46 protein-coding genes and 1 tRNA gene (2 of these 47 cut by a window edge) are annotated in these 57,671 nt (G+C 40.6%); 29 read left to right on the plus strand and 18 right to left on the minus strand.

The annotated features are described in order from the left end of the window. From tuf to ABD772_RS10385, 20 genes are all read left to right on the plus strand, one after another. Positions 1 to 452: the end of an elongation factor Tu gene (gene tuf / locus ABD772_RS10290; protein ID WP_345103587.1), read on the plus strand. The gene continues 736 nt to the left of window position 1, outside the view; 452 of the gene's 1,188 nt are visible here — the last part of the coding sequence; the start codon falls outside the window, past its left edge; its stop codon occupies positions 450 to 452. Positions 453 to 568: 116 nt separating this feature from the next. Continuing rightward, positions 569 to 639 (plus strand) — tRNA-Trp (locus ABD772_RS10295). Between the two features lie 20 nt (positions 640 to 659). After that, positions 660 to 854, plus strand: a complete 195-nt coding sequence (gene secE / locus ABD772_RS10300) for a preprotein translocase subunit SecE (protein ID WP_345103589.1) — start codon at positions 660 to 662, stop codon at positions 852 to 854. A gap of 12 nt (positions 855 to 866) precedes the next feature. Continuing rightward, positions 867 to 1,409, plus strand: coding sequence for a transcription termination/antitermination protein NusG (nusG, locus tag ABD772_RS10305; RefSeq protein ID WP_345103592.1), 543 nt, complete (start codon positions 867 to 869; stop codon positions 1,407 to 1,409). A gap of 194 nt (positions 1,410 to 1,603) precedes the next feature. Further along, positions 1,604 to 2,044: a 50S ribosomal protein L11 gene (gene rplK, locus ABD772_RS10310; protein ID WP_345103595.1), complete on the plus strand. Its 441-nt coding sequence runs from the start codon at positions 1,604 to 1,606 to the stop codon at positions 2,042 to 2,044. 27 nt (positions 2,045 to 2,071) lie between these two features. Continuing rightward, positions 2,072 to 2,770: a 50S ribosomal protein L1 gene (gene rplA / locus ABD772_RS10315; protein WP_345103598.1), complete on the plus strand. Its 699-nt coding sequence runs from the start codon at positions 2,072 to 2,074 to the stop codon at positions 2,768 to 2,770. Between the two features lie 2 nt (positions 2,771 to 2,772). After that, positions 2,773 to 3,291 (plus strand): 50S ribosomal protein L10, encoded by a 519-nt coding sequence (gene rplJ / locus ABD772_RS10320; RefSeq protein WP_345103601.1) that lies wholly within the window; start codon positions 2,773 to 2,775, stop codon positions 3,289 to 3,291. Positions 3,292 to 3,349: 58 nt separating this feature from the next. Beyond that, positions 3,350 to 3,733, plus strand: coding sequence for a 50S ribosomal protein L7/L12 (gene rplL, locus ABD772_RS10325; protein WP_345103604.1), 384 nt, complete (start codon positions 3,350 to 3,352; stop codon positions 3,731 to 3,733). Between the two features lie 219 nt (positions 3,734 to 3,952). Beyond that, the gene (gene rpoB, locus ABD772_RS10330) at positions 3,953 to 7,756 is read left to right on the plus strand and encodes a DNA-directed RNA polymerase subunit beta (RefSeq protein WP_345103606.1); all 3,804 of its coding nucleotides are present in this window, start codon (positions 3,953 to 3,955) and stop codon (positions 7,754 to 7,756) included. Positions 7,757 to 7,864: 108 nt separating this feature from the next. Further along, entirely contained in the window at positions 7,865 to 12,154 is a 4,290-nt protein-coding gene (gene rpoC / locus ABD772_RS10335; protein WP_345103608.1) for a DNA-directed RNA polymerase subunit beta', read from the plus strand. 67 nt (positions 12,155 to 12,221) lie between these two features. Continuing rightward, the gene (locus ABD772_RS10340; protein ID WP_345103612.1) at positions 12,222 to 12,533 is read left to right on the plus strand and encodes a DUF3467 domain-containing protein; all 312 of its coding nucleotides are present in this window, start codon (positions 12,222 to 12,224) and stop codon (positions 12,531 to 12,533) included. Positions 12,534 to 12,577: 44 nt separating this feature from the next. Next, a complete protein-coding gene (locus ABD772_RS10345; RefSeq protein WP_345103615.1) occupies positions 12,578 to 13,555 on the plus strand; it encodes a bifunctional heptose 7-phosphate kinase/heptose 1-phosphate adenyltransferase in 978 nt (325 codons plus the stop codon). Positions 13,556 to 13,608: 53 nt separating this feature from the next. Next, complete coding sequence (locus ABD772_RS10350) at positions 13,609 to 14,946, plus strand: undecaprenyl-phosphate glucose phosphotransferase (RefSeq protein ID WP_345103617.1); 1,338 nt, start codon at positions 13,609 to 13,611, stop codon at positions 14,944 to 14,946. A 22-nt stretch (positions 14,947 to 14,968) separates the two neighbouring features. Further along, on the plus strand, positions 14,969 to 15,901 hold the full coding sequence (fcl, locus tag ABD772_RS10355; protein ID WP_345103619.1) for a GDP-L-fucose synthase: 933 nt from the start codon (positions 14,969 to 14,971) through the stop codon (positions 15,899 to 15,901). Between the two features lie 189 nt (positions 15,902 to 16,090). Then, entirely contained in the window at positions 16,091 to 18,595 is a 2,505-nt protein-coding gene (locus ABD772_RS10360) for an SLBB domain-containing protein (RefSeq protein WP_345103621.1), read from the plus strand. Positions 18,596 to 18,835: 240 nt separating this feature from the next. After that, positions 18,836 to 19,804 (plus strand): MraY family glycosyltransferase, encoded by a 969-nt coding sequence (locus tag ABD772_RS10365; RefSeq protein WP_345103624.1) that lies wholly within the window; start codon positions 18,836 to 18,838, stop codon positions 19,802 to 19,804. 209 nt (positions 19,805 to 20,013) lie between these two features. Further along, positions 20,014 to 21,975 (plus strand): polysaccharide biosynthesis protein, encoded by a 1,962-nt coding sequence (locus ABD772_RS10370; protein ID WP_345103627.1) that lies wholly within the window; start codon positions 20,014 to 20,016, stop codon positions 21,973 to 21,975. 52 nt (positions 21,976 to 22,027) lie between these two features. Beyond that, positions 22,028 to 22,690, plus strand: a complete 663-nt coding sequence (locus ABD772_RS10375) for a hypothetical protein (protein ID WP_345103629.1) — start codon at positions 22,028 to 22,030, stop codon at positions 22,688 to 22,690. After that, positions 22,687 to 24,369 (plus strand): capsule assembly Wzi family protein, encoded by a 1,683-nt coding sequence (locus tag ABD772_RS10380; RefSeq protein WP_345103631.1) that lies wholly within the window; start codon positions 22,687 to 22,689, stop codon positions 24,367 to 24,369. Before ABD772_RS10375 ends, ABD772_RS10380 begins: the two co-directional genes overlap by 4 nt. 10 nt (positions 24,370 to 24,379) lie before the next feature. After that, positions 24,380 to 26,068, plus strand: coding sequence for a capsule assembly Wzi family protein (locus ABD772_RS10385; RefSeq protein WP_345103633.1), 1,689 nt, complete (start codon positions 24,380 to 24,382; stop codon positions 26,066 to 26,068). Between the two features lie 66 nt (positions 26,069 to 26,134). Here the strand turns inward: ABD772_RS10385 and ABD772_RS10390 are convergent, their stop codons facing one another. From ABD772_RS10390 to ABD772_RS10400, 3 genes are all read right to left on the minus strand, one after another. Then, complete coding sequence (locus tag ABD772_RS10390) at positions 26,135 to 27,214, minus strand: GumC domain-containing protein (protein ID WP_345103636.1); 1,080 nt, start codon at positions 27,212 to 27,214, stop codon at positions 26,135 to 26,137. A gap of 1 nt (position 27,215) precedes the next feature. Continuing rightward, positions 27,216 to 29,495, minus strand: coding sequence for an SLBB domain-containing protein (locus ABD772_RS10395; RefSeq protein WP_345103639.1), 2,280 nt, complete (start codon positions 29,493 to 29,495; stop codon positions 27,216 to 27,218). Between the two features lie 148 nt (positions 29,496 to 29,643). Further along, the gene (locus tag ABD772_RS10400) at positions 29,644 to 30,876 is read right to left on the minus strand and encodes a glycosyltransferase family 4 protein (RefSeq protein ID WP_345103642.1); all 1,233 of its coding nucleotides are present in this window, start codon (positions 30,874 to 30,876) and stop codon (positions 29,644 to 29,646) included. A gap of 349 nt (positions 30,877 to 31,225) precedes the next feature. On the opposite strand from ABD772_RS10400, the gene ABD772_RS10405 reads away from it, so the two are divergent. Together ABD772_RS10405 and ABD772_RS10410 are read left to right on the plus strand one after the other, a co-directional pair. Next, positions 31,226 to 32,167: an SDR family oxidoreductase gene (locus tag ABD772_RS10405; protein WP_345103645.1), complete on the plus strand. Its 942-nt coding sequence runs from the start codon at positions 31,226 to 31,228 to the stop codon at positions 32,165 to 32,167. A gap of 12 nt (positions 32,168 to 32,179) precedes the next feature. Next, the gene (locus ABD772_RS10410) at positions 32,180 to 33,283 is read left to right on the plus strand and encodes a glycosyltransferase (RefSeq protein WP_345103648.1); all 1,104 of its coding nucleotides are present in this window, start codon (positions 32,180 to 32,182) and stop codon (positions 33,281 to 33,283) included. Here the strand turns inward: ABD772_RS10410 and ABD772_RS10415 are convergent. The 5 genes from ABD772_RS10415 to ABD772_RS10435 are packed head-to-tail and all read right to left on the minus strand — an operon-like array spanning position 33,280 to position 38,685. Next, positions 33,280 to 34,404, minus strand: a complete 1,125-nt coding sequence (locus ABD772_RS10415; RefSeq protein ID WP_345103650.1) for a glycosyltransferase family 4 protein — start codon at positions 34,402 to 34,404, stop codon at positions 33,280 to 33,282. The genes ABD772_RS10410 and ABD772_RS10415 overlap by 4 nt on opposite strands. Then, positions 34,397 to 35,104, minus strand: coding sequence for an acyltransferase (locus ABD772_RS10420; RefSeq protein WP_345103653.1), 708 nt, complete (start codon positions 35,102 to 35,104; stop codon positions 34,397 to 34,399). The genes ABD772_RS10415 and ABD772_RS10420 overlap by 8 nt, the downstream gene beginning before the upstream one ends. Beyond that, entirely contained in the window at positions 35,082 to 36,485 is a 1,404-nt protein-coding gene (locus ABD772_RS10425; protein ID WP_345103655.1) for an O-antigen ligase family protein, read from the minus strand. The genes ABD772_RS10420 and ABD772_RS10425 overlap by 23 nt, the downstream gene beginning before the upstream one ends. Before the next feature lie 12 nt (positions 36,486 to 36,497). Next, positions 36,498 to 37,427 (minus strand): glycosyltransferase family 2 protein, encoded by a 930-nt coding sequence (locus ABD772_RS10430; protein WP_345103658.1) that lies wholly within the window; start codon positions 37,425 to 37,427, stop codon positions 36,498 to 36,500. Beyond that, positions 37,420 to 38,685 (minus strand): oligosaccharide flippase family protein, encoded by a 1,266-nt coding sequence (locus tag ABD772_RS10435; protein ID WP_345103661.1) that lies wholly within the window; start codon positions 38,683 to 38,685, stop codon positions 37,420 to 37,422. The genes ABD772_RS10430 and ABD772_RS10435 overlap by 8 nt, the downstream gene beginning before the upstream one ends. Positions 38,686 to 38,839: 154 nt before the next feature. Here ABD772_RS10435 and rfbD point away from each other — a divergent pair, with 154 nt between their 5' ends. Continuing rightward, positions 38,840 to 39,697 carry a dTDP-4-dehydrorhamnose reductase gene (gene rfbD / locus ABD772_RS10440; protein ID WP_345103664.1) on the plus strand — a complete coding sequence of 286 codons (858 nt, stop codon included), beginning with the start codon at positions 38,840 to 38,842 and terminating at the stop codon, positions 39,695 to 39,697. 8 nt (positions 39,698 to 39,705) lie between these two features. Next, positions 39,706 to 40,569 (plus strand): glucose-1-phosphate thymidylyltransferase RfbA, encoded by an 864-nt coding sequence (gene rfbA, locus ABD772_RS10445; RefSeq protein WP_345103667.1) that lies wholly within the window; start codon positions 39,706 to 39,708, stop codon positions 40,567 to 40,569. Here rfbA and miaA read toward each other — a convergent pair. The 6 genes from miaA to ABD772_RS10475 form a co-directional block, all read right to left on the minus strand. Further along, positions 40,549 to 41,466, minus strand: a complete 918-nt coding sequence (gene miaA, locus ABD772_RS10450) for a tRNA (adenosine(37)-N6)-dimethylallyltransferase MiaA (protein ID WP_345103670.1) — start codon at positions 41,464 to 41,466, stop codon at positions 40,549 to 40,551. The two genes, rfbA and miaA, sit on opposite strands and share 21 nt — an antisense overlap. A 142-nt stretch (positions 41,467 to 41,608) precedes the next feature. Beyond that, positions 41,609 to 42,259: an IS1096 element passenger TnpR family protein gene (locus ABD772_RS10455; protein WP_345103673.1), complete on the minus strand. Its 651-nt coding sequence runs from the start codon at positions 42,257 to 42,259 to the stop codon at positions 41,609 to 41,611. A gap of 37 nt (positions 42,260 to 42,296) precedes the next feature. After that, positions 42,297 to 43,715, minus strand: coding sequence for a CCA tRNA nucleotidyltransferase (locus tag ABD772_RS10460; protein ID WP_345103675.1), 1,419 nt, complete (start codon positions 43,713 to 43,715; stop codon positions 42,297 to 42,299). A gap of 282 nt (positions 43,716 to 43,997) precedes the next feature. Then, a complete protein-coding gene (locus tag ABD772_RS10465) occupies positions 43,998 to 44,564 on the minus strand; it encodes an L-threonylcarbamoyladenylate synthase (protein WP_345103677.1) in 567 nt (188 codons plus the stop codon). Then, positions 44,557 to 45,540, minus strand: coding sequence for a glycosyltransferase family 9 protein (locus ABD772_RS10470; protein WP_345103679.1), 984 nt, complete (start codon positions 45,538 to 45,540; stop codon positions 44,557 to 44,559). The genes ABD772_RS10465 and ABD772_RS10470 overlap by 8 nt, the downstream gene beginning before the upstream one ends. A 103-nt stretch (positions 45,541 to 45,643) precedes the next feature. Further along, entirely contained in the window at positions 45,644 to 46,459 is an 816-nt protein-coding gene (locus ABD772_RS10475) for a 2,3,4,5-tetrahydropyridine-2,6-dicarboxylate N-succinyltransferase (RefSeq protein ID WP_345103682.1), read from the minus strand. Between the two features lie 164 nt (positions 46,460 to 46,623). Between ABD772_RS10475 and ABD772_RS10480 the strand changes: the two genes are divergently transcribed. After that, entirely contained in the window at positions 46,624 to 47,031 is a 408-nt protein-coding gene (locus ABD772_RS10480; RefSeq protein ID WP_345103685.1) for an RNA-binding S4 domain-containing protein, read from the plus strand. 81 nt (positions 47,032 to 47,112) lie between these two features. Here the strand turns inward: ABD772_RS10480 and ABD772_RS10485 are convergent, their stop codons facing one another. Together ABD772_RS10485 and ABD772_RS10490 are read right to left on the minus strand one after the other, a co-directional pair. Next, a complete protein-coding gene (locus tag ABD772_RS10485) occupies positions 47,113 to 47,586 on the minus strand; it encodes a nucleoside deaminase (RefSeq protein ID WP_345103688.1) in 474 nt (157 codons plus the stop codon). 108 nt (positions 47,587 to 47,694) lie between these two features. Next, a complete protein-coding gene (locus tag ABD772_RS10490) occupies positions 47,695 to 48,291 on the minus strand; it encodes an OmpH/Skp family outer membrane protein (RefSeq protein ID WP_345103691.1) in 597 nt (198 codons plus the stop codon). Between the two features lie 276 nt (positions 48,292 to 48,567). Between ABD772_RS10490 and gyrB the strand changes: the two genes are divergently transcribed. The 4 genes from gyrB (at position 48,568) to ABD772_RS10510 (ending at position 52,421) form a co-directional block, all read left to right on the plus strand. Next, positions 48,568 to 50,526 carry a DNA topoisomerase (ATP-hydrolyzing) subunit B gene (gene gyrB / locus ABD772_RS10495; RefSeq protein WP_345103694.1) on the plus strand — a complete coding sequence of 653 codons (1,959 nt, stop codon included), beginning with the start codon at positions 48,568 to 48,570 and terminating at the stop codon, positions 50,524 to 50,526. A 153-nt stretch (positions 50,527 to 50,679) separates the two neighbouring features. Further along, a complete protein-coding gene (locus ABD772_RS10500; protein ID WP_345103697.1) occupies positions 50,680 to 51,018 on the plus strand; it encodes a PadR family transcriptional regulator in 339 nt (112 codons plus the stop codon). Next, entirely contained in the window at positions 51,015 to 51,593 is a 579-nt protein-coding gene (locus ABD772_RS10505; RefSeq protein WP_345103700.1) for a hypothetical protein, read from the plus strand. Before ABD772_RS10500 ends, ABD772_RS10505 begins: the two co-directional genes overlap by 4 nt. A 105-nt stretch (positions 51,594 to 51,698) precedes the next feature. Then, positions 51,699 to 52,421 carry a hypothetical protein gene (locus ABD772_RS10510; RefSeq protein ID WP_345103703.1) on the plus strand — a complete coding sequence of 241 codons (723 nt, stop codon included), beginning with the start codon at positions 51,699 to 51,701 and terminating at the stop codon, positions 52,419 to 52,421. A 126-nt stretch (positions 52,422 to 52,547) separates the two neighbouring features. Here the strand turns inward: ABD772_RS10510 and tamL are convergent, their stop codons facing one another. Both tamL and ABD772_RS10520 read right to left on the minus strand, forming a co-directional pair. Next, a complete protein-coding gene (tamL, locus tag ABD772_RS10515) occupies positions 52,548 to 54,848 on the minus strand; it encodes a translocation and assembly module lipoprotein TamL (protein WP_345103706.1) in 2,301 nt (766 codons plus the stop codon). A 2-nt stretch (positions 54,849 to 54,850) separates the two neighbouring features. Next, positions 54,851 to 57,671, minus strand: the 3' portion of a protein-coding gene (locus ABD772_RS10520) for a translocation/assembly module TamB domain-containing protein (RefSeq protein WP_345103709.1). It continues 2,339 nt past the right edge of the window; 2,821 of the gene's 5,160 nt are visible here — the last part of the coding sequence; the start codon falls outside the window, past its right edge — the gene reads right to left on this strand; it ends in the stop codon at positions 54,851 to 54,853.

Here is a 57,671-nt window from a genome sequence, read left to right on the forward strand (position 1 = left end):
TGGGTATGGGTGCTGAGAACTTAAAATCTACCGTAACTGGTGTTGAGATGTTCCGCAAAATCCTTGACCGTGGTGAAGCTGGTGACAACGTAGGTTTATTGTTACGTGGTATTGAGAAAACTGATATCCGTCGTGGTATGGTTATCTGCAAACCAGGTTCAGTAACTCCTCACACTGATTTCAAAGCAGAAGTTTACGTATTATCAAAAGCTGAAGGTGGCCGTCACACTCCATTCTTCAACAAATATCGCCCGCAATTTTATTTCCGTACAACTGACGTAACAGGTGAAATTTCACTTGATGCAGGTGTAGAAATGGTTATGCCTGGTGATAACGTTACAATCACTGTAAAATTGATTAACGCTATCGCAATGGAAAAAGGCTTACGTTTCGCTATCCGTGAAGGTGGCAGAACCGTTGGTGCTGGCCAGGTAACTGAAATTATCGCTTAATTTCAACCCCTTTAAGGGAAATAAAAACGGTTAATTTTTTTGTAAAGTACCCCGGCGTTATGCCAGGGTACTTTATCAATATTATAATGTTCCTTCGATAATAGAAGGTTTTACACACGGGAATAGTTCAATGGTAGAATAGAGGTCTCCAAAACCTTTGATCAGGGTTCGAATCCTTGTTCCCGTGCCTAATAGCAAATAATCAGAATGGCTAACGTATCCGAATATATTAAAGAGTCTTACATCGAGTTGACCCAGAAAGTAACCTGGCCAACCTGGCGTGAGCTGCAAAGCAGCTCAGTGTTAGTATTGGTAGCAGCGATTATTATTGCTCTGCTGATATTTGGAATGGATCAGATTATTGGCCTCTTGCTTGATAAATTTTATAGTTCACTAGCTTAATATATAGTAAGGATGAGTGATCAATTAAAATGGTACGTTGTACGCGCCATAAGCGGCAAGGAAAAAAAAGTTAAACAATATATAGACGCCGAGATAACCCGTTTGGGCATCAGCCATTTGGTACCTCAGGTATTAATACCTACAGAGAAGTATTATCAAATGCGTGACGGAAAGAAGATAGCCAAAGAGCGTAACTACTTTCCGGGTTATGTATTAATGGAAGCTCAATTAGACGGTGAGCTGGAACATATAATTAAAAATGTGAACAGCGTTATTGGTTTTCTGGGAGATAAAGCAGGTAATGCAATTCCATTACGCCAGGCAGAGGTTAACCGTATTTTAGGTAAGGTTGACGAGATGAGTGCACAAGGCGAAACCATGAACGTGCCATATTACGTTGGCGAGAATGTTAAAGTAATGGATGGGCCGTTTAATGGCTTTAGTGGTGTGATTGAAGAAGTAAACGAAGAGAAAAAGAAACTCAAAGTAATGGTAAAGATATTCGGCCGCCGTACGCCGCTTGAATTGAATTACATGCAGGTTGAGAAGGAGTAGTAAAAGAGATTAGTGATTGGAGATCAGAAATTAATAAGGAAGTGCTAATTTCTGTCATCAACACCCAAAATATTTAAGAGCTGATTTTCGAGGCGAGACTAATTACCCGGTCTCTAACCTTTAATCATTGCTCAAAGAGCGTAAATGTTACATAGCTTCCACTTTATAACATTGATAATTAAAATAAAAGCAAAATGGCAAAAGAAGTCGGTGCAATGGTTAAGCTGCAAGTGAAGGGCGGTGCTGCAAATCCATCTCCACCAATTGGCCCTGCATTGGGTGCAAAAGGTGTGAACATTATGGAGTTTTGCAAGCAGTTCAACGCACGTACCCAGGACAGACCTGGTAAAGTGTTACCTGTGGTTATAACTGTTTATGTTGACAAATCTTTCGATTTTATCATTAAAACTCCCCCTGTAGCTATCCAGTTAATGGAAGTTTCAGGTTTAAAGAGTGGTTCGGCAGAGCCTAACCGTAAAAAGGTTGCTAACGTAAGTTGGGATCAGGTTGAGACTATCGCCAAAGATAAAATGACTGATTTAAATGCGTTTACAGTAGAATCAGCCATGAAAATGGTGGCAGGTACTGCCCGCAGTATGGGGATTACCGTATCAGGTACGGCACCCTGGAATTAATTAATTTATACAAATCAGTTTAAGACAGTGGCTAGATTAACAAAAAATCAAAAAGTGGCGCTCTCCAAAATTGAGGCTAATAAATCGTATACCTTACAAGATGCAGCGTCTTTAGTGAAGGAATTATCCTTAACTAAATTTGACGCATCAGTTGATATAGATGTGCGTTTAGGTGTTGACCCTCGTAAAGCCAATCAAATGGTACGTGGTATTGCAACATTGCCTCATGGAACCGGTAAAACTGTACGTGTATTAGTACTTTGTACTCCAGACAAGGAGCAAGAAGCTAAAGACGCAGGTGCAGATTTTGTGGGTTTGGATGACTATATCGCCAAAATTGAAGGTGGATGGACTGATGTTGATATTATCATCACTATGCCAAGTGTAATGGCTAAAGTAGGTAGATTAGGCCGTGTGCTTGGTCCGCGTAACTTAATGCCTAACCCTAAATCAGGTACAGTAACTACCGAAGTTGGTAAAGCTGTAACTGAGGTAAAAGGTGGTAAAATCGATTTCAAGGTTGATAAAACCGGTATCATTCATACCTCAATAGGAAAATCATCTTTCCCTGCTGAAAAAATTTATGAGAACGCATTAGAAGTATTGCAGATCATCTCTAAATTGAAACCGTCAGCAGCAAAAGGTACATATTTCAAGAGCATTCATATCTCTTCAACTATGTCTCCAGGGATAACAGTAGAAACAAAATCAGTAGCGGGAATTTAATCATGAATAAAGAAGAAAAACACGACCTTGTTCTTGCCCTCTCTGAGCAAATGAAAGAGTACGGTAATTTTTATATTACTGATACCTCTGATTTAACAGTTGCAAAAATTAACGATATCCGTCGTAAATGTTTCGACAGTGACATCAAAATGCAGGTAGCAAAAAATAGCTTGATCAAAAAAGCTATGGAAGCGGCCGATGGCGATTACACTGAAATATATGATGTATTAAAAGGCTCATCATCTATACTTTTCTCAAAATCAGCAACTGCTCCGGCAAAGTTGATTAAACAGTTAAGAAAACAAGGTGATAAACCAGTTTTAAAAGCAGCTTATATTGACTCGGCAATATTTATTGGCGATAACCAGATCGATGCCTTAATTAAATTAAAATCTAAGGAACAATTGATCGGTGAAGTTATCGGCTTATTGCAATCACCAGCGAAAAATGTTGTATCTGCACTGCAATCAGGCGGAAACACAATAGCAGGATTAGTAAAAACATTACAAGAAAGAGGTTAATTCAAACACCTTAAAGTTTGATTATTTAAACAAGTATTAAAGTAAAAAACATAATATAATGGCGGATTTAAAAGCATTTGCTGAACAGTTGGTAAACTTGACAGTAAAAGAAGTAAACGAATTAGCTCAGATCTTAAAAGATGAGTACGGTATTGAGCCAGCTGCTGCAGCTGTAGCTGTTGCAGCTCCTGCTGCTGACGGCGGTGACGCTGCTCCAGCTGCTGCTGAGCAAACAGCATTTGATGTAATCCTGAAAGAAGCAGGTGGTCAAAAATTAGCTGTTGTTAAATTAGTAAAAGACTTAACCGGTCTTGGTTTGAAAGAAGCTAAAGATCTTGTTGACGGTGCACCAAAAGAATTAAAAACAGGTGTATCTAAAGAAGAAGCTCAATCTCTTAAAGCTCAATTAGAAGAAGCCGGAGCAGTAGTTGAGGTTAAGTAATTAATCACAACACGTATAGCATCAGACTCCGACCGTTTTTGGTCGGGGTCTATTGCTGTTTATAAAGGTTTGATAGTGGATTTGAGACCGGATAAGAGATATGAGATTTGCAGGGTCCAAATTAAGCAAAGGTCAGGCAATGATCTCAAAACATATTATCTCATATCTCATACCTAAATCTCACGTCGACAAAAGTTAGTTAACTAAAATTAAAATACCTTGGCAAACAACAAAAATCAAAGAGTAAACTTTGCAACCAGCAGAAAGGTACTTGAATACCCGGATTTTCTGGATGTGCAGTTGCAATCTTTTCAGGAATTTTTTCAATTAGAAACAACTTCAGACAATCGCCATAAAGAAGGCTTGTTTAAAGTGTTTGCCGAAAACTTTCCAATTTCAGATTCAAGAAACATCTTCGTCCTGGAGTTTCTTGATTATTTTATTGATCCGCCACGCTACGATATACGCGAGTGTATTGAGCGCGGATTAACCTACAGCGTACCGTTGAAGGCAAAACTTCGTTTATCATGTAATGATGCTGAGCACGAAGATTTCGAAACAATTGTTCAGGATGTGTACCTGGGTACTATCCCATACATGACCCCAAAAGGAACTTTTGTAATCAACGGTGCTGAGCGTGTAATTGTATCGCAGTTACACCGTTCGCCGGGCGTATTCTTTGGCCAAAGCCGCCACACTAACGGTACTAAGTTATACTCTGCCCGTGTTATCCCTTTCAAAGGTTCATGGATTGAGTTTGCTACAGACGTTAATAACGTAATGTATGCCTATATCGACCGTAAAAAGAAATTCCCGGTAACTACCCTGCTACGTGCCATTGGTTATGACTCTGATAAAGACATTTTAGAGTTATTTGAATTGGCTGACGAGGTTAAGGTTAGCAAGTCAGGTCTTAAAAAGTTCATCGGCCGCAAATTGGCTGCAAGAGTTTTAAAGAAATGGGTTGAAGACTTTGTGGATGAAGATACCGGCGAAGTAGTTTCTATTGACCGTAACGAAATTATCCTGGAGCGTGAAACCGTGCTTGAAGACGATCATATCGATATGATTATCGATGCCGGCGTGAAAACCATCATCTTAAATAAAGAAGATGCTTCTACCAGTGGTGATTACACCATTATATATAATACCTTACAAAAGGATACTTCAAACTCAGAGAAAGAAGCGGTTGAGCATATCTACCGTCAATTACGTAACGCTGAACCACCTGATGAGGAAACTGCTCGTGGTATCATCGATCGTTTATTCTTCTCTGACAAACGTTATGATTTGGGTGATGTAGGTCGTTACCGCATTAATCGCAAATTACAACTTAATACATCAGAAGAGACTAAGGTGTTAACTAAACAAGATATCATTGCGATAGTTAAATACCTGATCAAATTAATCAACTCAAAAGCTGAGGTGGATGATATTGATCACTTGTCAAATCGCCGTGTACGTACCGTAGGTGAGCAATTATATGCTCAGTTTGGTGTTGGTTTAGCACGTATGGCTCGTACCATTCGTGAGCGTATGAACATCCGTGACAACGAGGTGTTTACGCCAACCGACCTGATCAACGCACGTACCCTATCATCTGTGATCAACTCGTTCTTTGGAACTAACCAGTTATCACAGTTTATGGATCAAACCAATCCACTGGCAGAGATTACGCATAAGCGTCGTCTGTCAGCCTTAGGCCCTGGTGGTCTGTCGCGTGAGCGCGCAGGCTTCGAGGTTCGTGACGTTCACTATACCCACTACGGTAGGTTATGTACCATCGAAACTCCTGAAGGTCCAAATATCGGTTTGATTTCATCGCTTTGCGTACACGCCAAAATCAACAACTTAGGCTTTATCGAAACTCCGTACAAACGGGTGGTTGAAGGTAAGGTACAAGTTCAAGAACCGGTTATCTATTTATCTGCCGAAGATGAAGACGGTAAAACCATTGGTCAGGCAAATGCGGTTTATGATGACAATGGTGAGTTTGCTACGCCAAAAGTAAAAGCTCGTTTTGAGGGTGACTTCCCAATCATCGAGCCGGAAAGATTGGATTTGATGGACGTTGCTCCAAACCAGATCACATCTATAGCAGCCTCATTGATTCCATTCCTGGAGCATGATGATGCTAACCGTGCATTAATGGGTTCAAACATGCAGCGCCAGGCCGTTCCGCTATTACGTCCTGAGGCGCCAATTGTTGGTACCGGTCTGGAAGGTCGTGTAGCAAAAGATTCACGTACGCTGATCAACGCCGAAGGCAATGGTATAGTTGAATATGTGGATGCTAACCAGATTGTAATTAAATATGATCGTAATGAAATGGACCGTTTGGTTTCTTTCGAAGGCGATTCAAGAAGCTATATCTTGACCAAGTTCAAGAAAACCAACCAAAGCACAACTATCAACCTGAAACCAATTGTTAAGAAAGGCGAACGTGTTGAAAAAGGACAGGTGCTTTGCGAGGGCTACGCAACTCAGGATGGTGAGCTTGCTCTGGGCCGTAACCTTAAAGTGGCGTTCATGCCTTGGCAAGGTTATAACTTTGAGGATGCTATCGTTATCTCTGAGCGTGTGGTATCTCAGGATATATTTACTTCAATCCACGTTGAAGAGTTTGAATTAGAGGTGCGTGATACCAAACGTGGTGAAGAGGAATTGACACCTGATATTCCTAACGTATCAGAAGAAGCTACTAAAGACCTTGATGAGAACGGTATTATCCGTATCGGTGCCGAGGTTAAAGAAGGCGACATCCTGATTGGTAAGATCACTCCGAAAGGCGAGTCGGACCCATCGCCGGAAGAGAAACTGTTGCGTGCGATATTTGGTGACAAAGCAGGCGACGTAAAAGACGCTTCGTTGAAAACTCCGCCGTCAATTGCCGGTGTGGTAATTGATACCAAATTGTTCTCTCGTGCTAAGAAAACTACTAAAGCAGAAGAAAAAGCACAGATTGAAAAATTGGATATTAAACATGAAAAAGTACTTAAAGATCTGAAGAATACTTTGATCGAAAAGTTGTTTGAAATTGTAAACGGTAAAACATCGCAAGGTGTTAGCAACGTTTACAAAGAGCTGTTGGTACCAAAAGGTGTTAAGTTTACTCAGAAGATATTAACCGAGCTTAACTACGAAAACATCAACCCAACTAAATGGACAACTGATGATGATAAGAATGATCAGATCAAACTTTTGCTTCATAACTACAACATTAAGTTAAACGAAGAGTTGGGTGCTTACCGTCGTGATAAATTTGCGATTAGTGTGGGTGATGAGCTTCCATCAGGTATCGTACAAATGGCTAAAGTTTATATTGCTAAAAAGCGTAAGCTTAAAGTAGGTGATAAAATGGCAGGCCGTCACGGTAACAAGGGTATCGTTGCACGTATTGTACGCGACGAGGATATGCCTTTCCTGGAAGATGGTACTCCGGTTGATATTGTGTTGAACCCGCTGGGGGTACCTTCACGTATGAACCTTGGCCAGATCTACGAAACTGTATTAGGATGGGCCGGTAAAGAGCTGGGCGTTAAATTTGCTACTCCGATCTTTGATGGTGCAAGCCATGACGAGGTTGAAGGCTGGGTTAAGAAAGCCGGCATACCTGAGTCAGGTCGTACCTACTTATACAATGGCTTAACCGGAGATCGTTTTGATCAGCAAACTACTGTAGGTATTATCTACATGCTGAAACTGGGTCACATGGTTGACGATAAGATGCACGCACGTTCAATTGGCCCGTACTCATTAATTACACAACAACCGTTGGGTGGTAAAGCTCAGTTTGGTGGTCAGCGTTTTGGTGAGATGGAAGTTTGGGCTCTTGAAGCATTCGGTGCTGCAAACATCCTGCAAGAAATCTTGACTGTTAAGTCTGATGATGTTGTGGGCCGTGCTAAAACTTACGAGGCTATTGTTAAAGGTGAGAATCTGCCTACGCCGTCGGTTCCTGAATCATTCAATGTATTGGTTCATGAGCTTAGAGGTTTAGGTTTAGATATCACGTTAGACTAGTTATTGAATTATTAAGGGGTTGAATTATTGATTAATTCAACCCCTTATATAAATGAGCAATCAGTCATTCAATAATTCAGTTATTCAATAATTAAAACAAAGGAGACTATGTCTTACAAAAAGGATAATAAAATCAAAAGTAATTTTACTACTATCACCATTAGCCTGGCTTCGCCGGAGGCTATTCTTGAGCGTTCAAGTGGTGAAGTTTTAAAACCTGAAACCATTAACTACAGGACCTATAAACCTGAACGTGATGGTTTATTTTGCGAGCGTATTTTTGGTCCGGTAAAAGACTACGAGTGCCATTGCGGTAAATACAAACGTATACGTTACAAAGGTATCGTGTGCGACCGTTGCGGCGTTGAAGTAACCGAGAAAAAAGTACGTCGTGAGCGTATGGGCCATATTAACCTTGTGGTGCCTGTTGCTCACATCTGGTATTTCCGTTCGTTACCTAACAAAATTGGCTACTTACTGGGCTTGCCAACAAAAAAACTTGATCTGATCATATATTATGAAAGATATGTAGTTATCCAGCCTGGTATTAAAGAATCAGACGGAATCAACAAAATGGATTTTCTTACTGAAGAAGAATACCTGGATATATTAGATACTCTTCCGAAAGAAAACCAATACCTTGACGATAAAGACCCTCAGAAATTCGTTGCCAAAATGGGTGCCGAAGCTCTGGAAGAATTATTAAAACGTATTGATCTTGACGAATTATCATTTAGCCTGCGCCACCAGGCGGCTACAGAAACTTCGCAACAACGCAAGAATGAAGCGCTAAAACGCTTACAGGTTGTTGAGGCTTTCCGTGGTTCAAAAACTCGTATAGAAAACAACCCTGAGTGGATGATCGTTAAGATCGTTCCGGTTATCCCGCCAGAATTGCGTCCGTTAGTACCATTGGAAGGTGGCCGTTTTGCTACTTCTGACTTAAATGACCTTTACCGTCGTGTAATTATCCGTAACAACCGTTTAAAACGATTGATCGAGATTAAAGCACCGGAAGTAATTTTACGTAACGAAAAACGTATGTTGCAGGAAGCTGTCGACTCGTTATTTGATAACTCACGTAAAGTTAACGCAGTAAAAACTGAAGGTAACCGTGCTTTGAAATCACTTTCAGATATTCTGAAAGGAAAACAAGGCCGTTTCCGTCAAAACTTATTAGGTAAACGTGTTGACTACTCTGCCCGTTCGGTAATTGTTGTAGGCCCGAACCTGAAACTACACGAGTGCGGTTTACCAAAAGATATGGCTGCCGAGCTGTTCAAACCATTTATCATCCGCAAGATGATTGAGCGGGGTGTGGTTAAAACCGTAAAATCAGCTAAGAAAATTGTCGATCGTAAAGACCCACTTGTTTGGGATATACTGGAAAACGTATTAAAGGGTCACCCTGTGTTATTAAACCGTGCGCCTACGCTGCACCGTTTGGGTATCCAGGCTTTCCAGCCGAAATTGGTTGAAGGTAAAGCTATCCAACTGCACCCCTTAACCTGTACCGCATTCAACGCCGACTTTGACGGTGACCAGATGGCGGTACACGTACCACTGGGTAATGCGGCAATATTAGAGGCCCAGGTATTGATGTTGGCTTCGCATAACATTTTGAACCCTGCTAACGGTACGCCAATCACTGTACCTTCTCAGGACATGGTGCTTGGTTTGTATTACATTACCAAAGGCCGTAAAACTGATGCAACCAGAGTTATAAAAGGCGAAGGACTAACTTTCTACTCGTCTGAAGAGGTAATTATTGCTTACAATGAGAAGAAACTTGACCTGCATGCATTTATTAAAGTTAAAGCTGACGTTAAAGAGCGCGATGGTAAAATAGTGACCAAAATAATTGATACCACTGTTGGCCGCGTGTTGTTTAATGAGCATGTACCTGTAGAGGTTGGTTATATCAACGAGCTGTTAACCAAAAAATCACTGCGTGATATCATTGGTGAGGTAGTAAAAATTACCGGTATGGCTCGTGCAGCCCAGTTCCTGGATGATATTAAGGAATTAGGATTTAAAATGGCATTCCAGGGTGGCCTTTCATTTAACCTGAAGGATATCAATATCCCTGCAGAGAAAGTAACGCTTATTGAAACAGCCTCAAAACAAGTAGAAGAGGTAATGAATAACTATAATATGGGTTTCATTACTAACAACGAACGTTATAACCAGATCATTGATATCTGGACCCGTATCAACAACCGCTTAACCGCGAATGTGATGGATATTTTGAGTAATGATAATCAGGGTTTCAACTCAGTTTATATGATGTTGGATTCTGGTGCACGTGGTTCAAAAGAGCAGATCCGTCAGTTGGCAGGTATGCGTGGTTTGATGGCAAAACCTCAAAAATCGGGTTCAGGCGGTGAGATTATCGAGAACCCTATTCTTTCAAACTTTAAAGAAGGGTTGTCAGTATTAGAGTACTTTATCTCAACCCACGGTGCCCGTAAAGGTTTGGCGGATACTGCATTGAAAACTGCCGATGCTGGTTACCTGACTCGTCGTTTACATGACGTAGCGCAGGACATGATTGTTGGTGTGGTTGATTGCGGTACTTTAAGAGGTATTTATACCACTGCATTAAAAGACAATGAAGATATTGTTGAACCACTTTATGACCGGATACTTGGCCGTACTTCATTACATGATGTGTTTGACCCAATCACTAACGAACTGTTAGCTGAAGCAGGTCAGGATATTACTGAAGAAGTTGCTAAGAAAATCGAGAACTCGCCTTTAGAGGGCGTTGAAATACGTTCAGTATTGACTTGCGAAAGCAAGCGTGGTGTATGTGCATTGTGTTATGGCCGTAACCTGGCAAGCGGTAAACGCGTGCAAAAAGGCGAAGCGGTGGGTGTAATTGCTGCTCAGTCAATTGGTGAGCCGGGTACACAGTTAACACTTCGTACCTTCCACGTGGGTGGTACCGCATCAAACATTGCGGCTGAATCACAGATCAATGCTAAGTTTGATGGTATCATTGAGTTTGAAAACGTTCGTACGGTTTCTTATGAGACTGCTGAAGAAGGTACTGTTGATGTAGTGTTAGGCCGTTCAGGCGAGTTCCGTATTATTGAAGAAGGTAGCAATAAAGTTATTGTTACCAACAACATCCCTTACGGTTCTTATTTATATGTAAAAGACGGCGCTAAAATCACTAAAGGCGACCGTATCTGTTCATGGGACCCATACAACGCAGTTATCATATCAGAATTTGCAGGTATTGCTCAGTTCGAGGCTGTATTAGAAGGTATAACCTTCCGCGAGGAGTCTGATGAGCAAACGGGTCACCGGGAAAAGGTAATTATCGATACAAGGGATAAAACTAAAAACCCTGCCATCCAGGTTACTGATAACAAAGGCAACGTAATTAAAGGATACAACATCCCTGTAGGCGCACACATCGCAGTTGATGAAGGGGAAAAACTACAAACCGGACAAATTATTGCTAAAATACCTCGTTCAACAGGTAAAACGCGAGATATTACCGGTGGTTTGCCACGTGTAACCGAGTTATTCGAGGCACGTAATCCATCAAACCCTGCTGTAGTAACAGAGATTGACGGTGTGGTAACTTTAGGTGGTGTAAAACGTGGTAACCGCGAGATTACCATCGAATCAAAAGATGGACAGGTTAAAAAATACCTGGTACCACTTTCAAAACACATCCTCGTACAGGATAATGACTTTGTGAAAGCCGGTATGCCATTGTCTGATGGTTCGATATCACCTGCCGATATTCTGGCTATTAAAGGCCCTGCCGCAGTGCAAGAGTACCTGGTTAATGGTATCCAAGAGGTTTACCGTTTACAAGGGGTGAAGATTAATGATAAACACTTCGAGGTTATCGTTCACCAAATGATGCAAAAAGTACAGATTGAAGATGCCGGCGATACTCGTTTCTTAGAGAAAGAAGCTGTTGATAGCTGGGATTTCATGTTAGAGAACGATGAAATTTTCGATAAGAAAGTGGTAACCGATCCGGGCGACTCATCTGTATTGAAAGCTGGTCAGATCATTTCTCTAAGAAAACTAAGAGATGAGAATTCGACCTTAAAACGCAGAGATTTAAAACTGGTTGAAGTGCGTGATGCAATTCCTGCAACTTCAAGTCCGGTGTTGCAAGGTATTACCAGAGCATCATTAGGTACTAAATCGTTTATTTCGGCAGCTTCGTTCCAGGAAACTACTAAAGTACTTAACGAGGCGGCGATTGCAGGTAAGAGAGATACTATGCTTGGCTTGAAAGAGAATGTTATTGTTGGCCACTTAATTCCGTCAGGAACAGGTTTACGCGAGTACGAAAATATACGCGTAGGTTCTCAGGAAGAATTTGACCGCTTAATGGCATCAAAAGCCGAAGAGGTAGAAGCTTAATTTAGAGCAAATAATAATAATAGGCAAAGCCTTCCGCAAAACGGAAGGCTTTTGCTATTTTTACGCTATGGAAGAACAAAACGAAAACCAGTTAAATATTGAACTTTCTGAAGAGATCGCCGAAGGCGTCTACTCAAACCTGGCTATAATTACGCACTCTAACCAGGAGTTTGTGCTTGATTTTATCAGGGTTATGCCCGGCACTCCTAAAGCTAAAGTGAAGTCTCGCATTATCATTACGCCTGAGCATGCCAAGAGACTTTTAACAGCGCTTGAAGATAACATCGAAAAGTATGAAGCGGCTAACGGACGTATTAAAACTCAAGAGGACCCATCCGGATTTCCGATGAATTTTGGCGGAACTATGGGTCAAGCTTGATATATCATAAAACACATAGTTATCTTCGTTGTTAACAACACACTATGCCAACATTTAACTTCCCTTATCCAAAAGAAGTAAGAATTGCTGTAATGGGCGATATCATGATTGACCATTACATCAATGGTTCATGCGATAGGATATCACCCGAGGCGCCTGTACAGATAGTTGATGTTAAAAGCGATACCTACACTTTAGGTGGGGCGGGCAATGTTTTGGAAAATCTGCACGCTTTTGGCTGCACCGGCTCTATTATCAGCATAACCGGAGATGACGATTATCGCACTGTTGTCGAAGCCGAGTTGGATGCTATTACTCCTGGCTTTATTTATTTAGCAAAGGATGCAAATCGTCGTACTACGGTTAAAAGCAGGGTGGTGGTAAATAAACATCAGCTCATTCGCCTGGACAAGGAGGATAAATTTTACTGTGACGATGTTGTCGGAAATCAATTGTTTGAAATTCTTAAATCAAATATTAATAATATTGATGTATTGATATTATCTGATTATTGTAAAGGTGTTTTAAGCGATAAGCTGGTAGGAGATGCTATTAGTTTATGTAACGAGCGTAATATTATAACGCTTGTCGACTCAAAAAATAAGGATTTGTCGAAATATCGCGGAGCTACCGTGGTAAAGCCTAACCGAAAAGAAGCAGCCTTAGCCTCAGGCATACCAATAGTTGATAATGAAAGCCTGGAGGCGGCCTGTAAAAAAATAGCTGAAGTAACTAACTGCGAAACAGTGGTTGTTACTTTATCAGAAGATGGGATTGCAGCGTACAGCAATAATGTATTGATTAAAAAACCGACCAAGGCTATTGATGTATATGATGTAACCGGAGCAGGTGATACTGTAGTTGCAGCGTTAGCTTTTGCATTGGCTAATAAACTGCCGATAGCCGAAGCTTGCGACTTTGCGAACAGTGCAGCAGCTATTGTAGTAGCAAAGTTTGGCAGCGCGGTTGCAACATTACAGGAGATAAATAATTTAAATTGGGACGATACCGTTAAAAAATGAGTTACAGGTACGCAACTTTTTTTAAAGCCGTAAATCTCACAATTGATTATCTCATGCTTAATTTAAGCATGTTTATCTCTTATTTGCTTATTGATAGTCCTGCCACCTGGCATACCGATAATAAATACTTACTTATTATATTACTTTTTAATTTGTTGTGGTTATTATCAACAAATCTCACCAACGTATATGAGCGTGTATTGAATAAAGATTCAATAATAACGTATCGGCATTTTTTAAAGGCGTACCTGCTTTTTATCTTCCTGTTATCGTTTTTCATAATTGTAATTGGCATACAGTCATATCTGGTTACGCGCGAATATTTGCTCTATTCTGTTGTGTTGTTTGGTTTTTTGGTAGGAGTGTGGAAACTGGTCTTCCTAGCTATAAGGAAGAGCAACCGTAATTTACTTATGGACTCGCGAGCTATTGTAATCGTAGGCTCAGGCCGCATCGCAATGGATATTTTTCAATATTTTGAGAATCATAAGCATAGTGGTTACAAAGTAATAGGTTTCTTTGATGATAAAGCATCACGTGTGGCCGAGATAGGGTCATATTTAGGTAGCGTATCAGATGTGATCAACTTTACCCTTAGTAATAATGTTCATGAGATATTTTGCGCTTTACCAACTTCTCAGTCAAAACAAATCGAAGAGTTAATGCTTGAAGCTGATAAACATTTGATCAGATTCAAGATCATTCCTGAATATATCAAATCAAAAAAGCTGATGCAGGTAGAAAACTATGATCATATTCCGGTTATATCAGTGAGGCCTGAGCCACTAGAAAATATGCTTAACCGTTCTATAAAGCGAATGTTTGATATTGTTTTTTCGCTATTTGTTATTGTTTTCGTAACAAGTTGGTTGTTGCCGGTAATAGCCATTATCATTAAATTACAGTCGGCAGGGCCGGTGTTTTTTACGCAGATACGTTCTGGCAAAGATAATGTGCCATTTAAATGTTATAAGCTCAGAAGCATGCAGGTTAACGCTGATTCTGATAGTAAGCAAGCTACGCGGTCAGATTCCAGAATAACGCCGATCGGTGCCTTTATCCGAAAGACAAGTTTAGACGAATTTCCACAATTTTTTAACGTACTCATAGGCAATATGTCTGTGGTAGGTCCGAGGCCGCATATGGTTAGTCACACCGAACGATATTCTCAAGTGATAGATCAGTTTATGGTTCGTCACTTTTTAAAACCTGGCATCACTGGTTGGGCGCAAATAAATGGTTTTAGAGGTGAAACCAAGACCACTGAAGATATGTTGCAGAGGGTAGAAGCAGACGTTTGGTACCTGGAAAACTGGTCGTTTTTATTAGATCTCAAGATTATATTCCTTACTTTTTGGAACGTGATAAAAGGTGAAGAAAATGCATTTTAATTAAAATATAAATATCATAATAATGAATAAGAATTCGAAAATATATATTGCAGGGCATCGCGGAATGGTTGGTTCGGCTATTTATAGGAAGCTTGAAAAAGAAGGGTTTACAAATTTAATTACTCGCACATCCGCGGAACTAGACTTGCGAAATCAACAACAAGTTGCCGATTTTTTTTCGAAAGAGAAACCCGATTATGTTTTTCTGGCTGCTGCGAAGGTTGGCGGTATTGTAGCTAATAATACCTATCGCGCCGAATTTTTATATGATAACCTTCAGATACAAAATAACGTAATACATTCATCGTACATAAATGGTGTTACTAAATTGATGTTTTTGGGATCAAGCTGCATATACCCTAAGATGGCGCCGCAGCCACTTAAAGAAGAATATTTGCTAACTGGCCCGCTTGAAGAGACTAACGAACCTTATGCTATTGCAAAAATAGCCGGTATCAAATTGTGCGACGCTTACCGTGCACAATATGGTTGCAACTACATCTCTGTAATGCCTACTAATTTATATGGTTATAATGATAATTATCATCCGCAAAATTCGCATGTGTTACCGGCTTTAATCAGAAGGTTCCACGAAGCTAAGGAACAAAATAGACCAACTGTTACTATTTGGGGCAGCGGTACGCCTAAGCGCGAATTTTTATTTGCCGATGACTTAGCTGCGGCATGCTATTACCTGATGCAGAATTATAACGAACCTGGTTTGGTAAATATTGGTACAGGCGAAGATTTGTCAATAAATGATTTGGCTTTAATAGTTAAAAAGACTGTAGGCTATGAAGGCTCAATTGAATTTGATACTTCGAAACCTGACGGAACTCCACGTAAATTAATGGATGTTAGTAAGTTACATAGCCAGGGGTGGAAACACACTATTGAGTTGGAAGAAGGTATACAACTGGCCTATCAGGACTTTTTAGAAAAAATATTATTTTAGTAATACCGAAAATAATATTCGGGTAAATTAGATTGTCTTATTTGTCCTGTGTGTTAATTTGCAATGGCTAATTAAGTTCAATAATGACTTTTTAGTCAGGCTTGAATAATTTAATTTGCTTATTATTGCACTTGTTAAATGATTCAATAAAACACGCAGATTTATTGAATTAGTGCTTTACAATGAACAATGAATAAATTAAAAATATGTTTGGCATTGTTGGGAGTTATGGTGTGCTTTTTTACACATAGTCCCGCTACAGCCCAAACACTACCTCAAAACTTATCGAATCTTAATGTCGACAGTTATTCTGATGAACAAATCAGGCAATTGTTGCAAAATTCCCAATCGCAAGGTATTACAGACGGTCAGTTAATCCAAATAGCAGAAAGCCGTAATATGCCGCCTGCTGAGGCTCAGCGTTTACAAGCCAGGATCAATGAGATTAGAAAAAAAGACGGCAATACAGCAAATTATGGGGATGCGTCAGATTCGTTAGCCAGTAATGGTCAGCGACGACAACAAAATAACGCTCAGTCAGGCGATACGCTTACCCGTCAAAACAGAATTGATATTTTTAGAGATCTGCAGCCTAAAATATTTGGTGCAAGTTTATTCAGAAATGCGAGGGCGAACACATTTCAGCCAAATCTGAAACTGGCGACACCAATAAATTATATTGTTGGACCAGGTGATAAGCTTATAATAAATGTATATGGTAATTCGATAGCTAACTGGGCACTTACGGTTTCGCCTGAAGGTAATATCAACATACCCGGCGTTGGTATACTTAATGTTGCCGGTAAAACCATTGAACACGCAACCGCATTAATAAAAAATCGTTTGGCTGCGAACAGGTATGCCGTTGGCAATGGTACCAACGTGCAAGTAAGTTTAGGAGATATCAGGAGCATCAGTATACGCGTACAAGGTGAGTTGGTAAGACCTGGTACTTATACCTTATCGTCGCTATCAACAGCGTTCGAAGCACTTTATGCCGCCGGGGGCCCAAGTGATATTGGTTCGTTCCGTAAAATTGAAATTATAAGGGACAATAAGGTTATCAGAAAATTGGATTTATATGATTATCTGGTGCATGGCAACCACAAAGATGATATAGTATTACACGATCAGGACGAGATACACGTGCCGCCTTATACTATGCATGTCGAGTTGCGTGGCGAGGTGAAGGTGCCAGCCATTTTTGAGCCATTACCCAACGAAAAACTGCAAGATATAATTGATTATGCTGGCGGATTTACGGATCAGGCTTATACTGCACGTGTAAAGATCATTCAAACCAGCGACAGGCAACGTCGTATAGCGGATATTTTTGAAAAGGATTATGCAACATACAGTCCGCGACGCGGCGATGTTTATACGGTAGACCGTATACTTAATCGATTTGAAAACCGTGTTGTGATTACAGGAGCGGTTTTCAGACCGGGTGAGTTTGAGTTACAACAGGGGCTAACCGTTTCACAATTAATTAAGAATGCGGGTGGTTTAAAAGAAGATGCGTTTACCGGCCGTGGAAGTATTTCGAGGCTTAATCCAGATAACACTACGCAACAACTGTCATTTAATGTGCAGGACGCAATGACCAGTTCATCTGCCGATATAATTTTGCAGCGAGAGGACGTTGTTTCTATCACTTCCGTATTTGATCTGCACGATAAATATAAGGTAACAATTAAAGGCCAGATAAGAAGGCCCGGCGATTTTGATTATGCAGACAGCATGAAGGTTGCCGACCTTATTATCAAAGCCGGCGGTTTTTCAGAAGGCGCTAGTTCTAAACGCATTGAAGTATCGCGCCGGGTTTTTGATAGCGATCCGGGACAAAAGGATACCAAAGTGGCTCAGGTCTTCAGCATAAATGTAGACGCCAACCTGAAATTTGAGAATGTAAACTTTTCGTTAAAACCGTTCGATATAGTTTCTGTCTATAGTTTGCCGGGATATGAAACTCAAAAGGTGGTAAGGGTTGAGGGAGAGGTAATATTTCCCGGATATTATACAATCGAGGAAAAAAATGAAAAAATATCTGACCTTGTCAGACGAGCAGGGGGCTTGACACAATCGGCAGATATAGAAGGAGGGAGTTTAAAAAGAGACAATGCGGCTGTGTTAGGGGTTGATAAAACCAAACTTGATACACTTACTTTAAGAAGAGAGCGTACTGAACGTTTAAGAAGATTACAACGTAGTTATAAAGACACATTAAATAATTCTTTAGATACGTCGCAATTCAGGAATAATTATGTTGGTATTGACCTTAAAAAGATTTTAGCCCACCCAGGTAGTGGTGATGACCTGATCCTGGAGAATGGTGATTTACTGCGTATACCAAAAGAGCAACAAACAGTCAGGGTAAACGGCGAGGTATTATACCCGAGTGCAATTGTTTACAGCAAAGGGAAAAGCTTCAGAGGTTATGTATTAAACGCTGGTGGTTTTTCACCCAGCGCTTTAAAACGGGGCGCTTATGTGGTTTATCCGAATGGTACTGTTAAGGGCACAACTAAATTCTTATTCTTTAACAGCCATCCAAAAGTGAAACCCGGTAGTGAGATATATGTGCCTAAAAAACCTGAGCCAAAAGGAAATGCTGTTCAGGATATATTAGCTTATACTACAGGTTTAGCTTCATTAGGGGCTATCATATTGGGCATATTAAGTTTGAAAAAATAAATAACAGCAGTTACCGAAGTTGATTAGCCAGATGGATTATTAACAAATAACCATCAAAAGTTCATTTTGAAAGATATCATATCAAAAATACGCGGTCTATGCTGCACATGCTGTTAAGAAACCATAGTGTATTATTAATGCGAACTTAACGCATGTTGCTCCTATCGTAAAAAGATTGTAAGTGGGAAAATTAGATGAGTTAAATTGGTAAGCTGTCTTTGTGACGTATGTATACAATCTATGAATATTTTTATTATTTTAGTTTTTTTTATTTTATTAATTATTATTGAGCTATTTTATTTCAAAATAGCTAATAAATATAATATTATTGATAAACCTAACTATCGCAGTTCTCATACACGCATCACTATCCGCGGGGGCGGTATAATATTTAGTTTGGCTGTATTAATAGGTTGCTTTTATACCGGATTGCATTACGCCTATTTTTTAACGGGCTTATTTTTAATAAGTTTGATAAGTTTCATAGATGATATTAAAACTATTAATAACCGTATTCGCATAATCTTTCATTTACTTGCAGTCGCATTACTGTTCTTGCAGCTAAATATGTACAGTCTGCCAATCTCTTTAATTCTGTTAGCTTTTGTATTCACCATTGGCTCTATCAACGCTATTAATTTCATGGACGGTATTAATGGTATAACAGGTGGTTTCGGATTGGTTACTATATTAACCCTATATTATATTAACAGTTTTGTAGTGTCATTTACAGATTTCAGATATATAATATTAGCCTTGTTGTCTTTACTGGTATTTAACTTTTTCAATTTTAGAACCCGAGCCAAATGCTTTGCGGGCGATGTTGGCAGTGTTAGCTTGGCTTTTATTATTGTTTTTTTTGTTTTGCAACTTATGCTAAAAACAACTAACATCAATTATTTGTTACTAATGTTAATTTATGGTTTAGATACTGTAATAACAATTGCATTTAGAACAATAAGAAAAGAAAATATTTTTGAAGCGCACAGAACACACTTTTATCAGTTTTTGGCCAATAAACGCAATATTCCGCATTTATTAGTAGCAACAATTTATACGCTGACGCAATTATTAGTTAATATAGTACTGGTAATTTGTTTGCCGTTATCTGTTGCAGCCCTGATTATTTCTTTGATTTCATCTGCATTGATTTTTATAGCAATTCGTATTTATTTTGAAGGATATGGCCACCTTATAGATGTTAAATAATAATTACCAATAAAATACTGTTTAATATTTTTACTGACTTTTAGCGTAGATTTATTTAAAATATGTTAACCAATAATGATTTTATTGCAATTAACTTATAAATTTGTACACTCAATTAAATAATCTGCAAGGTGGGTAAAGTGAAGGTTTAATTGATATAGTAAAAATAAGATAGTTTAAAATAACTGTAGCTTAATAATACTACCTATATGAATTCTTCTGCCAGTTTATTTAATCAGATAAACATTTTACCCCGCTGGATAGTTTTTTCGCTTGATCTGGGAATTAGTTTGTTGTCATTAACAGCTGCATATCTTATCAGATATAATTTTGATCTTTCAAACTTAAATCATGTAGAGTTTAGCCGTAATGTGTTGTTGCTAACCGTTGTTAGTGCTATAGTTTTTTTTACACTAAAAACCTACTCAGGTATTATAAGATACACCGGCGCTCAAGACTCGTTCAGGATATTAGCATCTGTGTTAATATGTAACAGTACCTTCTTTTTGATCAATTCTGTTTCTATAGTATTTTACAAAAATGTTTTAATTTCTAACAGTCTTTTAGTTGTAAGCTGTTTAATCTGTTTTCTGTTAATGATTACTTACAGAATCTTAGTTAAATATTTTTTTCTTTATATTAAAAATCTAAAACTTGATAGAAAAAGAATAATCATTTATGGCGCGGGCCAATCGGGCGTTGCAGCAAAAAGAACATTTGATAACGACTATAAAGTAAATAAAAGGATAGTTGCTTTTGTGGATGACGATCAACGTAAAGTTGGAAAAACCATTGATGGTATCGAGATATTAGATGCCAAAGACCTCCCGGATCTAATTCGGAAAAAAGAGCTGGACGAAATTATATTTGCGTGCTACTCTATGCCAATTGAACGTAAAAACAAGATTGTTGATCTATGTCTCGAAAATGACACAAGGGTATTGAGTATACCGTCACATAATGAATGGCCAAGTGGAAAACTCCAGCCCACACAAATTCAAAAAATAAATATTGAAGATCTGCTAAACAGAAAGAGTATTGAAATTGACATCAAAAATATTCAGAAAGAATTAGAAGGTAAAAGGATTTTAATTACTGGTGCGGCAGGATCAATAGGAAGTGAGATCGTTAGGCAGCTATTAAAATTTGATACAGGTCTTATCATCATGTGCGATCAGTCTGAAACTGCTTTGCACCACCTATATTTGGAAGTAGACGAAATGCATACTGAAGCTAATTTTCATTCGTTTATTGGCGATGTAAAAGATGAGCGTAGAATGGCCTATTTGTTTGAGACCTATAAACCTCACTATGTATACCATGCTGCTGCCTACAAGCATGTGCCTTTAATGGAAGATAATGCGTCAGAAGCGGTAAAAACTAACGTTTACGGCACCAAATTAATTGCTGATCTTTCGGTAAAGTATGGGGTTCAGAAGTTTGTAATGATCTCCACTGACAAAGCCGTTAATCCTACTAACGTAATGGGTGCATCAAAACGTATTGCGGAGATCTATGTACAGTCATTAAACAAATCAATAGAAAATAAAGAGTTTATTTTTAAAAATGGCCTTAGCTATTTTAATGATATCCGATCAAATACGCGCTTTATTACAACCCGTTTTGGTAACGTCTTAGGCTCGAATGGATCTGTCATTCCTAGATTTAAACAGCAGATAGAAAAAGGTGGGCCCATTACAGTAACACATCCTGAAATAACCCGTTATTTTATGACCATACCTGAAGCTTGCAGACTGGTACTTGAAGCAGGCTGTATGGGTAAAGGCGGGGAGATTTATATATTTGATATGGGTAAGTCTGTGAAAATTATAGATTTAGCAAAAAGAATGATTCGCCTTGCTGGTTTGATTCCCAATCAGGATGTAAAAATTGAATTCACAGGCTTGCGTCCCGGCGAAAAATTGTTTGAAGAATTACTGAATGATAATGAAAATACCATGCCAACACATCATGAAAAAATCATGATTGGTAAAACAAGAGAGTACTTGTTTGAAGAAGTTGAGATTCAAATACATGATCTGATAAAGCATGCCAGGAATAATGATAACCTGCAGGTTGTAAAAATAATGAAACAACTTGTTCTTGAATTCAAAAGTAATAACTCCGTTTTTGAGGAACTTGATTTGATAAAATCTATTTTAACCAATTAAGTATAGCTTAATAATTTTACAAGCACGCGCTTCCCACTTTTACTTTACTATAATGACTTATAAATATTTTGAATTGTCCATTAGCAAAATATTTTTTTTTGCATTATTAATATTACTTTCCTCCTGTAAAGATAAGCTTAGTAAAGAAACCGTGGTTTACACCAATAGTTTTGATAGTAACAACTTAACAAATATTGATAATGGTGTTATTTCGCTATACAATGGCTCATTAGTGCTGGGGCAATATAATAACAGTGGCTTTACTATAACCCTAGCCAATTTGCCCAAACACGATTTGATTACTATTAGTTTTGATTTATTTATTCACGATAGTTGGGAGGGTAATAAACAAGCGCCTGATGGACCAGATATCTGGCAGATGGTGGTTAACGGAAATACATACATTAATACAACATTTTCAAATTTAGATTGTGCGCCCGGCAACTTTTGCTCACCACAGTCATATCCTTTTAATTATCCCAATAGCTATAACAACCCCAAAACAGGCGCTTATAGAACTGATTTACCCGGTGTTTGTCATAATGCTGGGCCCGGAGGTACAACGGAATATAAAATAACTAAAACTTTCACTCATAGTAATAATATTTTGACACTCCAATGCCTTGATAAGTTAGTTCAAACTAATTCAACTGATCCAAAGTGCGACGAAAGCTGGTCGGTTGATAATATTAATATCAAAGCCATTACTTTATGAAAATTGTCAGGTTTTTATTACTAGGCTTATTGAGTTGGAGCGTCGCAACCCAAGCTATTGCACAGTCATTAGGCGTTGGAAGCACCGCGACGGAAGACTATTTCAGGCGGGCGCAGCTACAAAGTAAAGTTGACACAACAGTATCATTTACCATAAGGCCTTTATATCCGTCTTTTTTTGAAAGTCAGCACATTAAATCAGATACCAGTTTAGGTAAATATAATTGGGCAGGAGTAAGTGAGTATACTAAATCAGGCCGAATAATAGTAGCTCCGCTACCTATAACTATTCAAACCCGGTTTAATTCACATCATCCATACGGTTGGAATGATGGCCCAATGATTCCCGCCAAGGGATTTCAAACAATGTTGAGCTTTGGCGCATTTGCACAATTAGGCCCGCTTACCATTCAGTTAAAACCGGAAATAGTCACCGCTGAAAATACCTATTTTGAAACGTTCAATAAAAATCAATATGACGTTCTTTTTGCCCGGTATTATGACATTTACAATAATATCGACTTGCCTGTAAGATTTGGCAGCAATAGCTATGCCCAGGCTTTCTGGGGGCAAAGCAGTATTAGGTTAAATTTCAAAGCCTGGTCATTTGGGTTATCAACAGAAAATTTATGGTGGGGGCCGGGTATCAGGAATTCATTATTAATGAGCAACAGCGCTCCGGGCTTCCCTCATTTAACCTTAAATACGTCAGGTCCGCTTAAAACGTCTATCGGCTCATTCGAAGGACAATTGATAGCTGGCCGGTTAAGCAACTCCAATTTTGCCCCTCTTGAGCCAGACCACAGTTTTTTTGGCACTAATCTTTATGTGCCCAAACCCAATAATTGGCGTTATCTATCAGGAATTATAATAACCTGGCAACCTAAATGGGTGCCCGGTTTGTTTTTAGGATATGATCAAAGCGCCCAAATATATGGAAAAAGCCTGTCGGGGATAAAAAGCTATCTGCCAATCTTTTCATCGGTTAAATCTACAACTGCACCCGATAATCAAATTAATACCCAAGATCAGTTAAGCTCAATGTTTGCACGCTGGATATGGTTGCAGGAGCATGCAGAAATTTATTTTGAATATGGGCACTACAATAATTTTGATGACTTATACCAATCAATGTTGAGACCTAATAATTCAAGAGCGTATACTTTTGGACTTAGAAAACTTTTACCATTTAAAAACCTGCCCGATCAAAATATCATGCTGGGTTTAGAGGTTACTCAATTAGGCAGTACATCTGCAACCTCTGTTACTCAAGGTTTAGAATGGTATGTCAGCCGTGGTATAAGACAAGGTTATACAAATTTCGGACAAATGCTGGGTGCGGGTATTGGCCCTGGCGGCAATTTACAATCGCTTGATATCAGTTGGGTAAAAGGGCTAAAAAGATTGGGTCTGCAAATTGAGAGGTATGTTCATGATGATGACTTTTATTATTATGCCTTTTATGATAGTAAAAATTACTCACAGCATTGGGTTGATTTGAGTTTCGGGCTTACTGGCGAGTGGAATTACAAGGATTTTATTTTTAACGCTAAAATACAAGGAATTCAATCAAATGACTATCAATGGGCGGTAACCCAAAATGGCGATGATATCACCTTCTCTCATCAACTTCATCAATTTAACCTGCAGCTTCAGGCTGGCTTTACTTACAGGTTTTAACTCGAAAGCCATGAAAAGGATATTTTTTTTAGTCGGAGTAATATATATCGTTAGTTGTTTTAAAGCTTTTGCGCAATCAGTACCTGTAGGCACACCAATATTGGATGATTACTATAGGCGCGGTCAATTGATAGGTAAGATCGACTCCAATCTTTCTTTCACCATACGTCCGCTGAATAGAGAAAATTTAGATGTTGCTGATGTTTTTGACCCGGACAGCATACTAAAAAGCAGTCGCGGTAATTCTGGTACTCAAACTATTTTTGCAAATGGCCATGGTCTTTTTCAAATATTGCCATTAACGTGGCAACAGCAATTTAACGCTCATCATCCATACGGTTGGAATGATGAAGCAATGATTCCTGCCAAAGGTTATCAAACTATGGTTAGTGGCGGGGTTTATTTTAAAATAGGCCCTTTAAGTATTCAATTGCGTCCAGAGTATGTGTATGCGGCTAATTTACCTTTCGAGGGTTTTGCTTCAGTCGGCAGATCTGCATCGGAAATAGGTTCATATAATTCATACTTTAATGATATTGATGCACCTGAGAGGTTTGGAAATAACCCCTACCATAAGTGGTTTTGGGGACAAAGTAACATCAAGTTAACGTTCGGTCCGGTTGAAGCCGGCGTTTCAAACGAAAGCCTATGGTGGGGGCCCGGGATCCAAAACGCTTTAATAATCAGCAACAGTGCGCCTGGTTTTAAGCATATCACAGTTAATACATCGCATCCGATAAATATTTATATTGGCCATTTTGAAGCACAAATAATAGCAAGCCGCCTTGAAGGTTCGGGTTTTCCACCTTTGATGGATGGGACTATCGGCTATCAGCCTAAAAATAGCGATTGGCGATACTACACCGGATTTAATATTAACTATCATCCTAAATGGATACCTGGACTGACGCTTGGCTTAACCAGAACTTTTGACGCGTATGAAAAAGATGTTAGCGGCTTTAAAGGTTATGTGCCTTTCTTTACCGCATACTCAAAAGTTAGTACAAGCGGACTTGACTCGGGTACTGGCGACCCTTTTCCGCGAGATCAGTTGACTTCAATTTATGCGCGTTGGTTGTTTACAAAGGCAGCAGCCGAGGTTTATTTTGAATATGGGTTGAATGACAATGCATACAATTTGAATGATTTTATCGGAGCACCTCAGCATTCAAGAGCCTATATTGCCGGGTTTAGAAAGTTGGTTCCAATTGCAGGAAATAAAAATCAAGGCATTTTATTTGGCAGCGAAATTACGCAGCTTTCTCAGTCTATAGATCGAATAGTAAGGTCAGCAGGAGGATGGTATACGCATTCTCAGGTAAAACACGGGCAAACTAATATGGGACAAATGCTTGGTGCCGGCACCGGCTCGGGTGGTAACCTTCAATCAGTAGAGATGAGTTGGGTTTCAGGATTGAAAAAGATAGGATTCCAATTCGACAGATATGAGCATGCTGTTGACTTTTCCGAGGAATATTTCCCTGGTATTAATAACAATAGTCGAAAATGGGTAGACTTTGGTTTATCGCTAAAAGGCGAGTGGGACTATAAGAATTTCTTGTTTAATGTTAAATTGGAACAAATTAAATCATTAAATTATGAGTGGATATTAAAAGACTATACAGCAGATCAATATTATATTCCTCATAATACCGTTTTGAATTTTCATGGCGAACTAGGCATTACTTACAGGTTTTAACTAGCTGAGGCAACCATCGTGCGGTTATCACAATTTATAGTTTAATAATGCTATGTATTATACGCGTTAGAGTGTATGTTCAAGTTCTGAGTCTTTCCGTTTAATTAAAAGATAAGAACAAAACAAGAGCTCTGTTATTAATATGCCGGTGGGGATAGCTATAGAATATTTAAATCTATTTTTCTTTAATGGCAACTCAGGTTCATCTACTATTTGCACTGTTGGTGTTTCTTGTGCAAGCATGGTCTTGCTCGCTTCGAGATTTTTAACAGTCTCAGTATAAACAGACGACAGCAATGTTTTGTCGCGCTGCTTTACTTCAATATCAGCATTTGCTTCGGAGTATGCCGGGTTTAAATCAATGACATTTTGATCGGCTGCTGCCGATGCGTAAGTTTTGCGGTTAAGAATGCGTCCAACGCTATCTGCAATATGCTGAAGCCTTTCTACATTGTTTCTCAGCCTTTGGGTTTTGGTGGAGATAAAGAAATTGGTAGACTGATCTATCATTCTTCTGCAAAACAGTTGTGCCAGCCTTTCGTCTTTCATGGTAGTATTTACTTCAAAAAAACTTAATTTCTTATCTGTCTTGGTAATACCAAAGTCGTTATCCAGTATCAGTTCTACCATTTCATGCAACAAACTATCCTGCAGGCGGGTTGCATTTATACCATTTAAAGAGAATTTGATAATCTTACCGTCGGGGCTGTATTTAAGCCATTTTTTATTGAGCTTATAAGCTGCGGCATATCTGTCTGCAAGCGTTTGCGTGCTATCATAGGCAGTGAGCAAAGTTTGTTGCATCAGTTTGCGGCTTTTTATAAGTTCTTCAACATTATCGCCGGCTAATACGCCACTTGCACCACCCAAACTATTCAGGTCTAATCCGGCTAACCCGGCAAGAGCCGATAAGCCGCCACCACCACCCAGTGATTTTGAATCATCAACAACAAAAGTTAACCGGGCAGTATAAGTAGGCGATTTATACCATGCAGCAAATGCACCTGCCAGAACGCCAATAACCAAAGTTATTGCCAGGCCTTTCTTAAATCCTAATATATATTTTAAGTCGCCAACCCGTTGAGTTAAAAGTCTTTTAAGCGAGAATTCAGGCTCGTAAGGGTATGGAGTGTTTTGCTGGTTCATGTTATTTATGCAGAATAGCTATAATACTTACAATTGCGGTTAGCGCGGTAGCTATTCCTCCGATGTCGCTTATACCTATTTTAAACGGTGAATCCACCTGCTTTTCCGGAACTACGATTCGGCTGCCCGGTTTTACCTCAGGGTATATCCTAAAGAACAGAAAATGTTTGACCGGTTGATTCAAACCGTCGGGATACTGGATATAAGCGCCTTTTAGCCTTGCATTTTGAGTTGTACCTGCTGCAGCATTGATGTAATACTTGAAGCGCCGGCCTTTATAATTAATATATTGAGGATTATTGACAGCTCCGGCAACTTCAACATACGATATAACCCGTGGTACATAAATGCTATCACCTGGTAAAAGGATCATTTTATTACGCTCGGCTGCTGAAGGGCGGTGCGTTGCTGAAAGATCAAGATTTACCCTGACACCACCGCGATAAACCTGCGTATTTTCAAGAGATCCGTATGGTGTTACGCCTCCTGCCCTTGCCAAAAATTCAAGTGCAGTTTCATCACGCTTTTGTACCGGGTAGCTGCCCGGGAATGCAACTTCGCCTTTCACAATCACGCTACCTAATGATCGATAGTTCACCAGGCGTGGTACATTAATAATATCCATAGGCTCAAGCTCCAGGTTTTGATTAGCCTCACTGGTCATATCAACAGTAAATGTGCGCACCAGTTGATTAGCTACACTATCAGATTTGTTGTTAATTATACGCGATATTTCGACATGATGCTCAGCCGCCTCATCAGCAAAGCCGCCCGCCATTGCTATAGCGTCGCCTAGTTTCAAGCCATTCCGATAAATGAATGTTATCGGGCTTTTGACATAGCCGCCCACAGTGACACTTTGTGTCGAAACAAATAAAGTACGGTCAAGAATAAACACAGAATCTTCGCGCAAAAGGGGGACATCATTTTTGCCGGCTATTATATCACCTGGGTTAAACGAAATGATTTCTTTTTCCAGATTTGGAAGCGTTCTATTGATATAGCCCCTTTCTACATAGGCTTCGGGTTTCAACCCTTGGGCATCTTTTAAGAGTTGTGCTAAGGTGAAACCGGCCCTTAGCTCATAAGTCCCCGGGCGATAAACGGCGCCGCTCAATACAATACGGTTGGTGTATCTGTTAGCTACTGCGCCAATAGTAATCATGTCGCCGTTGTGAGGTACGTAATTAGAAAACAAGTTGGCAGGAACATCTTTAACCTCATGTTGAAGCTCATTGATCTGATCAACCTTAGCCACTCCTTTATACGCTAACTCAGTAAAGCCGCCGGCGTATTTAATCAAATCTTCCAAAGTTTCATTATTCTTCAGCTCAAATAGGTAAGGGCTTTTTACCTCGCCTGATATACCCACTCTTTTCTTATAAACCGGTATATGTATAACGTCCTGGTCTTCTAAACGGACATTGCCGCTCTGTATACCATTTTGCAGGAAATCATAAAGGTCGACCGTTTTATATAGTTTGTTATTTCTGATCAGTTCTATATATCTTAAAGAGCCGTTATTGTTTGGCCCACCCGCGTTATACAACACATTAAACAACGTCGTAAAAGACGATACAGTGAAATTGCCGGGGGTATGAGCTTCGCCATTAACGGTTACATGTATGCTGCGCGTGCTACCCAGATTTATCGCAAGTTGCGTTTGTCCGCTTCTTAAAGCCGGATACACTTTAGCCATTTTAGCCTTTATAATACTGGTGGCTTGTTCAATAGTAAAACCGTTAAGATATACCAGGCCCGCATAAGGCAATAATAAATTACCGTCAGGGCTTATTTTGGGCTGTAGTGTAGTCTCATTCAACCCGGTTAAAATTACAATCACCTGGTCGCCGGGGCCAAGCACATAACTTTTAGGCGTAGCGATTGAGAAATCAGGCTTGAAATTGAGGTCAGCCTGAGAAAATAGTTTCATGCCGTAGATCTCAAGTGGCTTAGGGGCGGCTGGAGTTACGGGTTCCTTTTTCTGGGGTTTGGGCTTAACGATAGTATCAGCTATGTTTCTTGTCAGATTGTTTTCTTTGCTTACACCGGAAATTGTTTTTTTCGAGGCGGGTTTGTCGCCCAGACCTAATAATGTAACACGTTGTTTAATCACCGCAATATCATCTGGCGACATTCCTTTTTTTTGTAAGGCAGTATAGATATCTTTTTCACTTAATCCCGCGGCCCTTGCTTGTCCCCAATATTGAATGATTTGTTCATCCGTCAACTGGCTCGGATTAAAATTCGAGACATCGCTCATTGATAATTTCTGTGCCATCGATACCTGCGAAGATGCAATAAAAGTAAATGTCAGAAATATATAGAGTAGGTATTTAAGTCGCATTAAAAATGATGTTGATGTAAGTAGTATGCAAATATAAAATATTATATCAGTCTGGAGTTATGCTAACATAACCTGTTAGAACTTACAAACCCGGAATTAGTTTTTGCAGGCCTTCAAAATGTTTTTCGGTATCAATTAATGTATTTATATGTAGTTGGGCATTTTTACCCATTTTTTCAATTTGCAAGGCATTATTATATAGCTCTTCTATCAACGTGGCCAATTGTTTATAATCGCCTGGCTCAAACAGCAGCCCTGTGCTATTATGAATCACCATTTCGGGTATAGCCCCGATAGCAGATCCTATAACGGGTTTGCCTAAAGCCATAGCTTCGACCACCGTAAATCCTAAAACCTCGTACCACTCTGAGGCGCATATCAAAAACTCAGCTTCATTTATAATTTGCAAAGTATCCTTTTTGCTTTTTTTTCCTTCGAAGGTAACATTGGATAGCTTGTATTTTTCTTTGAATTCTTTTAAAGCCATTTCTTGGGTGCCTGTGCCAATTATTTTTAAATTAATGCCAGGGCAGCATTTTATAGCGTTCAACACCGTATGGGCCCCTTTTATTTTTTCGAGCCTGCCAACAAAAACAATGTACCGTTCGCCGGTTAGCTTGCTTTTTTGCTTTGCAGCACCAATTTCAGTATAATCATAGCCATGATATAGCTGCACAAGTTTATTGGTGTGGAAATTGAATTGCTTAAACTTATTATAAACAAATACCGAAGGGCAAATAAAGTGGTCTACAAATGCATAATAGTCTAAATAACGGTGTACATAATTTTCTAAAGCGGCTACTGTACTTGCCAGATACGAGCCCTTTTTACATGAATGCGTAACACAGTTATAAAAAGCACCGCCAATGCACCGTTCGCAAATATCATCGTGACTTATAAAGGTGCTTTCAGGACAAATAGGGGTATACTCATGCAGTGTCCATATAATAGGGATATTTCTGCCTTTTAATATTTTTAATATGGTCGGGGTGATGTAATGGTGAATAACATTTATATGTGCAAAATCTATTTTTACAGTAGATAACAATCGTTCCAGTTTTTTTTGAGCCTCGGTTGAATAAATACTTTTTGTTATTACTTTGATGCCCGCTGTTATACTGCGCTGATTTATTTTTTTATAGTCGATGTTTTCGATAAAGTACGCAGCGTAAGGCGTTTCGAAATTCCTGTCATCTTTCATCGAAAATGGTATGACACGGTGGCCCTTTTGCTGATAAAGATCTACTATGCTTTCAACATAAGTCCAGTCGCCGCCGCTCGGGTACCAGGTCCAGTTCACAACAAGGATATTCATTTATAACTAATTTATTTGAAGATGAAGGCAAATAGTAGCATCTATTTACTGGATATGCAAACAAAATTCAAATATGGACGTATTATATGTCATTACATATATCAAATAATAAAAGAGTGTAAAAATTATTGATTTAAATTTTTAGATCTGTTTAGAGACAAACATATGCAACGGTAGGAAGAAAAAATCAAATGTATCATCGTTCTTTTAATTATAAGATAATGGTTTTTTTTAAAACATGCTGCAAGTGACCTAAAAAAAGGTTAGTTTTGGAAGTTGAAGTTTAGTAAACATACCTATAACGAATAGCAACATCTACCAAATGTAGCCATTATGGTTTAACGTTTATATGAAGAAAAAAATCTACATTGCCGGTGCCGGTGGAATGCTTGGTGAAGCATTTTATCGCATTTTTAAGGATGACTACGACATTAAGTGTACAGACAAAGATGTAAATGAACAATGGCTTGGTTTTCTTGATTTCCGCAACTTCGAGGCTTACCGTAAAGATGTTGAGGCCTTTAAACCCGATTTTCTGTTTCATTTAGGCGCACATACCGATCTGGAATATTGCGAGTTGAATGTTGACGATACTTATCTTACAAACACCACCTCGGTTGAAAATGCAGTTTTTATTGCCAATAAATTAAATATCCCGGTGCTTTATATAAGTACTGCCGGCATATTTGATGGTAACAAGGATTTTTATGACGATTGGGATGAACCTAACCCCCTTGGCCATTATGCCCGCTCAAAGTATATGGGCGAGCGTTATGTTCGTGAAAATGCCACCCGTTACATTATTTGCCGTGCAGGCTGGATGATGGGCGGAGGGCCTGAAAAAGACAAAAAATTTATTAGCAAGATAATCAAGCAATTGGTAAATGGTAAACGTGAGCTTCATATTGTAAATGACAAAGATGGTACGCCAACATTTACCGTTGATTTCGCAAAAAATGTCAAGTTACTGCTTGAGCGTGAATATTGGGGGCTTTATAACATGGTTTGTAATGGCGAAACCAGCCGGTATGAAGTTGCTGAAGAAATAGTTAATATTTTAGGGCTTAGCGACGAAGTTACCTTGCACGAGGTGTCTTCGAGCTATTTCAATGAAACCTATTTTGCGCCAAGACCTCCGTCTGAAAGACTGGTCAACAAGAAGCTGGAATTAAGAAGCATGAATATTATGCGCGAATGGAAGACGGCTCTCAAAGAATATATCCACGATTATTATACAGAATATCTGCAACAGGAGAACATTTCTTTAGTTAAAGAAAAAATTATTTTATAAACCTTCTTCGTAATGCGTATCGCAGCATTTGGTTTCCGGTCTATGCCGCCTGCAAAGGGCGCCGCCGGGGCAGATAAGTTTGCACTTGAACTTTTTCCCAGAATAGTTGCTAAAGGGCATGCCGTTATTGCGTACAACCGGCGATATAAAGATGCTTTTATTGATGTTGATGAATACAAAGGCGTTAAAATAAAGACATTCTCTACTTCTGAAAAAACCGGTTTTGATACCCTTTTGCACTCCTTCAAATGTACCTGGGATATCATTGTAAATAATACTGCAGATATTGTACATATTCAGAATGGCGGTAACAGTATCTGGGCGCTGCCATTGCGTCTGTTTGGCAAAAAAGTATTTATAAGCCAGGACGGTGTTGATTGGAAACGCGATAAATGGACCTGGTACGCTAAGCTATACTTAAAAATTTCGGCATTCATAACGGCTTACCTGCCCAACGAGGTCATATTTGATAACGTAATAGCCAAAAAGCTTTTTGAGGATAAGTTTAAAAGGCAATATAAATTTATTCCGTTTGGTAGCGAGGTCGAAGTTCCGGCAGAAAATGGGGATGTGTTATCAAAATTTAACTTGCTAAAAGGAGAATATTATCTTTTTGTCGGCCGCTTTATACCCGATAAAGGTTTGCATTATTTAATACCCGCCTTCAAGAATTCTGTCTCCAACAAAAAGCTTGCTTTGATAGGTGGCTCACCTAATCCATCATCTTATGAGCAGGAAATTATAGCCATGGCTAATGATCGGGTTATTTTCCCCGGGTTTGTTTATGGCGACGATACCAATATATTGATGCGTAATGCTTATTGCTATATACAGCCATCTGATGTTGAGGGGCTGTCGCCGGTGATATTGACTGTTATGGGGTTGAATGTACCCCTCATTGTCAGCGATATTGAAGAAAACCGATACGCCGTTCAGGACACCGCGCGAATGTTTAAAAAAGGTGATATTAATTCTTTAACTGAGCAAATTAACTTTTGCGAAGAGCACTATGACGACATGAAGGCTCTTGCCCAAAAAGCTTGCATCCGGGCACTAAGCGTGTTTAACTGGGATAAGGTGGCCGACGAACACCTGGAATTATTTGCTAATAGTTAAATAGCTTTTTTAAATATTTCTATCAACTGCAAGGCGGTATTCCGCCAGGAAAACTTCTGCAATCGTGCGCGGCCTTTCTTAACAAGGTCTGATCTTAATTCTTCGTCGATAGCCACAGACTTTATTTTTTGATATATATCATCAATATCGAACGGATCAAATTGTAATACGGCTTCACCGCCGACCTCAGGTAAACAGGTGTTGTTAGCTACCAGCACTGGTAAATCATTTTTAAAAGCCTCTAAAACAGGTATCCCAAAGCCCTCGTTTATCGATGGAAACACATACATTAAAGCATTTTTGTACAATAAGCTCAGATTATTGTCTGATAAATAGCCCGTCATCACCACATAGGGCTGCAAATTTGCTGTTTCTATGGCTTGCAGTATTTCATAGTGATCGCTTTCTTGTCGGTTAGGAATGGGGCCCGCCAAAACCAATTTTAAATGTTCATAGCTGCTATCAGCCTTAATCTTTCCAAAAGCTTGTATCAAGGCGACAATATTTTTACGCTTAAACATTGACCCTACATGTAGCAAATATTCACTTTTACTAATTGATAACGATTTTAGCAACTTATCTGCGTCGGCACCAATGTCCGGCAGGGTTTTAGGGCCTTCATAAACAACGGCCAGTTTGCTTTCAGGTATCTGTGTATAATGGCTGATCTGCTTTTTGGCATAATGAGTAGGCGTAATAACTAAAAGCGACCGACGGGCCGCGGGTATGGCAGTTTTATTATACATCCATAGCCACAGTTTTCCATAATTTTCAGGCATCTCAAAAAAGAAAGCATCGTGAAAAACAGGTATTGTTTTGTAACCAAGATGTATTATTGGTACAAAATTATCGGTGCAAAAAATAATATGACAGCCATTAAAAAGGGCTTTAAGCGGCAGTATAAGTTGTTTCCATAATTGGTATCTGGCATGCTCAATCAGTTTAAGTATACGGTTAGGGCCGGTATAAACCGGAACGGTAGTATCCAGGAACTTAAACCTGATTTCGGAACTTTCCAATTGTTTAAACTCTTTGCATAACTCTTCCAGGTAGGTGCGCGTGCCGGTTTTGGCAATCCGGAGGTCGCGTATATCTACTGCTATGGTCAAAGGCTTAGACATTGTTAAGCGTTTCTCTGTTTTTAATCACTTTTGCAGGTACACCGGCTACAACCGAATTAACCGGAACAGATTTAGTGACCACGCTACCCGCAGCGATTACACAACCATCGCCAATAATAACACCGGCCAGGATAGTAACGCTGCCGCCTATCCAGCAATTATTGCCAATAATGGTGGTTTGTTTGGTAACACCTTGTTGTTTGATGGTTTGCGCGGGATCTGAGAAATTATGATTCTCTGAAAATATCTGGACATTTGGTCCGGTAATAACATCATCGCCAATAATTATACCGCCTTGACCAGCCAGGAATGCGTGGGCGCCTATACCCGTACGGTTACCGATGGTTATCCCTTTGCCTTTTTGAGCAATAACACCTGTGCAGAATAGGATAGAACCCCGGGCAATAGAAACATGATCGCCCATTTGGATGCCATCGGTCGACAGTGCATTGATGCTTACATTGTCATCCAATATCAGGTTTTTACCGACTGATAGCTGATAGCCATGCCTGACTTTAACACGTGTACCCACAAACACTAATCCGGTCGAGCTTTTTAAAAATGGCTTTAAAAGCCATCCTCTTAGCATCTGGAAGGAACGCACCCAACTCACACTCAGCAAGTCTTTCACCGAGTAAGCACTGTCCCATTTATAATGCGGATCGTTTTTTAGCTTTCTAATTAATTTCTCTATAATCATATGCCGGTAATGTTTGTGGAGGCTTTATTTGCATGATCACAGCTATTAATAAGCCCGATAAAAACCAGTTCATATATGACAAATAAGTTGACGACTCTAACTCGGATGTTAATGTAGGGATGAAAAATCCAACTTTTATCAGAAAGACCGCTATACAAAGCTTCCTTTCTTTTCCCTTTAATAAGTTAAGCCATTTATAACTTATCCGTATAAACATAATAAATATTATAAAATCTAAAAGTAAAGCAATTATGCCGGCCTGTACACCCACAATAATAAATTGGTTTTCGCCACCTACACTTTCGTTCAAGCTGGCCGCCACACGACCAGAGCTTCCCATGCCTAAACCCAAAGGATGCTGACCAATGGACAGAATACCAGTTGCCCATTGAACAAGGTGCCCAACACTTGAAGGGTCGCTAAAATCAATGGTGTTCAATAAAACAGCAATAAGCCCTGTATGGTTGTTTTCAAATTGTGCAAACAAATAAATCACATAGGCAGCCCCAATTGCAAATATTAAATGGACGGTGTTAACAATAAGCTTGCGTTTGGTTACCAGCGCATAAATGTAAATCACCAAAAAATAGCTTGCCAATGGTGCACGCGATAGCGCAAATATGACAGACATAGCGGTTGCGCATAAACCCAGTAATCCTATGTTGTTAATCCTGAATTTATTATTATCAGCAGTGTATAAAGATAAAATAACGGATAATGAAATTATAGCCGCGGCGGCATGTTCGAGTGGGTTAGTAAAAAAACTCGCAAACCTGATATATCCCCCACCAGAGGCAAAGGTTGTCGCTAGCCCATATGGACCGGTGGCCTCCAGATTAAAAAAATAATAAGCATAGTCAAAGTATCCTGAATGAAACTGCAGCGGGCTTTTTGCTGCTACCTCAAGCGCTAAAACTATTGCTGCGCCAATGGCCAATAATATAAAGAAACTAAAGTACTTGTTAATGTATACTTTCTTCGGGTCAAACAATCGCCCTGCAAAATATACAACAATATAAAAAGACATGCTTTTGAGCGCAGTTAACCGGCTAAAAAAGCTTTGTCCGCCAATGGGCAGTAAAGCGTAGACAAGCAGGTAACCAAAAAAAAACAGTATCAGGTAGTCCAACAAATGGAACCGGGGGATTCGTCGCAGTGCAAATAAATTAAGGATAAGCACCAGGATGATCATCAATTCTTTAAACGACTGAAGGATGGGAATGATATCTTTTAACCCGTACAAAAACGTAACCGACATGGCCGTGGTGTACATGGATAACCCGAAGATCATGAAAATAAGCACCCCGCTTGTATTCCCGTTATAAATCTCTCTTAAAGCAAAGAAAAACGAGATAATAAAAATGAGCGGGAAAATAAACATTCCTGATATCGGTTAGTAGTTACTTGGGTTCCAAATTAGGTTTTTTGCCGTGAAAAATCCGTCTTTAACGCCTTTAATTAAAAACCCGGCTTTCTGTTTTCGTCCGCGTAAGATAAAATAGGCCAGTAAGGCAAGATAATATGCACCGTTATACAGCAGATTAACAGGGTATAACACAGGCTTACCATAGCGGCGCAATATCCAGATATGATTCCGGCAGATGTAGTAGTGGATAACCGGGCTTAAATTACCTTCCTTCTTTTTAACTGTCGCCGAAGCACCAGCTTCATGATATATTTTGCAACCGGGCAGATAGTGTAAGTCATAACCGCATTCGCGCAGGCGAAAGGATAGATCGACATCCTCATAATACAAAAAGAACCGCTTGTTTAGCAGGCCGCTTTGTTGCAAAGCCGAGTTTCTGAAAAGCACGCAACAGCCGGTCACCCAATCGGCCAGTTCAAAATTATGAGCCGATGACGCATCAGGCAATTTTGTCGATGAAGGTGTGTTACCCGTTAATTTATTAAAGCTGCCTTTGCCATTCCAGATCATGGTGCGGTTATGCATCCAGTAAATGGCCGGCTGTACTGCGGCAGCGTTTGTATGGTTATCCAGATGCCCACTCAATTTGATTACCACATCCTCATCAACCAAAGTATCTGTATTGATCAACAGCGAATACATATAACCTTTTTCAATGGCATATCTCATCGCCCGGTTATTGCCTTCTGCAAAGCCGAGGTTTTCTTTATTGTCAATATAAATAACGTCAGGATACTGCGACTTTAACCTATCAAGCGAGTTATCTGTCGAGCCATTATCTGCAACAATAATATCAAACAGCTGCTCACTGCAATATTGCTTTAACGATGCAATACAGTTTGCGGTGTGTGCCGGCGTGTTCCAGTTTAATAATATCAGTGCTACCGGTTTAGGCATCTTGTAAAGCAGGTTTTTTTATACAGTACTCATACATTAGCAAGGCAGCCAGTTCTATTATTAATGTAAAAGCACCAATTAACAGTTGATTTTTTGTCAGGACTACCATAAAGGCCAAAGCCAGCGCCAATACCAGTAAAATGGTGGCAATTCTGAATATATAAACCGTATTATTTTTTAAAAGCTGGTCAAGCACGTTTAGTACATTAAATGCTGATACCAGTGGCACAAAAGCCATAATGCGCAGGAATAATACGGCGGTAGGATTAGGCTGATTTGAAAGTATGGGGCAAATAATAAAATCGGCCAGGGCAAACAGTAAAATAGCCGCTACAAAAAAAGCGCCCGCTAATAAGTATTTTGTTTTACGGCGATAGGTGTGCCAGTGTGCTTTGTCGGCATTATAAGCATGAACGGCGTTTGGATAAATAGCATTGGAAAGTGTGATAAGCAAATTGCGGCATTGGCCAATTACGCGGTCGCATAAGGTATAGGCACCTAAAATATAAGCTGAACCCCAATTGGCCAACGCAAATACAATGACCGATTGCTGCAGGTTAACCGACACATTGTTAACAGTAAGATGAAAATTGGCTTTTAACAATACCATTATTTCATTCCTGACTGGCAATCTGAACGATAGCTTATACAGCCTTAGTAAATAAATCAATAAGCCTACATAAGTAATTACATTGCCGGCTCCTAAAATAAAATTTATCCAATTGGCGTCGGCCGGGCCTTTGATAAAGCATACTAAAGCCAGTACCGCAATTGCGTTGAATATCAGATTATATACGTTAAACACCTTTAGCTTTTCAATGCCGATAAAAAAACAAAGCGGGTTAAACACTTCAGCCAATACAATGGGCATAGCCATTAATATGGTGTTGTAGTAGGGGATCCCTGCATTATGCAGACATAACAGCAATGTCAGGGTTGCGATGAAAACCAGAGCCCGTATCCAGATGGTATTATAAAAAACAGAGGCTAATTGCTGCGGATTATCAAGGTTAGAAGCAGTGTCCCTAACCGCCGACTGATTAGTGCCGAAATTGATAGCTATACCCGCAAACTGCGCCACGCGGTTGGCAAACATCACTATGCCAAATTCTTCAATGCCTACAACACCTGTGATAAGCCTTATAGTAAGTAACAACAACAATATATTGGAGATCTGGATGCTGCCGAGGTTAAAAAAATTAGCCAGAATATTGGTTTTTCTTAACTGATGATAAGCATTGGATATACGTTGTTTCAAATTCAGCAGGTTATTGTTAAACAAATTTAACGTATTTAATTACAAAATATACCGGCTGGTTGCCACGCTATATCATAATTGAGTTATATGCTTTGTTTTGTGGGCGATAAATAATTGATAACTTCGTGGCTGGTTGAAACATTGATATCTCTGCATGAATAGCATTATAGTTTTTGGCGCTTCGGGTCAATTGGGGCGGTGTATCAAAAACGTTGTTGAGTTAAACAACATTGATAATGTTATTTTTTTGCCAGAGGCCGAGGCCGATATCCTCGATACAGAAAGCCTGGAAAAGATATTTAGTAAGCATAAGCCGGCTTACGTGGTTAACTGTGCAGCTTATACCGCTGTAGACAAAGCCGAAGACGACGCCGGGACGGCTCATAAAATAAATGTAACCGGGGCCGAAAATCTGGCGATAAAATGCAAAGCCCATGGCTCTGTAATGATTCATATTTCGACAGATTTTGTATTTGGAGGCGACGTAGCCCATCCGCTCACCGAAGCTGACGAGGCAAAACCAATTGGAGTTTACGGCCAAACCAAATTAGATGGCGAGTTAGCCGTAGCCGAAGTTTTAAATGAACATTTTATCATCCGCACCGGGTGGCTGTACTCTGAGTATGCCAATAATTTTGCTAAAACTATGCTTAAGTTAGGTGCAGAGCGCGATGAACTTAATATTATTGCCGACCAGGTAGGTACGCCAACTTACGCTATCGACCTGGCTAAGTTTATTTTCACGATTGTAAACAGCAGTAGTCAAGCCTACGGAACTTATCATTACAGCAATGAGGGCGTAACCTCATGGTTTGATTTTGCGCGTGCAATATTTGATATTTCGGGTGTTAAAGTAAAAGCTAACCCTATACGTACCGACCAGTATCCCACGCGCGCCAAACGCCCAAGTTACTCGGTTATGGATAAAAGCAAAGTTAAGCAAACATTTAATATTGAAATCCCGTATTGGAGGGATAGCCTGGTAACTTGCATAGGCAGAATTCAACAATAAAAACTCACATGAAAGGTATCATATTAGCGGGTGGTTCAGGTACCCGCCTTTATCCTATAACAAGGGCAATCAGTAAGCAGTTAATGCCTATTTATGATAAGCCGATGATTTATTATCCGCTTTCAGTATTGATGCTTGCGGGGATCAAAGATGTCCTGATCATTACCACTCCCGAAGATAATGAAAGCTTTAAACGTTTGCTGGGCGATGGTAAAGAGCTGGGTTGTAATTTTCGGTATGCAGTTCAGGCAGTGCCTAACGGGCTGGCTCAGGCTTTTGTCATCGGCAAAGAGTTTATAGGTAATGACAAGGTAGCACTGGTTTTAGGCGATAATATCTTTTATGGCAGTGGTTTCAGTAAACTGATACAAAGCTTTAATAATGTTGAAGGTGCGGCCGTATTTGCGTATCCGGTTGCTGATCCGGAGCGCTACGGCGTGGTTGAGTTTGACGACAATTTTAAGGCTATATCTATCGAGGAAAAACCAGCTCAGCCAAAATCAAACTATGCCGTTCCGGGACTTTATTTTTATGATAATAAGGTTGTTGATATAGCCGCCAATCTGCAACCGTCACTCAGGGGCGAATATGAAATTACAGATGTTAACAAGCACTATCTTGCTAATGGTACTTTAAAGGTAGGGGTGATGGACCGAGGTACGGCCTGGTTGGATACCGGTACTTTTGATTCGTTAAGCGACGCCAGCGAGTTTGTGCGCGTAATAGAAAAGCGTCAGGATACTAAGATAGGCTGTATTGAGGAGGTGGCATACCGAATGGGCTTTATTACTAAGCAGCAATTACATGATATCTCCCAGAAATATATTAAAAGTGGCTACGGCCAATACCTGTTACGCCTGATCAAACAATAAACGTTCAATAACATCAGGGCGGATGTCCTCAGGTTTGAGCCAGTGTATATTATTATCTTTCCTGAACCAGGTTAGCTGGCGCTTGGCAAAATGCCGGGTGTTTTGCTTGATCTGATCTATGGCTTTTTCTAAACTGATCTTATTATCAAAATGATCAAATAATTCGCTGTAGCCCACCGTATTTAATGCATTCAGATGGCGGTGAAAGATAAGCGACCGGGCTTCGGCGACTAAACCCTGTTCCAGCATTACGTCAACCCGCTGGTTGATGCGATGATACAGGACCTCTCGTGGCATATCTAATGCAATTTTCAGGATGTTGAACGGGCGTTTATTAACACCGGCTTTGCGGTAAGATGAGAATGGTTTGCCGCTTGCTTTATGCACCTCAAGCGCACGGATAATACGTTGCGGGTTATTCAAATCAACCTCGTCATAGTAATCCGGGTCAACCTCTTTTAGTTTCTTTTTTAAGGGCTCAATGCCTTTTAAGGTAAGTTCCTTATTTAGCCGTTCCCTGATTTCAGGGTTTGCTTGCGGAATATCATCAAAACCGTCGACCAAAGCCTTGATATATAATCCAGATCCTCCTACTGTTATAATTACATCATGAACCTTAAATTGCTCGTCTAATAAAGCTAAAGCCTGCTTTTCAAAATCGCCTACCGAAAAGTTGTCCGTTATAGAGTGCGAGTCGATAAAATAGTGCTTAGCTGCTGCCAGTTCGATCCAGCTGGGTTTGGCTGTGCCGATAGACATTTCCCGGTAAAACTGCCTTGAATCGGCCGATAGAATAACCGTTTTATAATGCTGAGCTAAGCTTATAGCCGCCGCCGTTTTACCCGACGCTGTAGGTCCGGCTATGACGATGAGTGTTTTTGGAGATTGATGGTTCACTGGCTTAGATGATGGTTAACATTAATATCCAAAAAAATGAACGTCATGCTGAACTTGTTTCAGCATCCCACACGCTAAGCATAAGCTCGTTTCTTTTATGATGGAATGCCGAAACGAGTTCGGCATGACTTAGTAAAGTATATTAATAATCGTCATGCGAAGACGATCTTTCGTCCTCGTAGTTTTCGTCGTCAGAAAACTCGCTGCCGAATTCGTCTTCCTCTTCCTCCTCATCGTCATGGCTGTCTGAAACAGCTTCGCCCGTCTCATCAACTTCAGAAAAATCCTCGGTATCATCATGGTTCATGCCCATTTCATTCAGGAAGTCAAAATCGCCGCTATCTTCTACAGTAGCTGCGGTAGCAGCATCGGCCACGGTAACAAATTGTCTCGGTGCATCACCTGTTGATTTGATGATAGCAGGATAAGTTACACCCGGTGTCTCGTCCAGGATAATTTTCATTAGTTCAATATGAAAATCAAACGGGCGGTCGAAGTTAAAGGTATAATAGAATTTTTGATGCGGATCGTCGATACGACTGCTTAACTTTACTTTGTCCATAAGGGCAATGCCGCGGTCAATTCGTCTTTGGTTTGGCAAATAAGTTACTTCTTCGCCTTTTATCCATTGATCATTACTAACGTAAAATGATGAAGGATATTCGGGGTTATAGCCCGTTGACTGGTGTATCGCGCGGTGAAGGTCTTCAAATGTCTGAGTCGATTTAATGTCGATTTCACGGCTCACATCGTCGTAATCTTCAAAAGTAACTCTAAACCTGTATAGTGCCATTGTGTAGTGTAGTAGATTTTTAGGTAAAAGTAATATTTTAATTTGTGTTTGAGTTTGCCACAACTTTTAAGCCAATTTCTTCGCCAACCTTAATTGTGTAGGCAATCGCTTCTTCGCGCGCATTCTGGATGTCGCCCTCAAGTATAGCTTCGCGTATTTTGTTTTTAATGATTCCCACCTCTCGTCCCTCTTTAATGCCAAATAATTCCATAATATCAGTACCGGTAACAGGCGGCTGCCAATTGCGGATTTGATCGCGTTCCTCAACGTCTTTTAATTTTTGCTGAACCAGCTCAAAATTGTTGCGATACTTCTTAACCTTGTACTCGTTTTTGGTGGTAACGTCTGCTTTACACAACAACATCAACCCTTCAATGTCATCGCCCGCCTCAAAAAGCAGGCGACGTACTGCCGAGTCGGTAACGATAGATTGTGACAGTACAATAGGCCTTAAATGCAGCATTACCAGTTTCTGCACCTGCTTCATTTTTTCATTGAGCGGTAACTTTAACTGCGCAAATATCTTGGGCACCATGCGAGCGCCTTTGTCCTCGTGACCATGGAAAGTCCAGCCGTGGCCAGGTTCAAAGCGTTTGGTGGCAGGTTTGGCAATGTCATGTAAAATAGCGGACCAGCGCAGCCAGAGGTCATCGGTAGTTTCGCAAATATTATCCAGTACCTGCAGGGTATGGTAAAAGTTGTCTTTGTGTCCGCGCCCGTCAATATAGTCCACGCCATATAACGCTGTCATCTGCGGGAAGATTTTATGCAGCAGGCCCGTATCAAATAAATAATTAAAACCGATGGATGGCTTTTTAGATAAGATGATCTTATTCAACTCATCGGTGGTACGCTCCTGCGAAACGATACTGATGCGGTCGACGTTGTTCTTAATGGCCTCGATAGCGAGCTCATCGATCTTAAAGTTCAGCTGCGAGGCAAACCTTATAGCCCGCATCATCCGCAGCGGATCATCAGAAAAAGTTTCGATGGGGTTGAGCGGTGTTCTGATCAGTTTTTGCTCCAGGTCCCTGATGCCATTGAATGGATCGATCAGCTCACCATAAGTATCGGGGTGCAGGGAGATCGCCAGCGCATTGATGGTAAAGTCGCGGCGTTTCTGATCATCTTCCAGCGTGCCGTTTTCTACGATAGGTTTGCGGGAGTTTGACCGATACGATTCCTTACGGGCACCAACAAACTCTATTTCCAGATCATGGTATCTTAAAGAGGCTGTGCCAAAGTTTTTATAAACAGCAAGTTTTACCTTCAGCTTCTGGGCAACAGCCTCGGCAAATGCAATGCCATTGCCAATAATAACAATATCGATATCTTTCGACGGCCGTTCCAGGAAAATATCGCGCACAAAGCCGCCTATGGCATAAACCGCCAGGTTCTTCTCGCCGGCAACGGCCGACAGCGTTTTAAAAACCGGATGTTGAAGGTGCTTTTTCATGTACGTGCTTCCCGCAGGAGATGTGCCAAAATTACGGATTTTGGGTTAGAGATTAGAGATTAAGATCAGAGATTAGCTGTTATCGGAGTTTTAGTGAGACTAAACAGACCGTCAATCCAAAAAAACAGGTGATCCAAAAAAATACTTATAAGTCATAAAAAGTGATCCAAAGTGATCCACTTTGCAACGTTGTTAAAGTTAAGTTATTGATTTTTAATTAGTTAACAGCCGAAGGTGATCCAACTGATCCAAAATGATATACATTCTCGCGTGGATCACTTGCTATCTCCTCAAAAACTCAAACTTCCCGTCAGCCTCCAGGCGCATAATGGTCGATGGCGTTTTGATTTCCATGCTGTGCTGATCGATATCTACCACATAATCAACGCCGTCGATGATCTCCTGGTCAATCTGAGAAAAGTATTGCGGTGAAGGCTTACCGCTGATATTGGCCGAGGTAGACACTAACGGCTTGCGTAAACGCTGTATCAATCCCTCGCAAAACGGATGTTTTACTACACGGATACCTACACTACCGTCGGCAGCGATCAATGCGGGCGAGATGTTCCGGGCACCCGGCATTACTAATGTCAACGGGTTTTCGGCATACTCAATTAGATTATAGGCCAGCTCGGGCACTTCTTTGATGTAGCTCGGCAACTTGGCATCGGTATCCAGCAAAATGATCATACTTTTACTTTCTGCGCGTTGTTTTAGTTTATAGATCTTTTGTACAGCTTCGGTATTGGTGGCATCGCAGCCTACACCCCAAATAGTATCGGTAGGGTACAATATGATACCGCCATCCTGTATAATTTTTAAAGCTTTGGCTATTTCTTCTTTAAACATGTTTTAAATATAGGCTTAAGGCATTAACAATTCGTGCGTCGTCTAGTAATTGCATACACTTGGGTATGCCGTATAGTTTGCATTCGTTACGTACACAAGGCTCGCATTCTAACCGGCCCGAGCGCAGCACCGTTAAATGCGATTTATTATAAGGTGCTGTATTCTGTTCATTACCTGCACCAAATAGGGCTATAACAGGTATGCCTAAGGCATTACCAAGATGCGCAGGCCCCGAGTCGGTACTTAATAAAACCCTGGCACTGGCAATTAAGTTGGCAAGTGTATACAATGTGGTTTTGCCGGTGTAATTTTCAATGCGATTAGGGCTATGCGTATTTTGCAGTAGCTCTTCGACATAAATGATATCCTTTGGCCCGCCAATAATGCCAAACTTATGTTCGGGGAAGATATGCGTTAGCAAATTCAACAACTCGCGAGCTTTATCCAACGGCATTCGCCGTGATTCGGCTTCTGAGTTGAAATTAACCAGTACCAGGTTGTTGGCTTTTATTTCGGTAGCATTCAACGCCACCTTGCGGCCTGTAACCGGCATCTCATTTAGTTGTTCTAAAATTGACAGGTATTCATCAACCCTGTGCACGTTTGCCGGGCGCTTGCAGGTTCTGGTAAGCAGAAAGAAACCGCCTTCTTTGCTGTATCCTATGCGTTGTTTAGCACCTGTTGCTTTGCCCATTACAGCTGCCGAAAGCGAGTCGGGCAGGGTGAAAAACATATCATAATTCTGCGCACGTAACGTTTTCCCAAAACGATAAACACCACCGAGCCCCTTGTATTCGTCTTTTGAAAAGGAGTAGATGTTGTTTAAGCCCGGTATCAGGGAAGCAATTGAGCTCAACTCTTTTTTAATGATAACATCAACCTGCGCAGTGGGGTAAAACTGCTTCACGGCGCCGATGAAAGCTGTACTCATAACTACATCACCAAGCCAGTTAGGCAATCTTATCAGAATCTTCATAGGCTTTAGAGATTAGTGACCAGAGATTAGTTATTAACCGGAAAAATCAGAGATTAGTTTTGATGAAAATTTCGACTAATCTCTGATCTCCAATCACTAATTTCTAAACGGCGACGTTATTGTCCCGCAAGGCATCATTCAGCGAGGTCTTTTTATCTGTCGATTCTTTGCGCTGGCCAATGATCAGGGCGCAAGGCACCTGGTAATCACCGGCAGGGAATTTCTTCGTGTATGACCCCGGAATAACTACCGAGCGGGCAGGTACGCGGCCTTTATACTCAACCGGGGTGCTACCGGTAACGTCAATAATTTTGGTTGATGCAGTTAACACTACGTTAGCACCCAATACAACTTCACTTTCAACGTGTATGCCCTCAACCACGATGGCTCTTGAACCCAGGAAGCAGTTATCTTCAATAATAACCGGCGCCGCCTGAACCGGCTCTAACACCCCCCCGATACCAACACCACCGCTCAGGTGTACGTTTTTACCAATCTGCGCACATGAACCTACGGTGGCCCAGGTATCAACCATAGTGCCTTCGTCAACATAAGCGCCAATATTTACATAACTAGGCATCATAATTACGCCTTTTGCCAGGTAAGCACCATAACGGGCGCTTGCTCCAGGCACTACACGCACACCTGTTTTTTTATAGTCGGTTTTTAGTTTCATTTTATCATGAAACATAAATGGGCCGGCTTTAATCTCTTCCATGGCACGAGTTGGAAAATATAGTATTACTGCTTTCTTTATCCACTCATTATTATGCCAACGGTGGCCAATTGGTTCGGCAACGCGAATTTCGCCCTTGTCCAGTCGTTGAATAATGGTTTCAATGGCATCAATATAGTCTTTGAATTGTAATAGGTTTCTGTCTTCCCAGGCAGCTTCAATTAATTTTTTAAGATCTTGCATCGGTATTTAAACTTTCGACAAATTAAAGGAATTTTAAGGAGAAATGTTTAGAAATTGTTGATCTGACGGCAGAAACAAATCTGTACAAGCAAGATCAAATATTGGTTTTAAGTGAATCAAGTTATAACCTTAAAGCAAGTTTCTTAAATTTGAAGTCTGCAATTATGGCTGAAAAAGAGAAACTAAGAATTGATAAATACCTGTGGTCAATACGCCTGTTCAAGACCCGTACATTGGCTGCGGACGCTTGTAAGGCTGGTCGCGTAAAACTGGACGGCAATAATATCAAACCTTCTCATGAGGTTAAGTTAGGCGAAGTATACCAGGTGTCTAAGGGGCCGGATAAAAAAACTATACGGGTAACCGGACTGCTGGAAAGCCGCACTGACGCTAAAACCGCTGTAGCTTTTTATGAAGATATTACACCGGTAGAGCAGACGCCCGGCTTCAAATCCATGTTTCATGCTCCAATACTTAAACGCGACCGTGGTACCGGCCGCCCAACCAAGCGTGACCGTCGTGAGATTGACGATTTGAAAGGCGACTATTTTGAGAAGGAGGATAGCGAGTAAGCTTCCACCCAAAGCCGATAGGTAGGACTTTTGAAAGATAGAGTACAAAGTCTCCCTACCGGGGGGATTTCAGGGGGATGACTAATACTCCGTCTTCTTCTCATTCTGTACCCAGAGCCTGAACGCATTTAGTGCTTCATTGCGCATTAGCTGCACAACGGGCAGCTTACGCTCTTCCATATGTAAATCAAGCTCATCATAAATAAACTTATCGTCAAAGCCGATGTTGGCGGCGTCGGCTTTTGTATTAGCATAGTATATTTTATCAATGCGCGCCCAATAGATGGCACCCAGGCACATGGGGCAGGGTTCGCAACTGGTATAAATCTCGCAGCCGGTCAGATTAAAAGTATTTAGTTTCTGACAAGCCAGGCGTATGGCAGATACCTCTGCATGTGCCGTGGGGTCATTATTAGGCACTACCATGTTGGCACTGCCGGCTATCACTTCACCGTCTTTTACTATAACAGCACCAAAGGGGCCGCCTTGCCCTTGTATTACACTGTTTTCAGAGAGGTCAATAGCCAACCGCATAAATTTTTCGTGAATATTCATTTCTTTCAACAAGTCATATTAAAAGAAAAACCCCAACACAAGGCTGAGGTTTTATATCTAAATTAAAAATATCTGCACATTTGCATATCTGCAAACCTTCAGACCAATTTATTTTTTGTCTTTAGTGTAAGCGTCGTTCAATTGCTTTACCACGTCGGCAGTAACATCAAGGCTTGGGTCAACATACAAGACGCCCGGAGCAGTTTTCGAATAAGTTAACACCAGTTTGTAGCCATGTTCTTTAGCATAAGCTTTGGCAAAATCGGCAGTTTTTTGGTATAATTTGTTAGTCTCGTCGCTTTGAAATTTTTGGAATTCAACACCGGCATTTTGTTGAAATTGTTGGTATTCTTGTTGCTCGCGCTGTAAACGTTGTTCCGTTTCCTGGCGTTTATCAGCAGGCAATGTTGCAGCAACTTTTTGGTAGTCGGCAATTTCACGTTGTAAAGCCTGGCCTTTTGAAGCTACTTCAGATTGTGCGGCTTTGCCCTTGATGCTTAGGCGATCCTGCATGTCTTTGGCATAGTTGTATTGAGCCAGCAAGGTGTCAGAGTTTATATATACCGTAGTGCCTTTGTCTGAGGTAGTAATGCTGTTTGCAGTAGCAAGCGCAGCGGCCGGTTTGTTGTTATTGCAGGCAACAACGCCTGCAGCAATTGCTAAACCTAAAGTGATCTTTGTAACGATAGAACCTGGGGTTTTCATTTAATTGTGTTTGTTTTGATAATCTGTCGACGCCTTACGGCGTTTTTATTCTTGATAAAATTTTCACAAATATAATCTTTCAGATTAAGTATCCTAATCCATTTAAACCTGCGGATCAGCATCGACAAAAACTTAATATTTGGGCAGGATTTTAAAGCAACCGGCGAAGTATTTAACAAGGGGGCATTTTATCAACAATGATAGTTATGTGCGGCAAAATGCGTATTTTTGTTTGTTAAACTCCGTATGGGAGAACATTGTTGTTTTAACCAAGATATGAGCGAAGAAAATATAGATAAATCGAATTACTCTGCAGATAATATACAGGTTTTAGAGGGATTAGAGGCGGTACGTAAACGCCCGTCCATGTACATTGGCGATACAGGCGTAAAGGGTCTGCATCACCTGGTGTATGAGGTTGTCGATAACTCTATCGATGAGGCCCTGGCTGGTTATTGCGACACTATAAATGTTACCATCCATAAAGGCAACTCAATTACCGTTGTAGACAACGGCCGTGGTATCCCGACAGGTATTACTACTAAAGAAAAGGTATCGGCGCTACAAATTGTAATGACCGTTTTGCACGCCGGTGGTAAATTCGACAAAGACACTTACAAGGTATCTGGTGGTTTGCACGGTGTAGGGGTAAGTTGCGTTAACGCACTATCAACCCACATGAAAACGGTTGTTGAGCGCGAAGGTAAGATCTTTACACAAGAATATGCACAAGGTAAACCGCTATTTGAGGTTAAAGAAATTGGCAAATCAGAGCGTACCGGTACTACACAGACTTTTCAGCCTGACCCGGAGATATTCCAGCTGACTACCGAATATAAATTTGACACCTTAGCCGCCCGTTTACGCGAGCTGGCTTACTTGAATAAAGGTATCCGCCTTACTCTAACAGACGAGCGCGAACCCAATGAAGACGGGTCATTCTTATCAGAAGAATTTTATTCTGAAGGTGGTTTGAGCGAGTTTGTTAAATTTCTGGATGGCACCCGTACAGCTATCATCCCCGAGCCAATTTATGTCGACGGTATTAAACAAGGTATACCGGTTGAGCTGGCTTTACAATACAACGACACCTACTCAGAGAACGTTTTCTCCTACGTAAATAACATCAACACTATCGAGGGTGGCACGCACGTAGCTGGTTTTCGCAGAGGTTTGACCCGTACACTGAAGAGCTATGCGGATAAAGAAGGCTTATTAAAAAACTTAAAAGTTGAAATTACCGGTGACGATTTCCGCGAAGGCTTAACTGCTGTTGTTTCTGTTAAAGTACAGGAGCCGCAGTTTGAAGGCCAGACCAAAGGTAAGCTTGGTAATAACGAGGTAATGGGTGCGGTTGATATGGCTGTAGGCGAAATTTTAGGTAACTACCTGGAAGAGCATCCTAAAGAGGCCCGCATGATTGTTAATAAAGTGGTATTGGCGGCAACAGCCCGTGCTGCTGCACGTAAAGCCCGCGAGCTGGTACAGCGCAAAAGTGTAATGAGCGGTTCAGGTTTGCCGGGTAAGCTTGCGGATTGCGCCAACAGCGACCCTGCATTATGCGAATTATACCTTGTCGAAGGTGACTCGGCGGGTGGTACCGCCAAACAAGGGCGTAACCGCGAGTTTCAGGCTATTCTGCCGTTAAGAGGTAAGATCCTTAACGTAGAGAAAGCTATGGAGCATAAGATCTATGAGAATGAGGAGATTAAGAATATTTTTACCGGTCTCGGCGTAAGCCGCGGTACTCCTGAAGATGATAAAGCATTAAATACCAGCAAGCTTCGGTACCACAAAGTTGTGATCATGACGGATGCTGACGTGGATGGTTCGCACATTACTACGTTGATCCTGACTTTCTTTTTCCGTTATATGAAAGAGCTGGTTGAAGCAGGTTACGTTTATATTGCATCGCCACCACTTTACCAGGTTAAGAAGGGTAAAGAGTTTGAATACTGCTGGAACGATGACCAGCGCGATGCTGCTATCCAACGTTTAAAAGGAGCCGGTAAAGAAGATAGCGTGCATGTACAGCGCTACAAAGGTTTAGGTGAGATGAACGCCGAGCAATTATGGGAAACCACGATGAACCCTGCTACCCGTACCCTAAAACAAGCTACAATAGAAAACGCTGCCGAGTGCGATCATACCTTCTCCATGCTAATGGGCGATGAAGTTGCCCCACGCAGAGCGTTTATCGAGAAAAACGCCAAGTACGCCAAGATAGATATATAAGATATCGTATTTAGTTTCAGAATATAAAATATTAAGCCGCTCCATTAGAGCGGTTTTTTTGTATGTGGTATAGTTCGGTAGCTGGAAACCTTAAGCTTTTTAAATTATATACATAATTTTCTTATGTATATAAATAATTATATATTTGATTCTATGAATGCAAACCCGTTTTTAAAAGGCTCATTACAAACCATTATCTTAAAATTGTTAGAGGACAATACCGAGATGTATGGTTATGAGATAACTCAAAAAGTAAAAGAGGTATCGGGCGGAGATGTGTTACTGACTGAGGGCGCGCTATATCCCGCCCTGCATAAGCTGGAAGCCGATGGTTTTTTGGAGACATTTACTCAAGTGGTTGACAACCGCGTACGAAAGTACTATCGCCTTACTGATGCGGGTGGTAAACAGGTAAGCAACAAGCTAAACGAGGCGCAGGCTTTTATAGAGCAATTGCAAAATCTGCTAAACCTTAAACCGGCTGTGAAATGAAACCAACAACAAGTCAAGAAGAATTGATCGGGCAGATATTGCGTCGTTTTGTAAAATATAAAGACACTTATGACGAGGCTTACGATCATATTCTTTCGTCGCTTGAGGCTTTACCTAATGGTTCTGATTTTAGAAATTCAATTCATCATATCATAGAAAATGAGTTGGGTGGCCCAAAAGGATTAAAATCATTAGAAAAACAACGCATTTGGTTTGGTATCCGGGAGTTTATTATAGAGTATTTTGACAACTTACTTAAGTTGCTAACCTCAATACTCACATTGCCTTTAGCGGCCTGCACTTATCTGTTTTATTATTCGATTTGTGCAGGATGGCTGAATCAGCAAAGCGCACGTTCAATCATTGATAAAATGCCGATGACGGTATTTGGTATTGCTTTACTCTTGTATCTTTTTAGAAAGCGATATTTAAAGCAGAAGCTATGGACATGCATAATACCTTTCAGGCAAACCATGTTAGGTTTTACAGGGCCTATTTTTTACAGTTTCCAAATCTCTTATTGCACAAAATATATTCGATTTATTTGTTTCGCGATATTCCTAATATGGTATTGACTATCTTATTTTTAGTAATGACAGCACATAGTATTGCCGTTTATAAGCTATTTGCCAACAAGAAGAATTTTCAATACGCAACCTAAATCTTACACATTATAACTAATGACACCCACACCTGAAGAAAAGCAATGGTTGCATGATTACCTGTACCAGATTATGCAATATCGCGAAACCTTTGAAGAAGTTTACGACCATATTTTACTGGCTTTGGAAGATATGCCGCGGCCACAGTTTTTTGAAAGCGCGATAGCCAGGATCATAACGAATGACTTCGGTAGCGACAATGGCTTGTATGAACTGGAACAAAACTGCAGGCGTGCCGCCAATCGGGATATTGTAAAACAATATACAGGGCAGATGAGGGCCTGGCTGAGTGCAAAGTTTATATTGTTTACCGGTTTAATAATTATTTCATCGGCTTTGTTAATTCTCAGGTTCCCGGTCATATATCTTATTATAATTAATGTATTCTTCTTTATTATACCCGTTTTACTTTATTTATTTCGAAAGGTTGTTGCCTACATTCAGCGTGGCTATAAAAAAGCTTCATTAAAAGATGAAATATCTACACATATTACCTTTAGGGTAACCGTATTTATATGGGCTATAGGTTGCATAATAAATTGGACAAAGCGAATTATTGAGTGGATATTAAAAATCCCTCAAGAGACATTTGATCTGATGCATCGCCCAAAGCCGTTTGACGTTTGGTTTGTTATGGGTGGTTTAATTTCGGTCGGCCTATTAACCTGGATGATTCTGCATTTTATAGCGGTGATTAAGTTATATCAACGCGAGTTTAAATCTAATATGATCAAGGCTTAAACTTTATGAATATAAATGCCAAAGAAAAGCTGGCTGTGCGATTAATCTGCTCAAAAGCGAATTCAAAACAGGTGTTACGGCCAGATAATGTTCACTAATCACTCATTCAACAATCATTCATTAAAATCAGAATGGATAGCCGATGGCCAGGTTAAACACCATTTTTGAGCCGTGCCAACCCGAGCCGGTATAATCTACGCCGTCGATAACGCCTGTATTGGACGATACCGGTTTAATGAGCGGGAAACCAAAGTCTGTCCGTAATATTAATACAGAAAGGTTAAAGCGCAAGCCAAAGCCTGCATCAACCGCTATCTCGTTCAGGAAGTGTTTACTAAATGCCGCACCCGGAAGGCCATAATGACTTCTCATCAACCAGATGTTACCGGCATCGGTAAATAAAGCACCTTCTACAATACTGAATAGTTTTTGACGCAATTCGACATTGGCTTCCAGCTTAATATCGCCCGATTCATCAGGCAAGAATTGGGTGCCATTGGTAACAGAAGCAGCCGGGTAGTAAGAGCCCGGACCAATTGACCTGGCCTGAAAACCGCGTAAACTGTTTGGTCCGCCAATAAAAAATTGCTGGCTGTATGGCAAGATAGTCGAGTTGCCATAAGGTAAACCAACATCAACCAAAAAGCGGGTAGCCAATTTAGTACTCTGCGATATTTTGTGGAAATATCGCAAGTCGTTTTCTACCTTGATGTATTGGTTAAAAGGGGTGCCGAATATTTTTTTTGCTTTACCTGCAAGCGTATCTGCTCCGAGTACAATACCAAGTAAATTGCCTGACAAACTTACTTTACCCTTGTAGTAAATACTGTTTTTCCTGAACACTTCGGTCGAGTTATCAAATGTAAATGAATAGCTTGGCCCAAAAGTAAGCTGGTTATTAATGACGTGTGTCAGCGTAGGGTTGCGCGTTTTGCGGATACTATCCTGATACAGCTGACTCACATTGGCTGCGTCGACATACGAAAGCTCAATCAGGTTAAGCGCATGCTGCTTATGTAAATTGGGTTTCCATTGATAGCCGAATGCTGCATTAAATGAGTTTAACTTATATAGTTTAGTTCGGTCTATAAGTGTATAGCCGGTAGTCAGGATAGTTTTCGGAATATAAGCATCATTGGTTTTGATATCCACCGGGCCAACTATACGCGGCCAGGTAAGAGACGGCTCGACACCGAATTGGAATACATTAAAACCATTGTTATAACTGCCAAATTGTTTGTCGGTACTGGTAAAGAAATTTACTGAGAATAACTCGCCGCCCTTGAAAGCATTTCTGTTACGGAATGTCAGATTAAACTGTGTACCGTCGTAATTGGCTGATGTTTGACGGGCGATGATCTCGGCGGTGAGCGACTTCCGTTTGGCTTGGGTCAGGAAGTAATAAATATCTAGTTTGGGCGAGTCGGGTGTCACGTCCTCGAACCGGTTTTTTACAAAACTAAACGGCCCCAACTCAATAAAACGATTCAGACTATTGTTATGCGCAGTGCGGTTATAAATATCATTAGGATGCAGTAATATGGTGTTTTTAAAGATGAACGGACGCACGGTTTTCTTAGGGTCGATGACGTTATACCAGGCATAGCGTTGCGCCGAATCCAATTTTAACGAAGTATCTCTCAACGAATATTTAGGGTATACATAAATATTACGAATGCTGTAGATCCAGCGGGCCTGGTCGGGTGTGGTTTCTTTAATATGGACGAACATATCTACCGTGTGGTTAGCTTTGGTGCTGTCATATCGCATGATCAGATTCTCGGGCGAAAAATAAAAGAATCCTTCTTCTTTCAATCTGGCGTCTATGCGGATGCGTTCATTTTTAATCACGTCCAGATCAAAACGGTCGCCCACCTTTAACAAGCTTTTGCCAGCTGTACCTGCAACCGCTGTATCCAGGTCATCATTACCGGTGGGGAAAGTAATTTGACGATAATGATAAGACGGACCAGTTTGTACCGTATAAACCGCCTTTGCCACTTTTGATCCTTTTTTGCTAACGGTGTCGCCGCTTACCTGGGCCAAAAAGTAACCTTTGTTTTGCAACCTGTTTTGTAATATGCTGCTATTTTTTACCAGATCAACCGAACCTGCCAATACCGGCGGCTCGCCAAAGTGCGTATTTAAATAATGTTTGAGGCCTCTTACTTTGTTGGTGCGGGTTTTAAAGTATATCCACAGCTTGTAACGTAAACCCAGAATAGTGCTGTTTGGGGCAGGGCGTAATAATGAGGTTAGGTCTGTTTTTATTGGGCCTATGTCACTCTTTTTTGAATTTTGTTTATCGGTGATCTTTACTTCACCGCCGGTATAAAGCTTCTGCCCTGGCTGCAGGTATTTTGTAGTACTGCAAGAGCTCATTAAAACAGCAAAAAAAACAATAAGTATATATTTAAATTTTGTCATGGTTAGCTTGAGGTTTCTTTTTGTTCGGCAGGTTTGTCAGCCGGCTGTGTTACAGGCGCTACATTTTCATCATGCTGTTTATCAGCAGCTTTCTTTTCTTTCCTTTCCTCCCTTTTCTTTTTCCTGTATTCTTTAATCATCTGTTTATCGCGAGGTGATTTTTTACGGAATAACTCTTTAAAGCGATTATACTCATAGGTCAATGAAAAACCTATACCGGTTTCAATCACCTGGCCTTCAACCACAATAAATTCATCTTTACGGTATGCCCGTATCATATAACGGCCATCCTGTGTCAATTTATAGTTAACAGATAAGTTGCCGGCTATGTCGGTAGTTTTTTGTCCGGGTTGATTTTGACCTTCCAGGTTAAAGTTGTTGCCAATGGTAACGGTTAGCCTGTCATTCAAGAATTTCTTAGATAATCCAACGTTCAGATCAGTACGGTTTTGTTGAACACCGGTCGAGTAGTCGGCGCCAGATGTTAAGTCGAAACTTAATTGTACGCCGCCGATTAGGTTACCTGCTAGTTTATTCAGCTGATCTGACAACAGCTCGCTTACGCTATTTCGAATGGCGCCATTAACACTTGTGCCGCCACCCTGACTTTGCAGCGGGTTATCGCCAATAAAATGACCCAGCACCAGGACGCCCAATACCTGTTTGTTCATTTCGTTAGGGTCCTGGCGTATCTGTGACAGCCTTGTATTTACTGTTGAGATAACATCAGGCGATACTGTGTAATTATCCTCTGGTAACACAATATCAAAGCTGATGTCGGGCTTGAGCAATTGATTTTTCAAGTTCAGCAATACATTGAACGGCAGCTTTTGCTTAAGCATAGTTGAACTGGTACTGCCATCATTCTGCTGATTTACCAGATCAATAGGAGGTACGTTAGCCACATAAATTGCGGTAAGGTTTATGTCGGCCATGGTTGGGTCGCCGGTCCAGGTAATGTAGCTGCCTTTTTTGAAATTGAATGTACGTTTTACAGTAGCATAAGCCAGATTGTATGAACCATCTTCAACAGTATAGGTGCCCGTTAAGCTAATTTTACCGCTTGGATCAATGCCGCCGTTTAATCTGCCCTCGCCCTGCAAGTGCACTACGTCGCCATTTCGTTCATCTATTACAACAGCGAACTTGGCGGCCTTATTTATAGTTATAGTGGCGTTAATATCCATGCCATTTAAACTGCTTTGTTTAAGTGAGTCAAGCTTTCGCGCCATCATGATTGAATCGAGCTTAGGCGCATTTTCATTGATCACCTCAACCACACCTTTTCTGTCCTCAATGCCGGGGTCGGTTTGAGGAAGCACAAAGGTCATATCGGTTTTGTCGTTAACGGTTAAATTAACATCCACCCTCGGCTCGTTTTGTGTGCCCCGTATCTGCATTTTGGTATCGATGTAAAGTTTACCATAAAACAGTTTATTATCTGCAGCGGTCGAGTTAACTACCCTGAAGTTGCTGGCATTAATGTCAAGGCCAAATTTAAAATCGGTAAAGGTTTTGGTGTACAGAGTACCGGTAACAACAGCCTTATTACCGGTGGAATCAACTAAAGTAAAGTCCCTGAATAGTATGCCGTCCTCGTTAAATGTAATGGTCTCTTTAGGCATTGTAAAGTAAGAATTAAGCATACTTACATTAAAGCCCACTTTGTTAAAGTTGACGTCGCCCCGAACTACCGGAGCAGCCGTCGTCCCCGTTATCCGCAGATCACCGGTAATGGTACCGCTTGCATTACGGATCGCACCGAAGCTAAAGCCTTCAATACTTTTCACGTTTAACTTCACGATATTTAGGTCGAGGCTAAATTTACTTGCAGGACTGGTATAATAAACTCCTTGCAAATCAACCTGGTTACCTTTGCCGGTTATACTCATTTTGGCAGTATAAGCATCTGCGGTTTGGTTGTTTACGTTTAGAGCGATGTTACCTACGGTGTCGCCTTTAAAGCTAAAATCATTAATGTTTAGGGCTGTAGTAAACTTCATTGATTTCTGGAAATCGCTGATGTTGGCGTCGCCGTTAATAACACCACCAACTTGTAAAGAGTCCTGTTGCGCCATACGGGTTAATGTCTCAATATGGAAATCGCGGAAGCTGACTTTTATTGGCGAGTTGTATTCGTTTGATGTGCTGTTGACACTCAGTATCTGGTTACTGTTGGTGAGGCTGAAATTGTGCGCCAAAATACCTTTGCTGCCAAATTGAAGCGAGTTATCAGCATTGACTGTCCAGGGGATATAATTGAACATCACCCCATTTTGCAGGAAGCTAAACTGATATTCGTTCGGTAAAGCGCTAAATACTCCGGCAAGACGGTAACGCTCCTTACGTGTAGCGTCGCGCACCTGTAGGCTGATGTTCAATTTATTATTTTGCGCACTGCCCGTAATGCTTGGGAAAAGCAGGTCTAATGAAGATGACATTTTCACTTCGTCGAGGGTCAGGCTATAGTTAAGGGCATTGTTATTGGTGTTAATATTCAGCTTACCATTGCTGATGACATTGGTGCCATAAACAATTCTAAGCATTGAGCCATTCACGATGAACTCGCCGGTAGTACTGTTAAAACGACCGGTAATATTGATTGGGTCCAACTGTTTAAGCGTTGGCATAAACTGATTAACCAGCGGTGTTTTTACCACACGCAGCGCAAACGTAAATTGCTGCGGTGAATATGTCGGTTTGGTTTTTGGCTTAGCGGAGCCCAGGCTGGTATCAAAATATTTGTTGATCATATCCTGCATGGCATCGCCAACCTGGGTGAGTTTATATTTACCGCTCATGCGGGCGTTCAGGAAAGGCGTT

Origin of the sequence: Mucilaginibacter panaciglaebae, from assembly GCF_039539265.1 — a bacterium.
Taxonomy (GTDB): Bacteria; Bacteroidota; Bacteroidia; order Sphingobacteriales; family Sphingobacteriaceae; genus Mucilaginibacter; species Mucilaginibacter panaciglaebae.

What these genes read in the sequence shown, in the direction of transcription:
- secE (WP_345103589.1), top strand. Translation starts at nt 660, where the DNA reads ATGGCTAACGTATCCGAATATATTAAAGAGTCTTACATCGAGTTGACC.
- nusG (WP_345103592.1), top strand. Translation starts at nt 867, where the DNA reads ATGAGTGATCAATTAAAATGGTACGTTGTACGCGCCATAAGCGGCAAG.
- rplK (WP_345103595.1), top strand. Translation starts at nt 1,604, where the DNA reads ATGGCAAAAGAAGTCGGTGCAATGGTTAAGCTGCAAGTGAAGGGCGGT.
- rplJ (WP_345103601.1), top strand. Translation starts at nt 2,773, where the DNA reads ATGAATAAAGAAGAAAAACACGACCTTGTTCTTGCCCTCTCTGAGCAA.
- rplL (WP_345103604.1), top strand. Translation starts at nt 3,350, where the DNA reads ATGGCGGATTTAAAAGCATTTGCTGAACAGTTGGTAAACTTGACAGTA.
- rpoC (WP_345103608.1), top strand. Translation starts at nt 7,865, where the DNA reads ATGTCTTACAAAAAGGATAATAAAATCAAAAGTAATTTTACTACTATC.
- ABD772_RS10340 (WP_345103612.1), top strand. Translation starts at nt 12,222, where the DNA reads ATGGAAGAACAAAACGAAAACCAGTTAAATATTGAACTTTCTGAAGAG.
- ABD772_RS10345 (WP_345103615.1), top strand. Translation starts at nt 12,578, where the DNA reads ATGCCAACATTTAACTTCCCTTATCCAAAAGAAGTAAGAATTGCTGTA.
- ABD772_RS10350 (WP_345103617.1), top strand. Translation starts at nt 13,609, where the DNA reads ATGCTTAATTTAAGCATGTTTATCTCTTATTTGCTTATTGATAGTCCT.
- fcl (WP_345103619.1), top strand. Translation starts at nt 14,969, where the DNA reads ATGAATAAGAATTCGAAAATATATATTGCAGGGCATCGCGGAATGGTT.
- ABD772_RS10360 (WP_345103621.1), top strand. Translation starts at nt 16,091, where the DNA reads ATGAATAAATTAAAAATATGTTTGGCATTGTTGGGAGTTATGGTGTGC.
- ABD772_RS10365 (WP_345103624.1), top strand. Translation starts at nt 18,836, where the DNA reads ATGAATATTTTTATTATTTTAGTTTTTTTTATTTTATTAATTATTATT.
- ABD772_RS10370 (WP_345103627.1), top strand. Translation starts at nt 20,014, where the DNA reads ATGAATTCTTCTGCCAGTTTATTTAATCAGATAAACATTTTACCCCGC.
- ABD772_RS10375 (WP_345103629.1), top strand. Translation starts at nt 22,028, where the DNA reads ATGACTTATAAATATTTTGAATTGTCCATTAGCAAAATATTTTTTTTT.
- ABD772_RS10380 (WP_345103631.1), top strand. Translation starts at nt 22,687, where the DNA reads ATGAAAATTGTCAGGTTTTTATTACTAGGCTTATTGAGTTGGAGCGTC.
- ABD772_RS10385 (WP_345103633.1), top strand. Translation starts at nt 24,380, where the DNA reads ATGAAAAGGATATTTTTTTTAGTCGGAGTAATATATATCGTTAGTTGT.
- ABD772_RS10390 (WP_345103636.1), bottom strand. Translation starts at nt 27,214, where the DNA reads ATGAACCAGCAAAACACTCCATACCCTTACGAGCCTGAATTCTCGCTT.
- ABD772_RS10395 (WP_345103639.1), bottom strand. Translation starts at nt 29,495, where the DNA reads ATGGCACAGAAATTATCAATGAGCGATGTCTCGAATTTTAATCCGAGC.
- ABD772_RS10400 (WP_345103642.1), bottom strand. Translation starts at nt 30,876, where the DNA reads ATGAATATCCTTGTTGTGAACTGGACCTGGTACCCGAGCGGCGGCGAC.
- ABD772_RS10405 (WP_345103645.1), top strand. Translation starts at nt 31,226, where the DNA reads ATGAAGAAAAAAATCTACATTGCCGGTGCCGGTGGAATGCTTGGTGAA.
- ABD772_RS10410 (WP_345103648.1), top strand. Translation starts at nt 32,180, where the DNA reads ATGCGTATCGCAGCATTTGGTTTCCGGTCTATGCCGCCTGCAAAGGGC.
- ABD772_RS10415 (WP_345103650.1), bottom strand. Translation starts at nt 34,404, where the DNA reads ATGTCTAAGCCTTTGACCATAGCAGTAGATATACGCGACCTCCGGATT.
- ABD772_RS10420 (WP_345103653.1), bottom strand. Translation starts at nt 35,104, where the DNA reads ATGATTATAGAGAAATTAATTAGAAAGCTAAAAAACGATCCGCATTAT.
- ABD772_RS10425 (WP_345103655.1), bottom strand. Translation starts at nt 36,485, where the DNA reads ATGTTTATTTTCCCGCTCATTTTTATTATCTCGTTTTTCTTTGCTTTA.
- ABD772_RS10430 (WP_345103658.1), bottom strand. Translation starts at nt 37,427, where the DNA reads ATGCCTAAACCGGTAGCACTGATATTATTAAACTGGAACACGCCGGCA.
- rfbD (WP_345103664.1), top strand. Translation starts at nt 38,840, where the DNA reads ATGAATAGCATTATAGTTTTTGGCGCTTCGGGTCAATTGGGGCGGTGT.
- rfbA (WP_345103667.1), top strand. Translation starts at nt 39,706, where the DNA reads ATGAAAGGTATCATATTAGCGGGTGGTTCAGGTACCCGCCTTTATCCT.
- ABD772_RS10455 (WP_345103673.1), bottom strand. Translation starts at nt 42,259, where the DNA reads ATGGCACTATACAGGTTTAGAGTTACTTTTGAAGATTACGACGATGTG.
- ABD772_RS10460 (WP_345103675.1), bottom strand. Translation starts at nt 43,715, where the DNA reads ATGAAAAAGCACCTTCAACATCCGGTTTTTAAAACGCTGTCGGCCGTT.
- ABD772_RS10465 (WP_345103677.1), bottom strand. Translation starts at nt 44,564, where the DNA reads ATGTTTAAAGAAGAAATAGCCAAAGCTTTAAAAATTATACAGGATGGC.
- ABD772_RS10470 (WP_345103679.1), bottom strand. Translation starts at nt 45,540, where the DNA reads ATGAAGATTCTGATAAGATTGCCTAACTGGCTTGGTGATGTAGTTATG.
- ABD772_RS10475 (WP_345103682.1), bottom strand. Translation starts at nt 46,459, where the DNA reads ATGCAAGATCTTAAAAAATTAATTGAAGCTGCCTGGGAAGACAGAAAC.
- ABD772_RS10480 (WP_345103685.1), top strand. Translation starts at nt 46,624, where the DNA reads ATGGCTGAAAAAGAGAAACTAAGAATTGATAAATACCTGTGGTCAATA.
- ABD772_RS10485 (WP_345103688.1), bottom strand. Translation starts at nt 47,586, where the DNA reads ATGAATATTCACGAAAAATTTATGCGGTTGGCTATTGACCTCTCTGAA.
- ABD772_RS10490 (WP_345103691.1), bottom strand. Translation starts at nt 48,291, where the DNA reads ATGAAAACCCCAGGTTCTATCGTTACAAAGATCACTTTAGGTTTAGCA.
- gyrB (WP_345103694.1), top strand. Translation starts at nt 48,568, where the DNA reads ATGAGCGAAGAAAATATAGATAAATCGAATTACTCTGCAGATAATATA.
- ABD772_RS10500 (WP_345103697.1), top strand. Translation starts at nt 50,680, where the DNA reads ATGAATGCAAACCCGTTTTTAAAAGGCTCATTACAAACCATTATCTTA.
- ABD772_RS10505 (WP_345103700.1), top strand. Translation starts at nt 51,015, where the DNA reads ATGAAACCAACAACAAGTCAAGAAGAATTGATCGGGCAGATATTGCGT.
- ABD772_RS10510 (WP_345103703.1), top strand. Translation starts at nt 51,699, where the DNA reads ATGACACCCACACCTGAAGAAAAGCAATGGTTGCATGATTACCTGTAC.
- tamL (WP_345103706.1), bottom strand. Translation starts at nt 54,848, where the DNA reads ATGACAAAATTTAAATATATACTTATTGTTTTTTTTGCTGTTTTAATG.